Source organism: Streptomyces sp. NPDC006368 (assembly GCF_040612535.1).
GTDB lineage: Bacteria > Actinomycetota > Actinomycetes > Streptomycetales > Streptomycetaceae > Streptomyces.
On sequence record NZ_JBEXQK010000018.1, the window covers coordinates 1 to 57,063 of the forward strand.

The window sequence follows — 57,063 nt, forward strand, 5'->3', positions numbered from 1 at the left end:
CCGCGGCCATCAGCGACGGGATCGCGGGGCTGTTGCGGTCCAAGCCGGTGAAGTCGAAAGACAGGGCAGGCAAGTTCGTCTCGGGCAGGCTCGCGGCACCGGGTGGGGGTGCCGGGGCCGCCGCGTGGCCGGGCCGGGCTGTCCAGCGCTGGTCGGTGGTGGTCCAGGGCTGGTCAGGGGTGGTCCAGGGCCGGCCGGGGAGTGACCCGGTCCGGTCCGGGACCGCTCCGGGACGGTCCGGGAACGTCAGACGGTCGTGATGACGTCGTCGTACGACAGGCGCGGGCTGCGCTGGAACCAGGCGTCCTCGGCCGGCTTGCCGATGTTGACGACCATGAGAGGGGTGTGGTCGTCGTCCAGGAACTCCTTCTGGACGCCGGCGAAGTCGAAGCCGGTCATGGGACCGGCGGCGAGGCCGGCGGCGCGGACGCCGACGATGAAGTAGGCGGCCTGGAGGGCGGCGTTGAGGGAGGCGGACTGCTCGCGGACCGCGCGCTCGGAGAAGAACGCGTCCTTGGCCTGCGGGAAGTGCGGGAGCAGTCGCGGGAGCTCCTCGTGGAACTCGTTGTCGGCGGCCAGGATGGCGACCAGCGGCGCGGCGGCGGTCTTCGGCCGGTTGCCCTCGGCCATGTGCCGCACGAGCCGCTCGCGGGCCTCGGCGGAGCGCACGAGGACGACGCGCAGCGGGCTCTGGTTGAACGCGGTGGGCCCGTACTTGACCAGGTCGTAGATCGCCTGGACCTGCTCCTCGGTCACCGGCTCGTCGGTGAACGCGTTGGCGGTGCGGGCCTCGCGGAAGAGAAGGTCCTGGGCGGCGGGGTCAAGAACGAGGGACATGCTCGTGCCTTTCACGGGTGTGGGGATCTGGCGATGTCCCGACCGTACGCCCGAGATTGGTTAAGTTTCAACTAAACCCGGGTCCGGGTGATCGATTTCACTGCTCGTCCCGGCCAGGATCCTGCTCCGCCAGCGCCGCGTCCAGACGGGCACGGGCGCCCTCCAGCCAGCGGCGGCACACCTTGGCCAGCTCCTCGCCGCGCTCCCACAGGGCCAGCGACTCCTCGAGCGTGGTGCCGCCCGCCTCCAGCCGGCGCACGACCTCGATCAGCTCGTCGCGCGCCTGCTCGTACCCGATCGCCGTCTCCGCGCCCGTGCCGTCCGCGCCCGTGCCGTCCGTGCCTGCGCCGCTCGTGCCCGCGCTGCTCGTGCCCGTGGTGTCTGCTGCCATGCGCCCCACCCTAAGGGCCGGGTACGACAGCTTCGGCGCCCACGCGCACGGTGAAGTCGCCCTCCGCGACCCGGGCCCGCAACTCCTCGTCCGGCGCCACCTCGTGCGGTGACCGGACCACCGTGCCGTCCGCCCGCTGCAGCACCGCGTAGCCGCGCTCCAGCGTGGCCGCGGGCGAGAGGGCCACCACGCGCGCGTGGGTGTGCGACAGCTCCGAGTCGGCCCGGTCCAGCAGGTGCCCCAGCACCCGGCGGCTGCGCGCCACCAGCGCGTCCACCTGGGCCTCCCGCTCCTCCACCATCCGCTGCGGGTGCTCCATCACGGGGCGGGCCAGCGCGTGGGCCAGGCCCCGCTCCTCGCGGTCGATCAGTCCCCGTACCGTGCGCAGCGCGCGGTCGCGCAACGACCGCACCCGGTCCAGTTCCTCGCCCACGTCCGGGACGACCTTCTTGGCGGCGTCCGTCGGCGTGGAGGCCCTCAGGTCCGCGACCAGGTCCAGCAGCGGCGCGTCCGGCTCGTGGCCGATCGCCGACACCACGGGCGTGCGGCACGCGGCGACCGCCCGTACCAACTGCTCGTCCGAGAACGGCAGCAGGTCCTCCACGCTGCCGCCGCCGCGCGCCACGATGATCACGTCCACGTCCGGGAGCTCGTCGAGCTCCTTCACCGCCTGGACGACCTGCGGCACCGCGTGCACGCCCTGCACCGCGACGTTGCGCACCTCGAACCGGACGGCGGGCCAGCGGCGCCGGGCGTTCTCCAGCACGTCCCGCTCGGCCGCCGACGCCCGGCCGCAGACCAGCCCGATCAGCTGCGGCAGAAACGGCACCGGCTTCTTCCGGTCCGGCGCGAACAGCCCTTCCGCCCCCAGGGACCGCTTCAGCATCTCCAGTCGGGCCAGCAGCTCGCCGATCCCCACCGGCCTTATCTCCGCCGCCCGCAAGGACAGCTGCCCGCGCGGCGCGTACCACTCGGGCTTGGCGTGCACCACGACCCGCGCGCCCTCGGACACGACGTCCGCGACCGCGTCGAAGACCTGCCGGTAACAGGTCACGCTCACGGAGATGTCGTACGAGGGGTCCCGCAGGGTCATGAAGACGACCCCCGCCCCGGGCCGCCGCGACAACTGGGTGATCTGGCCCTCGACCCACACGGCCCCGAGCCGGTCGATCCACCCTCCGATGAGCCGCGACACCTCACCGACGGGCAGCGGGGCTTCGGCAGACGTATTCAGACCCATGCGAGCGAGCGTACGCGTCCCCACCGACACCACGGCGTGCCGAGGAGGCCGTGGACGCCGTCCGTGCGCGGTGTGGTGCGCGGTGTCCGTCCGCCCCGTGAACCGCCGTCGACCGCGGCCACGACCGCCCGTGGCTGCTCAACCTCGACTTCACCACCCCGCACCGGCCGTGGATCGCCGACGGCGACACCGAGGCGAGCGCGGAGTTCGTCCGCCGCATCAAGGGGTTACGCGAAGACCGACCCCGCCTGTGGGGCGACCCGCACCATCCGGGCGTAGCTGAAGGCGGTGAACGCCATCGCGACCGTCGCCACCACGTACACCAGCGCCACCGCGCCGTGCGACCTGGCGTCCAGGGTGCCGAAGACCCCGACCGGCGCCATGGGGGCGATGAAGAGCAGCCCGCAGACGACGAGATCCCGGAGTACGGGCGTCCGGCGCGGCCCGCCGTGCCGCTCCGTCTCCCGCTGACCGGTGCCCGCCACGCCCCCCAGTCTCCGCACGCGGCGGATCATGCGCCTGTTCTGCACGCCCTTACGATGGGACCCATGACTGCCGCTACGCCTGCCGCCCGCCGCGTCCTCCTCGCCGCCCCCCGCGGTTACTGCGCGGGCGTGGACCGTGCCGTGATCGCCGTGGAGAGGGCCCTGGAGCAGTACGGCTCTCCCATCTACGTCCGGCACGAGATCGTCCACAACAAGTACGTCGTCCAGACCCTGGAGAAGAAGGGCGCCATCTTCGTCGACGAGACGGCGGAGGTGCCCGAGGGGTCGATCGTGATGTTCTCCGCGCACGGCGTGGCCCCGACCGTCCACCAGGAGGCGGCCGAGCGCAGGCTCGCGACGATCGACGCGACCTGCCCGCTGGTCACCAAGGTGCACAAGGAGGCGGTGCGGTTCGCGAACGAGGACTTCGACATCCTCCTCATCGGCCACGAGGGCCACGAGGAGGTCATCGGCACCTCCGGCGAGGCCCCCGACCACATCACCCTCGTCGACGGCCCGGACGACGTGGAGAACGTCACCGTGCGGGACGAGTCGAAGGTCGTCTGGCTGTCGCAGACCACCCTCTCCGTCGACGAGACGATGGAGACGGTCGACCGGCTGAAGGAGAAGTTCCCGCAGCTGCTCTCCCCGCCGAGCGACGACATCTGCTACGCCACCCAGAACCGCCAGATCGCCGTCAAGCAGATGGGCGCCGAGGCGGACCTCGTCATCGTCGTCGGCTCGAAGAACTCCTCGAACTCCGTCCGGCTCGTCGAGGTCGCCCTCGGCGCCGGGGCGAAGGACGCCCACCTGGTGGACTTCGCCGACGAGATCGACGAGGCCTGGCTGGAGGGCGTGTCGACGGTCGGTGTGACGTCCGGGGCGTCCGTGCCCGACGTCCTGGTCGAGGGCGTCCTGGAGTGGCTGGCGGAGCGCGGCTTCGGGGACGTGGAGATCGTCAAGGCGGCCGAGGAGTCGATCACGTTCTCGCTGCCGAAGGAGCTGCGCCGCGATCTGCGCGCCGAGGCCGCCGCGCTGGTGGCCCGCGCCGACGCCGCCGCGGAAAAGTGACTGTCAGCGCCACCCCGTAACGTTGGGTCCATGAACGTCTTCGGAGTGGACATCGGCGGGTCGGGGATCAAAGGCGCTCCCGTGGACTTGGAGCGCGGGGATCTGACCGAGGCCCGCCACAAAGTACTGACCCCGCTGCCCGCGACGCCCGACGATGTCGCGGGCTGCGTCGCGGAGGTCGTCGCCCACTTCGGATGGTCCGGCCCGGTCGGCGTCACCTTCCCCGGTGTCGTCACGGGCTCCACCATCCGTACGGCGGCGAACGTCGACAAGGGCTGGATCGGCGTCGACGCGGCGGCGCTCCTCGGCGAACGGCTGGGGGAGGGGACTCCGGTCACCATCCTGAACGACGCCGACGCGGCGGGCATCGCCGAGATGGCCTTCGGCGCGGGACGGGGCCGCAAGGGCACGGTGATCCTGCTGACCCTGGGCACGGGCATCGGCAGCGCGCTCTTCACCGACGGCCGGCTCGTGCCCAACACCGAGCTGGGCCACCTGGAGCTGGACGGCCACGAGGCGGAGAAGCGCGCCTCGACGAAGGTCAAGGAGGACAAGGACCTCAGCTGGGCGGAGTGGGCGGAGCGGGTGCGGAGGTACCTGGCCCACCTGGAGATGCTGTTCTCGCCGGAGCTCTTCATCATCGGCGGCGGGGTGAGCCGCAAGGCGGAGAAGTTCCTGCCCCTGATCGAGGGCATCCGGGCGGAAATCGTCCCGGCGGGGCTGCAGAACAACGCGGGCATCGTGGGAGCGGCGATGGCAGCCGCGTCACGCTGATCGGACGGCGCCGCCTCGGGCGTCCGATGGCGCGCCCCTCGCCCGGCGCCCGGCTCGCAGGTCCGGCCTCCCGCTCCCCAGGCGGCGGCGGGGCCGGGCCGGGAACCGGGGCGGCTTCCCGGTCTGCGCCCGGATCCGCCGGTCCGGCGGCAGCGGGACGCCGGACCTGTGCCGGCTGCCGCCGTGCCCACGGCCGGGCGGTCGGCCGGGCGCCGAGGGGCGGGCCCCGGTCGGGGCTACGGGGCGGCGCGGCGTTCGGCCAGGCGGGCGGCGGCAGCGGCGCGCTGGCGGCGGCCCATCTCGCGCACCTTGCGTACGCAGGTGATGAGCCCGGCCACCAGCGTGCCGCCGTACAGCCAGCCGGCGTGCACGGCGAGCGCGGTGACCAGGGCCATGGTCTGGCCGCCCACGCCCCCGACGCCGCCGGAGATGGGTACGACGCCGACGGCGAACGCGATCGGCACGCTGATCGGCGCGGTGACGAGGTCGGCGGTGCGCACCCAGAGCGCGGTCAGGGCGCTGACCGGCAGGAAGAGCAGGCCGTACACCAGGGGCGACCCGTCGAACAGCAGCCGGTCCAGGACACCGAGCGTGAACATCGTGCCGGCCGCGAACAGCCCCGCGCCCAGCCCTGTCAGCCGCGGGTTGGGCAACCGGCGCAGCGCGAGGACGACGGGCGGCACGGGCGGCCGTCCGGGCCGCCGCTCCGGCCTGCCTCCGGGCCCGCCGCGTGACCGCTCGGGCCGCATGCCCGGCCGTGGGCGCCGCTGTCCGGCGGGGTGGCCGGGAGTGGCGCCCACGACGAGCGTGCCGGGGGGCCGATCGGGGGGACGAGGCCGCTGCCGACGCCGAGGGGGGCTGTTCCGTTGCTGCTCCACCTGGACAACGTAGGTCGCACGCGGGCGGGAAACAGGCATGGGACACGCCCTTTGAGTGACCTTGGCCGAGAGTTCGCCCTCCGGTCGCCGTCGCTGCCCGCCTCGGCGCGCCCGTAAACTGGGGGGTCGGCCCACCATCCACACTTCTAGGGAAGTCGCCAACGTGTCGCTCACGATCGGAATCGTCGGTCTGCCGAATGTCGGCAAGTCGACCCTGTTCAACGCCCTGACCAAGAACGACGTGCTGGCGGCCAACTACCCGTTCGCCACGATCGAGCCGAACGTCGGCGTCGTCGGCGTCCCGGACGCCCGCCTGGCCAAGCTGGCCGAGATCTTCGGTTCGCAGCGCGTTCTGCCCGCCACGGTCGACTTCGTCGACATCGCGGGCATCGTGCGCGGCGCGAGCGAGGGCGAGGGCCTGGGCAACAAGTTCCTCGCGAACATCCGCGAGTCGGACGCGATCTGCCAGGTCATCCGCGCCTTCAAGGACGAGAACGTCGTCCACGTCGACGGCAAGGTCTCGCCGAAGGACGACATCGAGACGATCAACACCGAGCTGATCCTCGCGGACCTCCAGACGATCGAGAAGGTCCTGCCGCGCCTCCAGAAGGAGTCCCGGATCAAGAAGGACGTCGCGCCCAAGGTGGCGGCGGTGGAGGCGGCCAAGGAGATCATGGAGAAGGGCGACACGCTCTTCTCGCACGGCATCGTCCAGGGCTCCGAGAAGGCCGAGCTCCTGCACGACCTGCACCTGCTGACCACCAAGCCCTTCCTCTACGTCTTCAACGTCGACGAGGACGAGCTGACCGACGAGTCCTTCAAGGACGAGCAGCGCGCCCTGGTGGCCCCGGCCGAGGCGATCTTCCTGAACGCCAAGCTGGAGGCGGACCTCGCCGAGCTCGACGAGGAGGACGCCATGGAGCTCCTCCAGTCCGTCGGCGCGGAGGAGCCGGGCCTGGCGACGCTGGCCCGCGTCGGCTTCGACACGCTGGGCCTGCAGACCTACCTGACGGCGGGCCCGAAGGAAACCCGCGCCTGGACGATCAAGAAGGGCGCGACGGCACCCGAGGCGGCCGGCGTGATCCACACCGACTTCCAGAAGGGCTTCATCAAGGCCGAGGTCATCTCCTTCGACGACCTCGTCGCGACCGGTTCGGTCGCCGAGGCCCGCGCGGCGGGCAAGGCCCGCATGGAGGGCAAGGACTACGTGATGCAGGACGGCGACGTGGTGGAGTTCCGCTTCAACGTGTAGCGGCGCGATATCGCCACGTCGCTTCTGGCAACGTGCAGCTCAAAAGGGGTTCGACTCTCCGGAGTCGAACCCCTGGTTTTTCCCGTGCTGGGATGGTGCTGGGATGCCTGACCCTTCGTCACCCGTATCCCCCTGTTCGCCCCTACGGTGCTGGGATCGTGCTGGGATGCAGGTGAGGTCCCCGTGTTGGATCGCGGGCCATATTCCCGCGAGGGGGCGCGGGAGGTCTTGACGGGCCCGCGCTCACCCTTCTTCACGGCTCCGCCGGGCTCCTGCGGAAACAAAACCGCACGAACGCGACGAATAGCGGCATCACCCAGGACACGCCGCGTCTTGTTGAGGTCGAGGCAGATGTGCAGGGCCGCGTCGAGGCGCCTATGGAGACGCAGCTGGGCGTCCGGTTCCCGGCGAGCGAGTACAGCACCGGGCCGGTACGTGGGATCTCGGCCGCCGCGACCGCCCATCACGGCGTCTTGAGCTCCTTCGTCTTCCGCTCCTCCTCCCCGCCTTTGCCCGGGCAGCGTCCCAGCGAGTGATGGTCTTGCCCAGGTCTCAGGACAAGGAAGGGCCCCCCGCTGCGGTGTGCGGTGAAGGGGAGCCTCGGAGAGCCGACCGCCTACCGGATCAGCTCCCGTCCTCGTCGTCCTCGTCCCGTGCGGCAGCAGCATGATCGCCGCGGCGCGGCTGCCGCTGCCGGGCGGAGCCTCCAGCAGCGCCACCGAACCGGGCTTATCCAGGCGGTCGGCCGCCACGCGGCAGCCCACTGGCGGAATGAACAGGTGGGCGCACCCGGCCTCGCGGGCGATCCTGAAAGACTCGACCCCTTCGCGGATCATCCACTCCGTTCCGACGCCGTAAAAGACGATCGTGCGGGACGTCGTGGCCCCGACTCGTGACGTGAGCGACAACTGGCGAAAGTACTCTACTAACGTCTATGTTACTAACATCAGGGTTAGTGTTGGAGGTGGAGGTCGACAGGCGTGGTGGATTTCGTAGGCCGCCGGCAGGAGCTAGCGGCGTTGGAGCGAGAGCTGCAGAAGGTGGCGGCAGGGGCTGGCGGGGAGCGGCCCGGTCGGTGCGTGATGTTGCGTGGGCGGCGCCGGGTGGGCAAGTCGCGACTGGTCGAGCGGTTTGCGGAGCGCTCCGGAGCCCCGTTCTTGTTCTACGCGGCGACCGGTGCCTCCCCCAGGGATGATCTGGCACGGCTGGCCCGGGACGCCCAGGCATCGACGCTGCCGTTGGCGCGGTTGGTGGCCGCCGCGCGCCCGGAGAGCTGGGACGCCGCGTTCGATGTGCTGGCTGCGGCGCTGCCCGCCGACCGGGCGAGCGTGCTGGTCATCGATGAGGTGCCGTACCTGATGGACGCCGATGGTGCCTTTGAGGGGATGCTGCAACGGGCCTGGGACCGGGTGTTGGAGACCAAGCCGGTGCTGCTGGTCCTCATCGGCTCCGATCTGTCGATGATGGAGGCTCTGAACAGCTATGGACGCCCCTTCCACCAGCGCGGCAGGGAGATGGTGCTAGGGCCGCTGAACCCCGCCGAGGTAGGGAGGATGCTCGGGCTGGAACCGGCGGAAGCCTTCGACGCCGCGCTGGTCACCGGCGGGCTGCCGCTGATCTGCGCGGAGTGGCCGAGAGGGGAGGAGCTGTGGGACTTCCTCGGCGAGGCGCTGAGTGATCCGGTCTCGGCCCTGCTGGTGTCGGCCGAGCGCTCGCTGGCTGCCGAATTCCCCCCGCAGGCCCAGGCGCGTACGGTGCTGGCGGCCATTGGAAGTGGCGAGCGGACCTTCACCAACATCGCCCGTGCAGCCGGCGGGATCGGGGCCACGCCGCTGCAGCGAGCGCTGGAACTGCTTACGGAAAAGCGGATCGTCGCCGCGGAGTTGCCCGTATCGCTGCGTCCGTCGAAGGATCGCCGCTACCGGGTGACAGATCCCTACCTGCGGTTTTGGCTGCACTTGCTCGGCCCATTCATGGAGGAGATCGAGCGAGGGCGGGGCGATCTGACCTTGGCGCGGATCCGGGAAAGCTGGACCAGCTGGCGCGGCCGGGCGATCGAGCCGCTCATCCGAGAGGCGCTCTGCCGGATACTGCCCGACGACCGACTCCCCGCAGCGCCCGCAGTCGGCGGCTACTGGACCCGCACCAACGACGTCGAGATCGACATCGTCGGGGCGGACCGCGCCCCCATTGCCAAGGAGCTGCTCTTCGTCGGCTCCATCAAGTGGCTGGAGCAGTCGCCCTTCGACCGGCACGACCTGGCTGCTCTGCATCGACACAGGGCCGCCCTCACCGACGAACCTGTTCCGGTCGTGGCGGTCTCGCGCAGTGGAGTCGACTGTCCGGGGCTCGACGCTGCCTACGGCCCCGGCGATTTGCTTGCCGCTTGGCCACTGTGAGTGGCCATTGGCAGGCAGGGTGCAGGAGTTGGTGAGCGCGATCAGGTGGCAGACGGTGCGGAGAAGTCCCACAGACCTCGGCTCCTCGCCGGCACTGTTGTGCAGCGTTGGCGACCCTGAGTCCTTCTCGTGCTTTGTCGTGGCTCCCGTGCTGGGACGGTGCTGGGACGCGGCCGCATATCCGCAGTGAGCGGTTCACTACCGCACCCTGGGTGATTCGTCAGGCGTGCTGGTCAGAAGGGGTCGGCTTCTCCGGGGACCGGCCCTTCGTCGCCACCGTGCTGGATGGGTGTGGATGTTCTGACGCCGGATCAGTCAGCATCAGGTGTCGGAAACGGTGGAGCGGTGTCCGACGTGAACGCCCCAGACCAGCAGCTCCCCGTTGTCGACCGTGTAGACGACGCGGTAATCGCCGACTCGCAGGCGACGGCGCTCCGGCTGCGACAGGAGTGCGGTGGTGTTGAAGCCGAGGGGATCGCTCTCCAGCTCGGTCAACTTGGCCAGGATGCGAAGCGCCATGTCTCGCGGGATCTTGCGCAGCTCGGCCTGTGCCTCGGGCCGGAAGGCGGTGCGGTACTCACTCACTGCGCGCCAACGTCTCCCTCATGACGTCCTCGATCGGGATGCCGGGTGCCGGGTTGGCCATGCGCTCGTCGATGATCCGGTTGATCTCGCGCTCTTCCCACTCCTGGTACTTGCGCAGCAACTCGATGGAGACGACGGCGGCGACTTCCTTGCCTCGGCGTGTGATCACCGTGGGCACGTCGTCGCGATCGGCACGCTCCACGACCTCAGCGAGGTGTGCGCGCACGTCGCGGATGGACTCTACGGGCAGCGGCTGTGTCATGCGCCCAAGCGTACCGAGTGTCGCATGTGTACACAATCGCCTCGTGTGTGCAGGGCTGCGGCCGGAGCGGCTTCCCGTCGTTACGGTCGATGCGTGCTGGATGTGCTGGATGAACTTCCACCGTGCTGAATCGGTGCTGCACTTACAGGGCCGCGTTTCCGCAGGTAGCGGCGTTGCGCTGCACGTTCCGCTGCAACGTCCGAGTCGACGCGGCAACGCCACGCCGCTGCTGTGGCACGCAGCGCACGTCAGCAGGGGCCGGGCTCTCAGGGCCCGGCCCCTTCGTCGATTCCATGCTGCTGGATCAGTGCCGGCTTCCCTGGCCCGGCTGGGCCGCTTGGGCGTTGTGGGCAGTGGGGCGATGGCCCAGGTGTACGACCCCGCACCACAGCTCGCCGTTGCCGGTCGTGCGGGTCGCCGGCGCCTCCCGTCACACCGAGAGCGGCACCTCGTGGATCTCATCCGCGGCGTGGCCCGTCCGCTCGTGGATCCGCTGCACCGCCTCGGCCGACGGGCCGGTGGACAGGCAGTAGATCGTTCCCGACTCCGGGTCCGCCCAGGCCCGCTCGAAGTGGACCCCTTCCTCCTTCTCGATGGCGAGGTCCGCCCGGTGGGCCTCCTGCAACTGCTCGGACGTGATGCCCTTCATTCCGTGGTGGACGTCCATGTACGTTCCCATGACTCCGCACCTCCAGGTCCTCGTGCGTTGCGGTCTCCCTTCCATGCTGGACCCGCTGGGTTCCGCGGGCGAGACGCCCGCAACCGGTGACGGGATGCCCGGCGTCCGTGAGGGGCGTGGAGAAGCAGGGGCGGGTGGCCGGAGCGTTCTCCGCCGGTTCCTGGTGCGGGTTTCGGGGGCGGCCCCGGGGCGTGGGGAGGCCGATCGTCCGGTCGGAGCCGGGGGACCTGGGCGGGCGGCTGCGTACCGTGCGGCGGAATTCGCCTTCCGCAGTGGCGAAGTGAGCAGTGCGACGGCGTGGCGGCGCGGTGCGCAGAACCGGGGCCCGCCGCCCGGGCCCGTGGGAGCCGTGGCAGGTCAGCGCGCATACGGGAGATCGCGCTCCGCATTCCGGACGGACGGGGAGCCGCGCCGGGGCCGTGGCCGCGGTGTGACGGTCGTATGGCGGCTCCATTACCACCTCGTCGACACCCTTGTGGGATTCCTATGGATCCGTCAATCTTTCGCTCGGTGGCCGGGCACGGGAAACGCCGCGTACATGTCGGCGTTGATTGTCATGCTCCTGGCAAGGCCGCCGCACCCCCACAGCAACGCACCACCAATGAGGAGGACCCCTCACATGTCAGTGATGCGTACCTCGCGGCGAAGACTCGCCGCAGCCAGCGCCATAGCCGTCGCCGCCCTCGCGCTCGGCACCGCGTCCGCCCTGCCGGCCGCCGCGGCCCCGGCGGCACCGGAAGGCGTCATCCAGTACGCGGGCGCTCCCAACGCCGTCGCGGGAAGCTACATCGTCACGCTCGACGAGTCCGCCGCCGACGCCGAATCGAAGGCGGGCAAGGCGGTCGCCGCGAAGTACGGCGCGAAGATCGAGAAGACGTACACCTCGGCCCTCAACGGGTACGCCGTCCAGCTCTCCGAGGCGCAGGCGAAGAAGCTCGCCGCCGATCCGGCCGTCGACTCCGTCGTCCAGAACCGCGTGTTCACGATCACCGGCACCCAGCCGTCGCCGCCGTCCTGGGGCCTGGACCGCATCGACCAGCGCGCCCTGCCGCTCAACCAGAGCTACACCTACCCCGACCCGGCGGGTGACGGTGTCACCGCGTACATCATCGACACCGGCGTACGCATCACGCACAGCGACTTCGGCGGGCGGGCCACCTACGGCTACGACGCCGTCGACAACGACAACACCGCGCAGGACGGGAACGGCCACGGCACGCACGTCGCCGGCACCGTCGCCGGGTCCTCGTACGGCGTGGCCAAGAAGGCCAGGATCGTCGGCGTCCGCGTGCTCAACAACTCCGGCTCCGGCACCACAGCCCAGGTCGTCGCCGGCATCGACTGGGTGACCCGCAACGCCGTCAAGCCGGCCGTCGCCAACATGAGCCTCGGCGGCGGCGCCGACTCCGCCCTCGACACCGCCGTCCGCAACTCGATCGCCTCCGGCGTCACCTACGCCCTCGCCGCGGGCAACGACGGCCGCGACGCCTCCGGCACCTCGCCGGCCCGCGTCACCGAGGCCATCACCGTCGGCTCGACCACCAACACCGACGCCCGCTCCAGCTTCTCCAACTACGGCAGCGTGGTGGACATCTTCGCGCCGGGCTCCTCCATCACCTCCGCCTGGAACACCGGCGACAGCGCCACCAACACCATCTCCGGTACGTCGATGGCCACCCCGCACGTCGCGGGCGCCGCCGCGCTGTACCTGGCCAACAACCGGACGGCCACCCCGTCCCAGGTCGCCACGGCCCTGACCTCCGCCGCCACCACCGGCGTGGTCACCAACCCCGGCACCGGCTCCCCGAACCGCCTGCTGTACGTGGGTGACGGTGGCACCACGCCGCCGCCCGGCAAGCGGTTCGAGAACGCCACCGACTACACGATCAGCGACAACGCCACCGTCGAGTCGCCGGTCACCGTCAGCGGCGTCACGGGCAACGCCCCCTCCGCCCTCCAGGTGCCGGTGAACATCGTCCACACGTACATCGGCGACCTCCAGGTGCAGCTGATCGCGCCCGACGGCAGCGCGTACACCCTCAAGGCGTACGGCACCGGCGGCAGCGCCGACAACATCAACACCACGTACACGGTCAACGCCTCATCGGAGGTCGCGAACGGCACGTGGAAGCTGCGGGTGAGCGACAACGCGAACTACGACACCGGGAAGATCGACTCCTGGGCCCTGCAGTTCTGACCCACCTGAACGAGGACGGGGCGGTCGCCGCACTGCGGCGGCCGCCCCTTTCGTATGCCCGGCCCCCCGCCCGGTCTTGCACGGCCCCGCCCGGTCTTGCCCGGTCTTGCCTCATCCCGCCCGGTCCTGCCCGCCCCCCTCGGACCGCCGCGACCGCGACCGCGTACGATGCCGCGCGCCGTTCATATGATCGATTCCAGCCGCCCCGACAGGAGCACCGTAAGACGTGGAACCGTCCTCCCAGGGGTGGCCTCCGCCCCAGCAGTACCCTCCGGTCGCCCCGCCCGGCTACGGCATGCCCGGCCCGGTCCCGCCGCCCGCCCCCCACACCAACGGGCTCGCCATCGCCTCCCTGGTCGTGGGCGTCCTGTGCTGCGTACCGCCGCTCGGCATGATCCTGGGCGGCATCGCGCTCGCCCGGATCAGGAAGAAGGGCCAGCGCGGCACAGGGCTGGCCGTCGCCGGCATGGTCCTGTCCCTGGTGAGCACGTTGCTGGTGGCGGCCGGGCTCGCGACAGGCGCCTTCCGCGAGGGGTACGACCGTTTCCGGGACGCCAGGGACGAGGCGGCCCGCGCCCGCTCCGCGTTCGACCTGCGCAAGGGACAGTGCTTCAACGCCCCCGGCGGCGCCATCGAGACCGAGACCGCCGGCGTCGACATCGTGACGTGCTCCCAGCCGCACGACGGCGAGATCACCGGCAACTTCAAGCTCACCGGCTTCGACACGTGGCCCGGCGACAAGGCGATCGAACCGGTCGCCGAAGAGCGCTGCGACACGATCAACGCGCAGTACGCGCTGGACACCTGGGCCGTCCCGGACAACGCCTTGACGTACTACTACCAGCCGAGCAGGGAGAGCTGGCGGGCCGGTGACCGCACCGTCACGTGCGCGTTCGCCGCCGAGGGCGTCAAGCTGACCGGCTCGGTGCGCGGCGACGCCACCACCCTCGACGCCCACCAACTCGCCTTCCTGACGGCGGTCAACCCGATCGACACCGTCCTCATCGAGCAGCCCGAGGAGGACGTCGACGAGGACCTGGACGCCAACGTGGCGTGGGCGGGTGACGTCGAGTCGGCCCTCACGCGGTCCATCGCGGCGCTGGACGACCACCAGTGGCCGGCCGCGTCCGACAAGCCCGTGGCGGACCTCGTGAAGCAGCTGAAGGGCGCCCGCAAGCACTGGGCGAAGGCGGCGGACACCTCCGACCCGGACGTCTTCTGGGAGCACTACGACCCCGGGTTCGACGCCCTGCCCTTCGACCTGGGCGCCGAGGCGCGCGGCGCGCTCGGGCTTACCGACGACCCGGGGGAGGAGAGCCAGGGCCCGGACAGCGGCACCAATGGCACCAGTGGCACCAGTGGCACCAGTGGCACCAGTGGCACCAGTGGCGGGGGTGCGGAGAGCGGGTCCGTCTGAGGGGTCACCGGTGACGAGGGCCGCCCCTACCCGCGGTAGGCCCTCGTCCAACCGGCCTTCATCACTTCGGGTGAAACTCTGGCCCATGCTTGCGGGTCTCAACTGTCGGTTGCGACGCTGTAGCTGTCTGTCAACCTGATGGGAGTGGCCCGTGACATTCGGTGAGCAGCCCGCCTATCTGCGCGTCGCAAGCGATCTCCGGGAGAAGATCGTCAATGGTTCGCTGCCGCCGCACACCCGCCTCCCGTCGCAGGCCCGCATTCGTGAGCAGTACGGGGTCTCGGACACCGTCGCCCTGGAGGCCCGCAAGGTGCTGATGGCCGAGGGCCTGGTCGAGGGCCGCTCCGGCTCGGGGACGTACGTGAGGGAGCGGCCCGTGCCCCGGCGCATCGCCCGCTCCGGCTACCGTCCGCCGTCCGGCGCCAGCCCCTTCCGGCAGGAGCAGGCGGACGAACAGGTGCGCGGCACCTGGGAGTCGAGCAGCGAGCAGGAGCGCGCGAGCGCGGGCGTGGCCGAGCGGCTCGGCATCACGGCCGGGGACCGTGTGATGCGCACGCGGTACGTCTTCCGCGAGGCGGGCGAGGCGATGATGCTCTCCACTTCCTGGGAGCCCCTGTCCGTCACCGGGCGTACGCCGGTCATGCTGCCCGAGGAGGGGCCGCTGGGGGGCTGCGGGGTCGTCGAGCGGATGGCCGGCATCGACGTCGTCGTGGACAACGTGGTGGAGGAGGTCGGGGCGCGGCCCGGACTGGCGGAGGAGCTGCTGACGCTCGGCGGGGTCCCCGGGCATGTGGTGATGGTGGTGGAGCGTACGTACTTCGCCTCGGGGCGGGCGGTGGAGACGGCCGATGTGGTGGTGCCCGCCGACCGGTACCGGCTCTCGTACCACCTGCCGGTGCGCTGACCGCGCGACGGACGGAGCGGCGAACGGGGCAGCGTTCGGGGTGCGTTGACGATTGTTCAAGTCTCCGCGCGAAGGGCAAGGGGGCGCACTTGGCCGAGTGCGCCCCCTTTTCGCACCGGTTTCCTGGCCGGAACCGTATCTCTTTGTGAAAACTCGTATCCGCTGCGTGAAGGTCAGGCGTAAGCTCAGGCATATGCGGATTGAGGTTTCCTCGGGATCCTTAAAAACATGCACGTCGGCGGGGGAAGAGGTGCGATGAGCGACAGCGGTGCGGTACTCCCCTGGCTGGTGATTCGCCAGGACGACAACGGCAACCACTACCGGGTCGGCCGGTACGCCACCAGGGACGAGGCGCAGAAGATGGCCGACAGCCTCGATGCCCGTGGGCACGAGCAGAAGTACTGGGTGGAGCGCGTCGGGCAGCGTACGGGCTGACGCGGGCTCGGGTGAGCTCACGGGGTCGACCACCAGGCTGACCACCTGGGCCCCGGCCGCCACGCGTTACGCTCCGGCGCATGACGGATCGTGTGGTGGTGGCCGGAGCGGTGTTCGACGAGGGGCGACTGCTGGCCGCGCGCCGCAGCGCCCCGCCCGCGCTGGCCGGCCGCTGGGAGCTGCCCGGCGGCAAGCTGGAGCCGGGCGAGACGGCGCCCGAGGCGCTCGTGCGCGAGCTGCGCGAGGAACTGGGCGTCGAGACCGAACCGGGCGAGCGGATCCCGGGGGAGTGGCCCGTGGCCCCGGGGTACGTCCTCCAGGTGTGGACGGCCCGCCTGCTCTCCGGCGAACCGCGCCCGCTGCAGGACCACGACGAACTGCGCTGGTTGGCCCGCCATGAATGCGACAGCGTCGATTGGCTCGATCAGGACCGCCCCGCGGTGGCGGAGGCCGCCCGTCGCCTGCCCGCCGCCCCCGCCGACTGACCTGGCTCGGCCGCCGCGTCGCGCCTCGGCGGCTGACTCCCGCCCGCAGCGCCGACCGCGGCGGACCCTCGCGCATCCCGGCGCGTTCCCGCCACGGCTGACGCCCGCCGCGCCGCGCCTCGCAAACGGCCGCCCCCGCCCCGTCGCTCCCCGCCTCCCGGCCGCCCGTCGCTCCTGCCGATGCCCCCCGCCCGCAGTGCCGCCGCAGACGACGCCCACCCCGGGTGTCGCCCGCCCCGGTTGCCGCTCGCCGGCGACCCTCCGCCCGGAGTGCCGTCCCGGGTGGCGCCCGCCCCGGGTGGCGTCCGCCTCCCGGCCTCCCCGTCGTCCCCCGGCGACCCCCCGCCCGGAGCGTCGCCGCGACTGACGCCCGCCGCGCCCCACCCCGATCGCCGCCGCACCCGCCGCGCCCACCCCGATCGCCGCCGCGACGTCCCCCACCCCGATCGCCCGCCGTGCCCGCCGCGTCCGCCGTGCCCGCATTTCCGGCGTGCGCCGCCGACTGCGTACGCCGTTCGTACCACCATGCGCCGGCCCCCGCGATAGCCCGCCCCGAATATCGGGTATGTGCTGTATAACCCCCCGAAATTGGACGTGGGTCAGCCGCTGGGTCTGGGGAAGTGGTCGGCGTGATCGACACCGACGGCGCGTGCGCCGAGTGGACCTTCCCCGGTGAGCTCGACGCGGCACGCGCCGCCCGCCACGTCGTGCGCGACACCCTGCGCGCCTGGGACCTCGACGGGGTGGTCGGGGACGTGACCGTCCTGCTGGTGAGCGAGCTGGTGACCAATTCCCTGCGGTACGCCTCCGGTCCGATCGGCGTCAGGCTCAGCCGCCTCTCCCGGGACGAGGTGTCTTTCTCGCCACAGCCCGGCCTGCTGGTGGAAGTCTCCGATCCGCTTCCCGATCCGCCGCACGAACGCCCCGCGGGACCCGATGACGAAGGGGGCCGCGGACTGCAGCTCGTCGCCTGTTCGGCCCGCCGCTGGGGGACGCGCAAGGGCCGATCGGGCAAGACGGTGTGGTTCGAGCTGGCCGTGCCTGGTTAGAAGAGTGAAGGGACAGCGATCACTTTCCGGGCCAGGCTCAAAACGACCGAGACCACCCTGTGATCGTGAACGGCGTGCCGCCGGGGGCCGTAGTGCTGAATACTGCGGGAATGGCCGGTCCGGTGCGGTGAGCTGGAGGGGACGGTCGCGTGAGCGAGATACCTGAGTCGGCGTGCGGCGTCATGTGGCAGAGCAGTCCGCCTGGCTCGATCTATGACTACATCCGAGTCGCCTCCTTCTCGATGGGTCCCGACGGGCTGGTCGATCAGTGGAGCCTGCGCGCCGCGGAGCTGTTCGGCATCCCCGCCCGCGAGATCAGGGGCAAGGACCCGGTCGAGGCGTTCATGCCGGTCGACCTGCGCCCGCGCGGCCACCGGAAGGTCGCCGAGATCCTCGACGGCAAGGAGTGGACGGGCCTGGTGCCCTTCCGCATCCCGGGGGAGCGGGGCACGCGGGGGATCGCCGAGCTGTACGTGATGCCCAGCGAGACCGGCGAGGGCGAGCGGGGCGCGCTCTGCATCGTCGTCGACGTACGCGCACTGCGGCGCATCGAGACGGATCTTGCCGCCTCGCAGGCGATTTTCGGCCAATCCCCGTTCGGGTTTCTCCTGTTCAATACGGACCTGACGGTCCAGCGCGCCAACCGGCGGTTCGCCACCGTCTTCGGCGGCAGCGTCGACGACCATCGGGGCCGTACCGTCCACGACTACCTCTCGCGCCCCGAGGCGGACCGGATGACCGCCGCGCTCGAACGGGTGCTGAGGACCGGGGAGGCCGTCACCGACCTCCAGATCGTGGGCACCATCCCCGGCAGCAGCGACCGCCGCCACTGGTCGATCAACCTCTACCGGGTGCACAGCGGCTCCGGCCGCCCCATCGGCGTCGCCGGGGTCGGCACCGACGTCACCCGCCGCCACATCGCCGCCCGCGAGGCCGCCAGCGCCCGGCGCAACCTGGCCATCCTCAACGAGGCCAGCGCCCGCATCGGCAACAGCCTCGACCTGGAGACCACCGCGCGGGAACTCCTCGACGTCGCCGTGCCCGGCTTCTGCGACCTCGCCTCGGTCGACCTCTATCAGGGGCTGCTCACCGGTGAGGAGGCACCGCCCGGCCGGGCCCTCGACGGGGGAGCCGAGCTGCGGCGCGTCGCCTTCGCCAGCGCCGTCTCCGACACCCCGCTGGTCAACCAGAGCGTGAACCCCGGCCCGTCGCCCGGCTGCTGCGACGCCGGACCGGTCGAGGTCGGAGCCGTACACCGCTACCCCTTCCAGTCGAGCTGCGCGAGCGCCCTGCGCACCGGACGGCTGCAGACCATGCCCGGCCCCGAGGGAAGCCTCGTCCAATCCACGCTGGTCGTGCCGATGGTGGCGCACGACACCGTCGTCGGGCTGGTGCAGTTCTCGCGCACGAAGGGCAGCGAGCCCTTCGGCGAACGGGACCGCGCCCTCGCCGCCGAGCTCGCCGCGCGCGCCGCCGTCTGCATCGACAACGCCCGCCTCTACCGGCGCGAACACGAGCGGGCCCTCATCCTGCAGCGCAGCCTGCTGCCGCCGGGCGACCCCGAGGCGGCGGGGCTCGACATCGCCTGCCGCTACCTGCCCGGCAACACCGCCACCGAGGTGGGCGGTGACTGGTTCGACGTCATCGAACTGCCGGGTCACCGCACGGCGCTCATCGTCGGCGACGTCATGGGGCGCGGGCTGCGCGCCGCCGTCGCCATGGGAGAACTGCGCACCGCGGTGCGCACCTTGGCGCAGCTCGACCTGGAGCCGGCCGAGGTGCTCTCCCATCTCGACGAGATCGCCCGCGGCCTGGGCACGCCCAGCTCCGCGCACCGGCCGCGCGGCCCAGAGCTCTCCGAGGTCTACCTCGCGACCTGCGTGTACGCGGTCTACGACGCCGTCACCCGCCGCTGTACGTTCGCCAACGCCGGCCACCTGCCGCCCGTGCTCGTCGCGCCGGGCGAGAGGGCGCTGATGCTGGACGTGCCGCCCGGGATGCCGCTCGGTGTCGGCGGCGAGCCCTTCGAGGAGGTCGAGTTCGAGCTCCCCGAGGGCGCGCTGCTCGCCCTCTACACCGACGGGCTGGTCGAGTCGCGCGACCACCCCCTCGATGAGGGCCTGGAGGCCTTCCGCAGCGCCCTGACCGACCCGGGCCGGCCGCTGGAGGACGTGTGCGACCACGTCCTGAGCACGCTCGACACCCGGCACGGCGAGGACGACATCGCCCTGCTCATGGCCCGTATCCAGGGGCTCCCCGCCGAGGCCGTGGGCGACTGGCGCCTCCCGCGCGAGCCGCGCTCGGTGGGCCGCGCACGGGAGCTGGCCCGGGCGCAGCTGACCGCCTGGGACCTCACCCCGCTCGTCGACACGGTCGAGCTGCTCGTCAGTGAACTGGTCACCAACGCCCTGCGGTACGGCGAGGGCGAGATCCGCCTCCGCCTCCTGCGCGACCGCACCCTGGTCTGCGAGGTCTGGGACGCGGGCCTGGTCCAGCCGCGCCGCCGCCGCGCCCGCGACACGGACGAGGGCGGTCGCGGCCTCCAGCTGGTGGGCCTGCTGAGCGCGGCGTGGGGCTCACGCCGTACTCCGCGCGGCAAGACGGTCTGGTTCGACCTGCCGCTCCCGTCCGGTTCCGCCGCGGCGGAACCGACGGTCGACCAACTGCTGAGCATGTTCTGAGGCGGGGGACGGCGCGGACGCAGGGGCCTGCCCCTGCCCGCAGACCTGCCCCCCCGCCCACGCGTCCGCCGCACGCGGGCCGAGGGGCGCCCGGAGCACGACCCGGCCGAGGGGGCCCGCCGAACGCCGGGCCGAGGGACGGTCCGCCCGGTGGTCATGGCGCCTGTCCCCGATGACCGGGCCCCCCGAACAGCCGGTCGGCCGCCTCCCGCTCCGCGTCCAGGCGCCGGCCCGCCGCCACGCAGCGCGCGACGATCTCGTCGAGCGTCCGGCGCCGCGACGCCTCGTCCTCGAAGGCGCCCTCGTCGAGCCGCCGCCGCAGCCGGAGCGCCGCGGCCAGCTCCTCCCTCGCCTGCGCCACCGCCCGGGCGAAGGGCCGCACGGCCTCCTCGCCCCACCGCACGGTGGCGCGGGACAGCGTCTCCTCGGCCGCCCGCACGGCGCCGTCGGCGGTGCGGAGCGCCCGCTCGGCCCGGGCCCCGGGGTCCTCCGGCGGGGGCCCGCCGTGCGGCGTCGTACGGGTGGCGGCACGCCTGCGGCGCTTGAGGGACGAGTACGCCGCGACCGCCGCCGCCCCGACGAGCAGGGCGACCGGCAGGATCAGGTCGGCCGCCCGGCCTCCCGCAGCCACAAGCGTCACATCTGTGAGGCTATGTTCCCTTTTTCGGCTGCGCGACCGGACGCCGGCCGATCTTGTTGCCCAGCCAGACCAACGGGTCGTACTTGCGGTCCACGGCCCGCTCCTTCAGCGGGATCAAGGCGTTGTCCGTGATCTTGATGCCTTCCGGGCAGACCTCGGTGCAGCACTTGGTGATGTTGCAGTAGCCCAGCCCGTGCTCGTCCTGGGCCGTCCGCTTGCGGTCCAGGCCCGCCTCCTCCGCGGCGTCCAGCGGGTGCATGTCCAGCTCCGCGATCCGCATCAGGAAGCGCGGCCCGGCGAAGGCCGTCTTGTTCTCCTCGTGGTCGCGCACCACATGGCAGGTGTCCTGGCACAGGAAGCACTCGATGCACTTGCGGAACTCCTGCGGGCGCTCCACGTCCTGCTGCTGCATCCGGTACTCACCCGGCGCCACGCCCGGCGGCGGTACGAACGACGGCACCTCGCGCGCCTTCTCGTAGTTGAAGGACACGTCCGTCACCAGGTCCCGCACCACGGGGAAGGCCCGCAGGGGCGTCACGGTGATCGTCTCGTCGCGCGAGAACGTCGACATGCGCGTCATGCACATCAGCCGCGGCCGGCCGTTGATCTCCGCGCTGCACGAGCCGCACTTGCCGGCCTTGCAGTTCCAGCGCACCGCCAGGTCGGGGACCTGGGTCGCCTGGAGCCGGTGGATGATGTCGAGCACCACCTCGCCGTCGTTCACCTCGACGGTGAAGTCCTTCAGGCCGCCGCCGGCCGTGTCGCCCCGCCAGACCCGGAAGCTCGCGTCGTACGTGGTCACTCGTACAGCTCCTCTTCGGCGAGGTACTTGACCAGCTCCTCCTTGTCGAAGAGGGCGAGCAGGTCGGTACGGATGGGCTCGGTCGTCGTCCGTTCGAGCGTGATCTGTCCGCGCGTGGAGTCGGCCGCCGCGAGCCTGCACAGCAGGTTCACCCGCCGCCACTCGCGCTCCATGCCCGGGAAGTCCTCCCGGGTGTGCCCGCCGCGGCTCTCCCGCCGCTCCAGCGCCGCGCGCGCCACGCACTCGCTGACGAGCAGCATGTTGCGCAGGTCCAGGGCCAGGTGCCAGCCGGGGTTGAACTGCCGGTGGCCCTCGACGACGGCGCGCCGCGCCCGTACGCGCAGCTCGGCCAGGGTGCGCAGGGCCTGCGCCATCTCCTCCTCGCGCCGGATGATGCCGACCAGGTCGTTCATCGTCTGCTGGAGTTCCTGGTGGAGCGTGTACGGGTTCTCCACGGGCGCGCCCACGCCGGTGTCCTCGCCGCTGAAGGGGCGCAGCGCCTCGGCCGCGGCCCGGTCGATCTGGGCCGCGTCCACCCCGGGCCGCTCGGCGAGCCCGGCCGCGTACTGTGCCGCGTGCTGCCCGGCCCGGCGGCCGAAGACCAGCAGGTCGGAGAGCGAGTTGCCGCCGAGCCGGTTGGAGCCGTGCATGCCGCCCGCGACCTCACCGGCCGCGAAGAGCCCGGGAACGCCGACCGCCGCGGCCGTGTCGGACTCGACGGCGACGCCGCCCATGACGTAGTGGCAGGTCGGCCCGACCTCCATCGGCTCGGCCGTGATGTCGACGTCCGCCAGCTCCTTGAACTGGTGGTACATCGACGGCAGCCGCCGCTTGATCGTCTCGGCCGGCATACGCGTCGACACGTCCAGGAAGACCCCGCCGTGCGGGGAGCCGCGGCCCGCCTTCACCTCGGCGTTGATCGCGCGGGCGACCTCGTCGCGCGGCAGCAGCTCGGGCGGGCGACGGTTGTTGTCCGGGTCCTCGTACCAGCGGTCGCCCTCCTCCTCCGTCTCGGCGTACTTCTCCTTGAAGACGTCCGGGACGTAGTCGAACATGAACCGCTTGCCGTCGCTGTTGCGCAGGACGCCGCCGTCACCGCGTACGGACTCGGTGACGAGGATGCCCTTCACCGACGGCGGCCAGACCATGCCGGTCGGGTGGAACTGCACGAACTCCATGTTCACCAGCGGCGCGCCCGCCAGCAGCGCCAGCGCGTGTCCGTCGCCGGTGTACTCCCAGGAGTTGGACGTCACCTTGAAGGACTTGCCGATGCCGCCGGTCGCGAGGACCACGGACGGCGCTTCCAGCACGAAGAAGCGGCCGGACTCCCGCTCGTAGCAGAAGGCCCCGGCCACCCGGCCGCCCGCGGCGGAGCCGCTGTCGGACACCGTCTTGAGGACGCGGGTGACGGTGCACTCCTGGAAGACCTTCAGCCGGGCCTCGTAGTCCCCGAACCGCTCCTCGTCCTCCTGCTGGAGGGAGACGATCTTCTGCTGGAGGGTACGGATCAGCTCCAGGCCGGTCCGGTCGCCGACGTGCGCGAGGCGCGGGTACTCGTGGCCGCCGAAGTTGCGCTGCGAGATGCGGCCGTCCTTCGTGCGGTCGAAGAGGGCGCCCCAGGTCTCCAGCTCCCAGACCCGGTCGGGCGCCTCGCGCGCGTGCAGCTCGGCCATCCGCCACTGGTTGAGGAACTTGCCGCCGCGCATGGTGTCGCGGAAGTGGACCTGCCAGTTGTCACCGGCGTTGGCGTTGCCCATGGAGGCGGCGATGCCGCCCTCCGCCATCACCGTGTGGGCCTTGCCGAACAGCGACTTGCAGATCACGGCCGTACGGGCGCCCCGCTCGCGCGCCTCGATGGCCGCCCGAAGCCCCGCTCCGCCGGCCCCGACCACGACGACGTCCCACTGCTGCCGTTCCGCTTGACTCATCGATAGGCACCCTTTCTAGAAGAAGCGCGGATCCGCGAAGGCGCCCGTGGCGAGCAGGTACACATAGAGGTCGGCGAGCGCCACGCTGATCAGCGACGCCCATGCCAGCAGCATGTGGCGGGCATTCAGCTTTCCGGCCCAGCTCCAGAGCCGGTAGCGCACGGGGTGCTTGGAGAAGTGCTTCAGCCGGCCGCCGACGATGTGCCGGCAGGAGTGGCAGGAGAGGGTGTACGCCCAGATCAGGGCGATGTTGACGAGGAAGACCAGCGTTCCCAGACCCATGTGGCCCCACGCGTACGACGCGTCGCGGAAGGCGAGCACGGTGTCGTAGGTGAGGATGCCGGCGACCGGCAGCGCCGCGTAGAAGAAGTACCGGTGGAGGTTTTGCAGGATCAGCGGGAAGCGCGTCTCGCCGGTGTACTTCGCGTGCGGCTCGGCCACCGCGCAGGCCGGGGGCGACGCCCAGAAGCCCCGGTAGTAGGCCTTGCGGTAGTAGTAGCACGTCAGCCGGAAGCCGAGCGGGAAGACAAGGATCAGCAGGGCGGGGGACAGGCCCCACCAGCTGCCGAAGATCTCCCAGTTCGGACCGCCCTTCATCGGGACGCAGTTCTCCGCGAGACAGGGCGAGTAGAACGGCGAGACATACGGCGCCGCGTAGTAGTCGGTGTTCGCGAACGCCCGCCAGGTCGAGTAGGCGATGAACGCGAGCAGTCCCGCGGCGGTGGCGGCGGGCGCGAGCCACCACCGGTCGGTACGGAGATGGCGGGCGGCGATGGCGGCGCGCGTGGGGCCGTGCACGCCGGTGCGCGCGGGGTCCGCCGGGTCGATGTGCGGTTGTCGGGTGCCTGTGGCCAACGAGGTCTCCTTGGGAGCGGGCCTTTCCAGGGCGGCGTCGGCGTGCTGGTCCGCGTCAGGGGGCGCGGCGGTCGCGGGCTCCCAGCCCCTCGTCGTCCGAGTCGGTCCAGAGGGACGAGTCGTAGGGGGTGTCCGGGATGGACACCAGGCCCTCGGGCCGGCCGGGGGCCGTGGGAACGGGCTGCCCCTCCGGTTGCCGCGCGAGGTTCTGCTCCAGCCGGATGACCGAACGGGCCAGCTCTTCGAGGCAGCGCTTGACCTCTGTCAAATCGTTCTGAAGTGACATGGATTGCCCTCACTTCGCGATCGCGGGGTGGCAAACACGCGCCTGCGAGTGTTGCGCGTCACATCACCCGTTGGGAAGCCGTGTGCACGGATTCCACCCTTCTGGAGCTCCCGTTGGGCCGCACGGGTGGCTTTTGGCGGGCCCTGCCGCCGTGTCGCCGTCACGGGGGCCGCTCTGTCGTCTTCAGTGTAGGGGCAATAGGTCTGATCATCTCTAAATGCCTAAATTCGACATAACAGGACTAAGAGGTACAAGACATGTCCGACGTCGGCGCCCCTCTCCGGTCCGTCGCCCTCCTCACCGGAGGCGTCCTCGCCGTGTCCGTGCTGACACTCACCGGATGCGGATCCGGCGAGGAGGAGACCACGGCGCGGGCCGTGCCCCAGGACATCGCCCCCGCCGAACGTGACCGGATCGCCGACGGCGGCACCCTGCGATGGGCGGTCGAGTCCATGCCGACCACGCTCAACGCCTTCCAGGCCGACGCCGACGCCACCACCTCCCGGATCGCCGGTGCCGCGCTCCCCGCCCTCTTCACCCTCGACGAGCGCGGCCACCCGCACCTCAACCCCGACTACCTGGAGTCCGCCGAGATCATCGAGCGCGAGCCCAAGCAGGTCGTCCTCTACAAGCTCCACCAGCAGGCCGTGTGGAGCGACGGGCGCGAGATCGGGGCGCCCGACTTCCTCGCCCAGTGGCGCGCGCTCAGCGGCAAGGACTCCGCCTACTGGACCGCCCGGAACGCCGGCTACGAGCGCATCGAGAAGATCGAGCGCGGCGCCGGCGACCTGGAGGTGCGGGTCACCTTCAACAAGCCGTACGCCGACTGGCGCGCCCTGTTCACGCCGCTGTACCCCAAGGACGTGATGGGCAAGCCGGACACCTTCAACGACGGCGCCCGTACGAAGCTGCCGGTGTCGGCCGGGCCCTTCCAGCTGAAGTCGCTCGACGCCAAGGCCGGCGCCGCGACCCTCGTGCGCAACCCCCGCTGGTGGGGGCGGCCCGCGAAGCTGGACGCGCTGGAGCTGCGCGCCGTCCCCCGCACCGGCCGGGCCGCCGCGCTCACCGCGGGCACCGTCGACCTGGCCGAGGTCGACCGGGCGACGGCCGACCGGATCGCGTCGGCCGCGCGCCAGGGGGCGGCCGGCCCGGCCGCCGGTCCCTCAGCCGCGCCGGCCCCCTCGGCCGCGCTGAAGTCCTGGGCGCAGGCGCACGGCTCCGACGAGGAGACCGCCGCGCGGGTCCGGGCCGCGCGCCTGAGGCTGCGGCAGGCCGCCGCCGCGTACGCGGGCGAGCAGAAGGCGCTGCGCCGCTACCACCTGCGCAAGTCGCTGGAGCCCGCGTACACCCAGCTCGCGCTGAACGGCGAGTCCGGACCCCTCGCCGACGAGCGGGTACGGCGGGCGGTGGCCCGCGCCCTGGACCGCCAGGAGCTCGCGGAGGCCGTTCTGAAGCCGCTCGGGCTGCCCGCCCACCCCGTGGGCAGCCACCTCGCGCTGGCCGGGCAGTGGGCGTACGCCGACAGCAGCGGCGCCCTGGGCGACCAGGACACGGAGGAGGCACAGGCCCTGCTGGCCGACGCGGGCTGGACGCCGGGCGGCGCCGCCCGCAAGCCCGCCGCGCCGAAGGACGGCACGAAGGCGGGCGCCGAGGCGCCGGCCTCGGCCCGGGCGACCCGCCCCGCGGGCTCCCGCGCCGCCTCACCCGCCGCCGCGCCCGGCAGGACGACCACCGCCGGGGCCGCGGGCGACCACCCCTCGAACGAGGGTCTCTACATCGTCGGCGACGACAAGCCCCGTACCGCCGCGGAAGGCGCCGACGGGCCCGACGGGACGTACATCCTCGCCCCCGCGCCCGTCGAGGCCATGCAGGGCGCCCTGCTCCGGCAGGCGGCGGCCGTGAGCGACCCCGACAACCCCGACAGCGCCCGGGGCGGCGTCCCCGGCGCGTACGCCCCGCGCGGCACCGCCGCCCCGGGGCCCGCGTCCCCTTCCGCCAAGGCCGCGGCCGGACCCCTCGGCAAGGACGGCAAGGAGCTCAGCCTGCGGTTCGTCCTGCCGTCCGGGCCCGGCTCCGAGTCGCTGCGCACGGTCGGCGACAGGATCGTCCGGATGCTCGACCGGATCGGGATCCGCACCGAGATCGTCAAGGTCTCCGACGAGAACTACTTCAAGGACCACATCGCGGCCGGCGACTACGACCTCGCCCTGTACTCCTGGCCCGCCACGGCCTACCCCGCCACCGACGGACGGCCGATCTTCGCCAAGCCGCAGCCCGCGACCGACGGCTCCCTGCTGGTCGAGCAGAACTACACCCGGGTCGGCACGGACCACATCGACCAGCTCTTCGACCAGGCGGTCGGCGAGCTCGACGAGAAGGCGGCGCGCGACCTGGTGAAGCAGGCCGACGCGCGGATCTGGGCCGCCGCCGGTTCCATCCCGCTCTACCAGCGGCCGCAGCTCGTGGCGGCCCGGACGGACGTCGTCAACGCCGGGGCGTTCGGGTTCGCGACCCCCCGTTACGAGGACATCGGCTTCCGGCGGAAGTAGCGAAGCGGCCGGCCACAACCTCAGAATCCGCTCAAGTCGCTTGCCCGCCGGGACCGCCGGCGGGCAAGCTCGCTGCGGACCCTGACCCGGGCCCCGCACGCACCCCAGCGCGACAACACGTGTGTTCCCGCTTCTCCGAACAGGCCGGGAAGCCTCTTCCTCGCATGCCCCGTACCATGGAACACAGCCGTGGCGCGACCGCCCGGCGGGCGTACGAGGAACCAAGAGACGCCGCACCCACGATTTGAGAGAAGCGCCAGCCACTTATGCCCCTGCGCCACGACATCCGTAACGTCGCCATCGTCGCCCACGTCGACCACGGCAAGACCACCCTGGTCGACGCCATGCTCAAGCAGGCCGGTGCCTTCGCCGCGCACCAGCAGCTCGACGACCGCATGATGGACTCGAACGACCTGGAGCGTGAGAAGGGCATCACGATCCTGGCGAAGAACACCGCCGTCAAGTACCACCCCAAGGCCGGCGGTGAGCCGATCACCATCAACATCATCGACACCCCCGGCCACGCCGACTTCGGCGGCGAGGTCGAGCGCGGCCTGTCGATGGTGGACGCGGTCGTCCTCCTCGTCGACGCCTCCGAGGGTCCGCTCCCGCAGACCCGGTTCGTGCTCCGCAAGGCCCTCCAGGCCCGGATGCCCGTCATCCTCTGCATCAACAAGACGGACCGCCCCGACTCCCGGATCGACGAGGTCGTCAACGAGACGTACGACCTCTTCCTGGACCTGGACGCGGACGAGGACCAGATCGAGTTCCCGATCGTCTACGCCTGCGCCCGTGACGGCGTCGCCTCGCTGACCAAGCCGGAGGACGGCACCGTCCCGGCCGACAGCGACAGCCTGGAGCCGTTCTTCACCACCCTGCTGGAGACCGTCCCGGCTCCCGAGTACGACGAGTCCGCGCCGCTCCAGGCCCACGTCACCAACCTGGACGCCGACAACTTCCTCGGCCGTATCGCGCTGCTCCGCGTCGAGCAGGGCGAGCTGCGCAAGGGCCAGACCGTGGCCTGGATCAAGCGCGACGGCACCATCTCCAACGTGCGCATCAGCGAGCTGATGATGACCGAGGCGCTCACCCGCAGGCCCGCCGAGCTGGCGCGCCCGGGCGACATCTGCGCCGTGGCCGGTATCCCGGACATCATGATCGGCGAGACCCTGGCCGACCCGGAGAACCCGATCGCGCTGCCGCTGATCACGGTCGACGAGCCGGCGATCTCCATGGTCATCGGTACCAACACCTCGCCGCTGGTCGGCCGGGGCGGCACCGGCAAGGGCGCCGACAACAAGGCCGCGGTCAAGGACCGCAAGGTCACCGCCCGCCAGGTCAAGGACCGCCTGGACCGCGAGCTGATCGGTAACGTCTCGCTGCGCGTCCTGGACACCGAGCGCCCCGACGCCTGGGAGGTGCAGGGCCGCGGTGAGCTCGCGCTGGCCATCCTGGTCGAGCAGATGCGCCGTGAGGGCTTCGAGCTGACCATCGGCAAGCCGCAGGTGGTCACCAAGGAGATCGACGGCAAGCTCCACGAGCCGGTCGAGCGCATCACCATCGACGTGCCCGAGGAGCACATGGGCGCCGTCACGCAGCTCATGGGCACCCGCAAGGGCCGCATGGACAACATGTCGAACCACGGTTCCGGCTGGGTCCGCATGGAGTTCGTCGTGCCGTCCCGCGGCCTGATCGGCTTCCGTACGGAGTTCCTGACGAACACCCGTGGCACGGGTATCGCGCACTCCATCCACGAGGGCCACGAGCCCTGGTTCGGCCCCCTGCAGACCCGCAACAACGGCTCGCTGGTCGCCGACCGCTCCGGTACGGTCACCGCCTTCGCGATGACGAACCTTCAGGAGCGCGGCGTGCTCTTCGTCGACCCGGGCACCGAGGTGTACGAGGGCATGATCGTCGGTGAGAACTCGCGCTCCGACGACATGGACGTGAACATCACCAAGGAGAAGAAGCTGACGAACATGCGGTCGTCCTCGGCCGATTCGTTCGAGGCGATCGTCCCGCCGCGCAAGCTCTCCCTGGAGCAGTCGCTGGAGTTCTGCCGCGATGACGAGTGCGTCGAGGTGACGCCGGAGGCGGTGCGCATCCGCAAGGTCAACCTCGACCAGCGTGAGCGCGCCCGTGCGGCCTCCCGGGCCAAGCACGGCTGACCCGCCCCACCCCGCTGTACCGACGGCCGCCGGGCCCTACCACCCGGCGGCCGTCGCCGTTTGCGCACGACCGCGCGACGAGCCGCGGCGGACGGTGCGTCAACGGCTTTTCCCGGGCGGAGCGTCCGGATATCGGCGCTCGCTCTCCGGAACATGTGTTAACGGTCCGTTTCGGGGGTGTCTGTCTGTGATCGCTTTGTCCGGATTTCGGTCTTCGGCCCCTTGGTGATGTTGTCAAAACGAGACCCTTTAAGTGTGGTTTACCGCCCGGACGTACTTAATAGTTGGCTCCATTGAGCTCGGGTCAATGGGTCACGCGCTGTGGGGAGCGCCGACTCACGAGCACACTCGGGGCACTTGGGTCCTCGTCGTCAGGGGTGTCGGCGAATCTCGAAGTGCCTCTCTCGTAGTGACAAGTGGACTCATGAGGAGGAACCCATGCGCGGTGCCAAGAGCGCCAAGTGGGTCGCGGGAGCGATAGTCGTCGCCCTTGCTGCTACCGCTTGCGGTGGTGGCAGTGACAGTTCCGGTAAGGGCGGCAAGGCCCGCCAGGTCGTGATGGAGCTCGGTGAGCCCCAGAACGGCCTGGTTCCGTCGAACACGTACGAGTCCGAGGGCTCTGAGGTCATGAACGCCCTGTTCACCGGCCTCGTGCAGTACGACGAGAAGAACGAGACCCAGCTCGACATGGCCGCGTCGATCGAGACCAAGGACAGCAAGGTCTGGACGATCAAGCTCAAGGACGGCTACACCTTCCACAACGGTGAGCCCGTCACCGCGCAGTCCTACGCGGACGCCTGGAACTACGGCGCCAACCAGAAGAACACGCAGGAGACGAACCCGCTCTTCGGCAAGATCGACGGGTACGCGGACCTGAACCCGGGCGAGGGCAAGCAGCCCGCGACCGACAAGATGAAGGGTCTGAAGGTCGTCGACGAGAAGACCCTCGAGGTCACGCTCACGGCTCCGTTCAGCTCCTTCAAGACGATGCTGGGCTTCAACGCGTTCTTCCCGCTGCCGAAGGCCTTCTTCAAGGACCCGAAGGGCTTCGAGACGGCCCCGATCGGCAACGGCATGTTCAAGATGGACGGCAAGTTCGTCCACAACCAGCAGATCAAGACGGTCAAGTACGACAAGCACCCCGACGCGGGCAAGCTGAAGATCTCGGGCGTCACGTTCAAGATCTACAACAACCAGGACACCGCCTACCGTGACCTGCTCGGTGGCCGCGTCGACATCATGGACACCGTTCCGCTGTCCGCGATGACCACCGCCGCCAAGGACCTCGGCGACCGCTACATCCAGGGCACCGACTCCGGCCTCGGTTACATCGGCTTCCCGCTGAAGTACAACAAGGCCTTCGCGAAGCCGGAGGTCCGCAAGGCGATCTCCATGGCGATCGACCGGAAGGCGATCACCGAGAAGATCTTCGTCAACACCCGTACGCCGGCGGACGACTTCATCAACCCGCTGGTCCCGGGCTACCGCCAGGGCGCCTGCGGCACGGCCTGCTCCTACGACCCGGCCGCGGCGAAGAAGATGCTGGACGCCGCGGGCGGCCTGCCGGGCAACAAGATGGAGCTCGGCTACAACAACGACGGCGGTCACAAGGACTGGATCGAGGCGGCCGCCGCCCAGATCGAGAAGAACCTCGGCATCGAGGTCACCGTCAAGCCGTTCGAGCAGTTCCAGAAGATCCTGAACGACCTCGGCGACAAGAAGTACGGCGGCGCGTTCCGCCTGGCCTGGTCCATGGACTACCCGGCCGCCGAGAACTACCTGCGCCCGGTCTTCTCCGAGGACGCCATCGAGCACGGCTCGAACTACTCGGGTTACGTCAACCCGCAGGTCGAGAAGCTGCTCGACCAGGCCGACACGGCGGCCACCGAGGACGCGGCGATCAAGCTCTACCAGCAGGCCGACGACATCCTGCTGAAGGAGATGCCGTACATCCCGGTGTACTTCTACAAGCTGAACGCCGGCCTCAGCAAGAACGTCAAGCCGGGCGTGCGGATCGACAACATGACCCAGGTGGACTGGACCTCGGTCAACCCCGCCTGACGGTTCAAGGGATCTCCGCAGGGAGATCGCGACAGCAGTGGGGGTGACGGGGTCCTGCCCCGTCACCCCCCTTCTGCCGTCTGTCGTTGTCGATTACCCCTCACCCGGGCCGGGGCCCAGCGATGTGCCCCTCCCGGTATCCGTACAACTGGAGACCTGATGGGTCGTTATGTGATCAGGCGTCTTCTGCAGGCGATACCCGTACTGCTCGGCGCGACCATTCTTCTCTACTGCCTCGTCTTCCTGCTGCCCGGTGACCCGATCCAGGCCCTCGCGGGAGAGAAGCGGGCGGACCCGAACATCGCAGCGATCCTGCGAGAGCAGTACCACCTCAATGACCCGCTGTACCAGCGCTACTGGTACTACATCTCGGGTGTCGCCACCGGCGACTTCGGCACGGACTTCACCGGCCGTCCGGTCTCCGAGATCATGAGCGAGGCCTTCCCGGTCACGCTCAAGCTGGCGGGGATCGCGTTCGTCATCGAGGCCGTCGTCGGCGTCATCGCGGGTGTCTTCGCCGCTCTCGGGCGCGGCAAGTTCCTCGACAACGTCGTGCTGCTGTCGACGCTCCTGCTGGTCTCCGTCCCCTCGTTCGTCCTCGGCAACGTCCTCCAGCTGGTGCTCGGTGTGCAGTGGGCCATCGCGCCCATCAGTTACGATCCCGAGGACATCACCACGCTGATCCTCCCGGGCACCGTGCTGGCCGCGGCGTCGCTGGCGTACATCACCCGGCTCACCCGGACCAGCATGATGGAGACGATGCGCGCGGACTACGTGCGCACCGCGACCGCCAAGGGCCTCAGCCGCGGCCGGGTCATCGTGCGGCACGCGCTGCGCAACGCGCTGATCCCGATCGTCACCTTCCTCGGTGTCGACCTCGGCGCCCTGATGGGCGGCGCGATCATCACCGAGCGCATCTTCAACATCCCCGGCATCGGCGGCACCCTCTACCAGGCCGTGTACCTGCGCCAGGGGACGACCGTCGTCGGCATCGTCACCACGCTCGTCCTCGTGTACATCGCCGCCAACCTGATCGTGGACCTGCTCTACGCCGTGCTCGACCCGAGGATCCGCTATGCCTGAGAACACCTCCACCACCATCGAGGAGAGCGCGGCCACCACGCCGGCCGCGCCCGGCGGCGTCACCAAGGGCACCCAGGACAAGCCGGAGCGGGTCGCGAGCATGTGGAGCGACGCGCGTCGCGACCTGATGCGCAACTGGGTCTTCCTGGTCTCCGCCGTGCTGATCCTGTTCCTGCTGGTCATGGCCGTCTTCCCGCAGCTGTTCACCAGCGGCGACCCGTACGCCAAGGGCTTCTGCGACCTGTCCAACTCGGTCGTCCCGCCCAGCGGCGCCCACTGGTTCGGATACGACATCCAGGGCTGCGACATCTACACGCGTACCGTCTACGGCACGCGCAACTCGATCATCGTCGGTGTGCTCACCTCGGTGCTGACCGCGTTGGTCGGCGGCGTCCTCGGCATGGTCGCCGGTCTGCGCGGCGGCTGGATGGACGTCCTGGTCTCCCGCTTCACCGAGATCTGGTTCGCCATCCCGACCATGCTCGGCGGTCTGCTGGTGCTGGCGATGCTGGGAACCGGCAACGTCGTCACCGTCTCGCTGATCATGGCCGTGCTCGGCTGGCCGCAGCTGTTCCGCATCATGCGCGGCTCGGTGATCACCAACAAGCAGAACGACTACGTGATGGCCGCGCGCGCCCTCGGCGCCGGCGGCTGGCGCATCGCGATGCGCCACATCCTGCCGAACGCCCTCGCCCCGGTCATCGTCGTCACCACGATCAACCTGGGCGTCTACATCGCGGCCGAGGCGGCGTTCTCCTACCTCGGCATCGGTGTGCAGTCCCCGAACATCTCCTGGGGTCTGATGATCAGTGACGGCCAGGACCGCTTCCTGAGCTCCCCTCACATGGTGCTCTTCCCGTCGCTGTTCCTGAGCATCACGGTCCTCGCGTTCATCATGCTCGGCGAAGCTGTCCGCGACGCCCTCGACCCCAAGCTGCGCTAGGAGGGCGTACGTTGACCACCATCGACAAGAAGACGAGCGCGACGAACGCTCCACTGCTCGAAGTGCGCGACCTGCACGTCGAGTTCCACACCCGGGACGGGGTCGCCAAGGCGATCAACGGCGTGAGCTACAGCGTCGACGCCGGTGAAACCCTCGCCGTGCTCGGCGAGTCCGGCTCCGGCAAGTCCGTCACCGCGCAGACGATCATGGGCATCCTCGACATGCCCCCCGGCCGGATCACCGGCGGCGAGATCCTGTTCCACGGCGAGGACATGCTCACGATGTCCGCCGAGGAGCGCCGGAAGATCCGCGGCCGTCGCATCGCGATGATCTTCCAGGACGCGCTCTCCTCGCTGAACCCGGTGCTGTCCGTCGGCTACCAGCTCGGCGAGATGTACCGGGTCCACCTCGGCCTGTCCCGCAAGGAGGCCAAGGCCCGGGCGATCGAGCTGATGGACCGGGTGAAGATCCCGGCCGCGGCGGCGCGGGTGAACGACTACCCGCACCAGTTCTCCGGCGGTATGCGCCAGCGCATCATGATCGCCATGGCGATGGCGCTGGAGCCCGACCTGATCATCGCGGACGAGCCGACCACCGCGCTCGACGTGACCGTCCAGGCCCAGGTCATGGACCTGCTCGCGGAGCTCCAGCGCGAGGAGAACATGGGTCTGATCCTGATCACCCACGACCTGGGTGTGGTCGCCGACGTCGCCGACAAGATCGCGGTGATGTACGCGGGCCGGATCGTCGAGAACGCCCCGGTCCACGAGCTGTACAAGCGCCCCGCGCACCCGTACACGAGAGGGCTGCTCGACTCGATCCCGCGCCTGGACCAGAAGGGCCAGGAGCTGTACGCGATCAAGGGCCTGCCGCCCAACCTGATGAAGATCCCGCCGGGCTGCGCCTTCAACCCGCGCTGCCCCAAGGCGCGGGACATCTGCCGTACGGAGATCCCGGCCCTGGTGCCGGTGACGGAGCAGGACGGGTCGGCGCTGCCGGGCCGCGGCAGCGCCTGCCACTTCTGGAAGGAGACGATCCATGGCTGAGCTCGGGAAGAACGGTGAGGCCGTGGACGCGACCCCGAACGTCACCGAGGTCGAGACGGTCGAGGCGGCCACCGAGACCGCTGCCGTCGCGGCGATCGAGGCTCCGGTGGAGCGCGGCGAGCCGATCCTCCAGGTGCGCAACCTGGTCAAGCACTTCCCGCTGACCCAGGGCATCCTCTTCAAGAAGCAGGTCGGCGCGGTCAAGGCCGTGGACGGCATCTCCTTCGACCTCTACCAGGGCGAGACCCTCGGTATCGTCGGCGAGTCCGGTTGTGGCAAGTCCACGGTCGCCAAGCTGCTGATGATGCTCGAGACGGCGAGCTCGGGCGAGATCTTCTACAAGGGCCAGGACATCACGAGGCTGTCCGGGCGCGCGCTGAAGGCGGTGCGCCGCAACATCCAGATGGTGTTCCAGGACCCGTACACCTCGCTCAACCCGCGGATGACGGTCGGCGACATCATCGGGGAGCCCTTCGAGATCCACCCCGAGGTCGCCCCGAAGGGCGACCGGCGCCGCAAGGTGCAGGAGCTGCTCGACGTGGTCGGGCTCAACCCCGAGTACATCAACCGCTACCCGCACCAGTTCTCCGGCGGCCAGCGCCAGCGCATCGGCATCGCCCGCGGTCTGGCGCTCAACCCCGAGATCATCATCTGCGACGAGCCGGTCTCGGCGCTGGACGTCTCGGTGCAGGCGCAGGTGGTCAACCTGATGGAGAAGCTGCAGGACGAGTTCAACCTGTCGTACCTCTTCATCGCGCACGACCTGTCCATCGTGCGGCACATCTCCGACCGGGTCGGCGTGATGTACCTGGGCAAGATGGCCGAGATCGGTACGGATGTGCAGATCTACGACCACCCGACGCACCCGTACACGCAGGCGCTGCTGTCGGCCGTCCCAGTCCCGGACCCGGACGCCCGGGAGGGCCGCGAGCGGATCATCCTCACCGGTGACGTCCCGTCACCGGCGAACCCCCCGTCCGGCTGCCGCTTCCGTACCCGGTGCTGGAAGGCCGAGGAGAAGTGCGCCACCGAGGCGCCGCTGCTCGCGATCCCGGAGCGGTTCCAGGGCACGGACACCCCGGCCGCGCACGAGTCGGCGTGCCACTTCGCCGAGGAGAAGGACGTCGTCCACGCGGCGTAGTGCCGAGGGACGCGCACGAGGGCGCCCCGGGCCGTCACCGGCCTGGGGCGCCCTCCCGCATGTGGGTGGTGCGGGGCCCGGACGGGTGGGTAAAGGGTGCGTCTTCGTCATATATGGGGTGATATGTGGGCCTAGGCCAGTGGACCACGGGAGGCACCCCCCATGCGCGGAGCCACGTACGTGCACGTCAGGACGGCCGCGTGTGCCGTGGCCGTCGCCCTCGCGGCGACCGCCTGCGGCGGCGGCGCCGGCGGCGGCGCCGACGGCATCGTGCGCTCCTCCTGGGGTGATCCCCAGAACCCGGTCGAGCCGGCCAACACCAATGAGGTCCAGGGCGGCAAAGTCCTCGACCTGATCTTCCGCGGCCTGAAGCGGTACGACCCCAGGACCGGCGAGGCCCAGGACATGGTCGCCGAGAGGATCGGGACGACCGACTCGCGCACCTTCACCATCACGCTGAAGGACGGCTGGACCTTCAGCAACGGCGAACCGGTCACCGCCAGGTCCTTCGTCGACGCCTGGAACTACGGCGCCCACATCGACAACAAGCAGAACAACGCGCCCTTCTTCAGCGACATCGCCGGCTTCGACGACGTCCACCCCGCCTCCGGCAGCCCCAAGGCGCGGACCATGAGGGGCCTCGTCGTCAAGGACGACAGGACCTTCACCGTCGAACTGAAGGACACGTTCTCCACCTGGCCCGAGACCCTCGGCTACCAGGCCTTCGTCCCCCTGCCCCGGTCGTTCTTCACCGACCACGACGGCTGGCTCGACAAGCCCGTCGGCAACGGCCCGTACACCGTCGAGTCGTACCGGAAGGGCAGCGGCATGAAGCTGCGCCGCTGGGACGGCTACGCGGGCCCCGACAAGGCCCGCAACGCCGGCGTCGACCTCACCGTCTACACCGACAACAACACCGCCTACACCGACCTGATGGCGGGCAACCTCGACCTCGTCGACGACGTACCCGCCCAGCAGCTGAAGAACGTCAGGAACGACCTCGGCGACCGCTACATCAACCAGCCCGCCCTCATCATCCAGACGCTCGCGTTCCCGATGTACCGCCCCGAGTGGGCCAAGCCCGGCATGGAGAAGGTCCGCCGCGGCCTGTCCATGGCCATCAACCGCGACGAGATCACCCGGCAGATCTACCAGCGCACCCGCACCGCCGCGAAGGACTGGACCTCCCCGGCGCTCGGCGGGGACGGCGGCTACAAGGAGCTGTGCGGCGAGAGTTGTACATACGACCCGGTCCGGGCGAAGAAGCTCATCGAGGAGGGCGGCGGCCTGCCCGGCGGCAAGCTGACGCTCACCTCCAACGTGGACACCGGCTCGCACCGCGCCTGGATGGACGCCGTCTGCAACAGCGTCAACAACGCGCTCGGCAGGGGCGCCGTCTGCACCGTCAACCCGGTCGGCACCTTCGCCGACTACCGCAGCCGCACGACCACGTTCAAGATGACCGGCCCGTTCCGCTCGGGCTGGCAGGCCGACTACCCGCTCATCCAGAACTTCCTGGAGCCGCTGTACTACACCGGCGGTTCGGCCAACTACGGCAGGTTCAGCGACAAGCGGTTCGACGCCCTCGTCGACAAGGCGAACCGCGAGTCCGACCAGACCACGGCCGTCGGGGACTTCCAGGCCGCCGAGGGGATCCTCGCCGAGCAGATGCCGGTCATCCCCCTCTGGTACCAGAACGGCAGCGCCGGCTACTCGGACCGGCTCTCCGACGTGGCGCTGAACCAGTTCAGCGTCCCGGTCTACCACGAGATCAAGGTCAGCTGACGCCCTGCGACGGACCGGAGCCCCCATGGGACGCTATGTGATCCGGCGGCTGCTCCAGATGATCCCGGTGTTCATCGGCAGCACCTTCCTCATCTTCTTCATGGTGTACGCGCTCGGCGACCCGGTCGCCGCCCTCTTCGGCGACCGGGCGCCCGACCCCGCCACCGCCGCCCGCATCCGCAAGGACCTGTACCTCGACCAGCCCCTGTGGAAGCAGTACCTCCACTACATGGGCCAGATCTTCCAGGGCGACTTCGGCACCGCCTTCAACGGCCAGCGGGTCACCGAGCTGATGGCGTCCGCCTTCCCCGTCACCCTGCGGCTCACCCTCGTCGCCGTCGTCATCCAGGTCGTCATCGGCGTCACGCTCGGCGTCGTCAGCGGGCTCAAGCGGGGCCGCCCCCTCGACACCGGCCTGCTCGTCCTCACGCTCGTCGTCATCTCCGTGCCCACCTTCGTCTCCGGCTACCTGCTCCAGTTCCTGCTCGGGGTGAAGTGGGGCTGGGTGAGCCCCTCGGTCTCCTACGACGCCCGCCTCGACGAACTCATCCTGCCCGGCACGGTCCTGGCCCTGGTCTCGCTCGCCTACGTCACCCGCCTCAGCCGCACCTCCATCGCCGAGAACATCCGCGCCGACTACGTCCGCACCGCCATCGCCAAGGGCCTGCCCCGCCACCGGGTGATCACCCGTCACCTGCTGCGCAACTCCCTGATCCCCGTGGTCACCTTCATCGGCGCCGACGTCGGCTCGCTCATGGGCGGCGCCATCGTCACCGAGCGGATCTTCAACATCCACGGCGTCGGCTACCAGCTCTACCAGGGCATCCTGCGCAACAACGCCCCCACGGTCGTCGGCTTCGTGACGATCCTCGTGATCGTCTTCCTGGTGGCGAACCTGCTCGTCGACCTGCTGTACGCGGTCCTGGACCCGAGGATCCGTTATGCCTGAGCAGTACGAGAAGCCGTACGAGAAGCCGTACGAGACGTCTTACGAGACGTCTTACGAAAACCCGCTCCCGCGGCCGTACGAGAACCCGAACGAGGCCATCGCCCCGACCGGAGCGGGCGGCGCCATGGACCTCGCCATGAGCGAGGCCGAAAGCGTCGGCCCGGGTGGAGGCCGGCCCCGCTCCCTCTGGTCCGACGCCTGGCACCAGCTGCGCCGCAACCCCGTCTTCCTCGTCTCCTCCCTCCTCATCGTCTTCCTCCTCCTGATCGCCGTCTGGCCGCAGATCCTCGCCGCCGGCGACCCCCTGAAGTGCGACCTGTCCAAGTCGCAGCAGGGCTCCGCCCCGGGTCACCCGTTCGGGTACGACACCCAGGGCTGCGACGTCTACACCCGTACGGTGCACGGCGCCCGCGCCTCCATCACCGTCGGCGTCTGCGCCACCGTCGGCGCATCTCTGCTCGGCAGCCTGCTGGGCGGGCTCGCCGGGTTCTTCGGCGGCTGGTGGGACGCCCTGCTGTCACGGGTCGCCGACGTGTTCTTCGGCATCCCCGTCGTCCTGGGCGGCCTGGTCTTCCTCTCCGTCCTCACCAGCTCCACCGTGTGGCCCGTGGTCGGCTTCATCGTGCTGCTCGGCTGGCCGCAACTCGCCCGCATCGCCCGCGGCTCCGTCATCACCGCCAAGCAGAACGACTACGTGCAGGCGGCCCGGGCGCTCGGCGCGGGCAGTGGGCGCATGCTGCTGCGCCACGTCGCCCCCAACGCCCTCGCCCCCGTCATCGTCGTGGCGACCATCGCCCTGGGCACGTACATCGCCCTGGAGGCGACGCTGTCCTTCCTCGGCGTCGGGCTGCGCCCGCCCACCGTCTCCTGGGGCATCGACATCTCCAACGCCGCCCCGCAGATCCGCAACGCCCCCCACATGCTGCTGTGGCCGGCCGGCGCCCTGAGCATCACCGTGCTCGCGTTCATCATGCTCGGCGACGCCGTGCGCGACGCCCTCGACCCCAAGCTGCGGTAGGCCACCATGCTGCTGGAAGTACGCGACCTGCGCGTCGAGTTCCGCACCCGGGAAGGGACCGCGCACGCCGTCAACGGCGTCTCGTACGCGGTCGACGCCGGCGAGACGCTCGCCGTGCTCGGTGAATCGGGCTCCGGCAAGTCCGTCACCGCGCAGGCGATCATGGGCATCCTCGACATGCCGCCCGGCCGCATCACGGGCGGCAGCATCCTCTTCAAGGGCCAGGACCTGCTGACGCTCAAGGAGGACGCCCGGCGCAGGATCCGCGGCGCCCAGATCGCCATGATCTTCCAGGACGCGCTGTCGGCGCTGAACCCGGTGCTCAGCGTGGGCGACCAGCTCGGCGAGATGTTCGTGGTCCACCGGGGCATGTCGAAGAAGGACGCCAGAGCGAAGGCCGTCGAGCTGATGGACCGGGTGCGCATCCCCGCCGCCCGGGAGCGGGCCGGCCAGTACCCGCACCAGTTCAGCGGCGGCATGCGCCAGCGCGTCATGATCGCCATGGCGATGGCGCTGGAGCCCGCCCTGATCATCGCCGACGAGCCCACCACCGCCCTCGACGTCACCGTCCAGGCGCAGGTCATGGAGCTGCTCTCGGAGCTCCGGCGGGAGCTGGGCATGGGCCTGATCCTCATCACCCACGACCTGGGCGTCGTCGCCGACGTCGCCGACCGCATCGCCGTCATGTACGCGGGCCGGATCGTCGAGACCGCGCCCGTCCACGACATCTACAAGCGCGCCGCTCACCCCTACACCGCCGGGCTGCTCGACTCGATCCCGCGCCTGCACCACAAGGGCAAGGAGCTGTACGCGATCAAGGGCCTGCCGCCCAGCCTGCTGGACATCCCGCCCGGCTGCCCCTTCCACCCCCGCTGCCCGCGCGCCCGGGACCTGTGCCGCGTCGACGTACCGCCCCTCCACGACGTCCTGCCGGCGGCCGGCGACCGGCGCAGCGCCTGCCACTTCTGGAAGGAGACCCTCGATGCCTCCCCTTCTTGAGGTGCGCGGACTGGTCAAACACTTCCCCCTGACGCGGGGCGTCCTCTTCAGGAAGCAGGTCGGCGCGGTCAAGGCCGTGGACGGCGTCGACTTCGAGCTGGGCGCGGGCGAGACGCTCGGCATCGTGGGGGAGTCCGGCTGCGGCAAGTCCACGGTCGCCAGGATGCTCGTCAACCTGGAGCGGCCCACGGCCGGGCGGATCCTCTACAAGGGCGAGGACATCACGAGGCTGTCCGGGCGCGCGCTGAAGGCGGTGCGCCGCAACATTCAGATGGTGTTCCAGGACCCGTACACCTCGCTCAACCCGCGGATGACGGTCGGCGACATCATCGGGGAGCCCTTCGAGATCCACCCCGAGGTCGCCCCGAAGGGCGACCGGCGCCGCAAGGTGCAGGAGCTGCTCGACGTGGTGGGCCTCAACCCCGAGTACGTCCACCGCTACCCGCACCAGTTCTCCGGCGGCCAGCGCCAGCGCATCGGCATCGCCCGCGGTCTCGCCCTGCGGCCGGAGATCATCGTGGCCGACGAGCCGGTGTCGGCGCTGGACGTCTCCGTCCAGGCACAGGTCGTCAACCTGATGGGGCGGCTCCAGGACGAGTTCGGCCTCAGCTACGTCGTCATCGCACACGACCTGTCCGTCGTGCGGCACATCTCCGACCGGGTCGGCGTGATGTACCTCGGCAGGATCGTCGAGACGGGCACGGACACCGAGATCTACGACCACCCCACGCACCCGTACACCCAGGCCCTGCTGTCCGCCGTCCCGGTCCCCGACCCGGACGCCCGGAAGGACCGCGACCGGATCCTCCTCACCGGTGACGTCCCCTCACCCGCCGATCCGCCGTCCGGCTGCCGCTTCCGTACCCGGTGCTGGAAGGCGCGCGAACAGTGCGCCCTGGAGGCGCCGCCGCTCGCGGTCCCGGACCGTCTGGCCCACCTGGACACCCCGGCCCGGCACCACTCCGCCTGCCACTTCGCCGAGGAGCGTCAGGTGGTCCCGGGATACACCGGCTGATCGGCCCTCACCTCCTTTAACGCGGGAGTAATGAGGCCGACCCATGTCCGATATACGGACGGGGCAGGGTGGACGGCGTACGGCCGTGCGGGTGCCGTGGACCGGCCGGGGCGTCGCCATGTCGCCCCGGCCGGTCGCCGTTCACACCATCCCGAGGGACCGCTTCAGGAAGTCGACCTGAAGCAGCAGCAGATTCTCCGCCACCTGCTCCTGCGGCGTCATGTGCGTCACGCCCGACAGCGGCAGCACCTCATGGGGCCGCCCCGCCGCCAGCAGCGCCGACGACAGCCGCAGCGTGTGGGCCACCACCACGTTGTCGTCCGCCAGACCGTGGACGAGCATCATGGGCCGGGCCGGCTCCTCGGGCGCCACCAAACCGTCGTCGCCCACCAGCGAGTTCGCCTCGTACACCTCCGGGGCGTCCTGCGGCATGCCGAGGTAGCGCTCCATGTAGTGCGTGTCGTACAGCCGCTGATCGGTCACCGGCGCCCCCACCACCGCAGCGTGGAAGACGTCCGGCCGCCGCAGCGCCGCCAGCGCGGCCAGATAACCGCCGTACGACCAGCCCCGGATCGCCACCCGGTCCAGGTCCAGCGGGAACCGGCCGGCCAGCCCCTGCAACGCCTCCACCTGGTCGTCCAGCGTCAGCGTCAGCCGGCCTTTGATCGCCTTCTCCCAACCGGGCGACCGGCCCGGCGTGCCCCGCCCGTCCGCCACGACCACCGCGAAACCCTGCTCGGCGAACCACTGCGACGTGAGGTGCGCGTTGTGCGTGGCCACCACCCGCTGCCCGTGGGGCCCGCCGTACGGGTCCAGCAGCACCGGCAGCGGCCCGTCGCCGTCCTCGTACGCGCTCGGCAGCAGCACCGCGCACGGGATGCGGTGCGCGCCCGACTCGGTGAGCGTCAGGCGCGGCGAGAGCACCGGCGTCTCGGCGTGCGAGCCGACCTCCGCCACCTGCCCGCCGTCCCGCAGTACCCGCACCCGCGCCCCCGGTACGCCTGGCCGCGCCGACGCCAGCACGGTCACCGCCCCGCACCGGACCGCCGAGTGCACCCCCGGGCCTTCGGACAGCCTCTCGACGCCCAGTTCATTGACCCGGTACACATGAATCTGGCCAATTTCCGGGTCGGCCGCCTCCTCGCCCGCCGACGCCTGGACCAGTACGTCGTTGTCGCCGACGTCGAGTACCGCGCGAAGGTGGAGCCGCGCGCCCGTCAGCGCGCGATCGCCCACGGCCAGCACCCGCGCGCCTCCCTCGTCCGCGATTCGCACCAGCCGGCCGTCCGGAGCCCAGGCCGGCACCCCCGCGAGCAGTTCCAGCCAGTCCGGGTCCTCGTCGACGTGCACCGTGCGCGTCCCCCCGGACTCCGTGTCCACCGCCAGACAGACCTGGGTGCGCTGGTCCCGGGCCTGCACCAGCAGCAGCGGCGCCCCCGCCGGCGACCAGTGCACGCGCGCGAGATACGGATAACGCGCCCGGTCCCACTCCACCTCGGTGCGCGAGCCGTCCAGCCCGAGCAGACAGAGCCGTACGTCCGCGTTGGCCGTCCCCGCCGCCGGATAGGCCACCTCGGCCGGCTCCCGGTCCGGATGCGCCGGATCGGCGATCCACCAGCGCTGTACGCCGCTGTCGTCGGCCCGCGCCACCAGCAGCCGGTCCGACCCGGGCGCCCACCAGAAGCCGCGCGAGCGCCCCATCTCCTCCGCCGCGATGAACTCCGCGAGCCCGTACGTGACACCGTCCGCCTCCGGCTCGGCGAGCGCCCGGTCCCCGCCCCCCTCCACCGCCGTCACCCGCAGCGCTCCCCCCGCCACGTACGCGATGTGCCGCCCGTCGGGGGAGGGCCGCGGATCGATCACCGGACCACGCACGGGCAGTTCACGCGCCGTCCCGGCCCGCAACTCCGCCACGTACAACCGCCCGGACAGCGCGAACGCCGCCAACTCCACGGCCTGGTCCACCGCGTAGCCGACGATGCCGCCCGCTCCCTCGCGGCTGCGCTCCCGGCGCGCCCGCTCCTGCGGCGACAACTCCTCCTCGGCGCCGCCGAGCAGGGCCTCCGGGTCGGCGGCGACCCGCTCGCGCGGCTCCCCCTCCAGGTCGAGCACCCACAAGTGGTGGGCGCGGCGCGTCCCGCCGGGAGAGCGGAGGAAGACCACCCGGTGACCGTCGGGTGAGACGGTGAACGCCCGGGGTGCGCCGAGGGAGAAGCGCTGGGTCCTGGCGTACTGACGGGGGAACGAGAGATGTTGCCGTGGCGTCATGCGTCCGAAAGTAGCGGTCGTGCGCCCCCATGTGCTGCCGTGCACCGATCGATGCGTGAGAACGGATAGTTATGATCCGTAGCACCAGGTGGGTATAGACCCTCCGGCACATGCACGCTGCCCGGTCCGGACTGAATATGTATGGAGGTGAACCGCCGTGGCACTCTCGATTTCGGCGGTGGTGCTGCTGGCGATCGTCGTCTTCCTGCTGATCAAGAAGTCGGGCCTCAAGGGCGGACACGCGGCGGTCTGCATGCTCCTCGGCTTCTACCTGGCGAGCTCCTCCATCGCCCCCACCATCAGCGAGCTGACCACCAACGTGGCGAGCATGATCGGCGGCATCAAGTTCTGAGCACGCGGGCTCCGTGCTCCAGGGGCTCTAGGGTGTCCGTATGACGGAAATGCCCGCCCGTCGTCTGCTCCTGGTGCACGCGCACCCCGACGACGAGTCGATCAACAACGGCGCCACCATGGCCAAGTACGCGGCCGAGGGCGCCCAGGTCACCCTCGTGACCTGCACACGCGGCGAGGAGGGCGAGGTCATCCCGCCCGCCCTCGCCCATCTGGCACCCGACCGGGACGACCGGCTCGGCCCCCACCGCGTCGGCGAACTGGCCGCCGCGATGAAGGAGCTGGGCGTCACCGACCACCGCTTCCTGGGCGGCCCCGGCCGCTTCCGCGACTCCGGAATGATGGGCGCCCCGCAGAACCACCGCGACGGCGCCTTCTGGGACACGGACGTCGACGACGCCGCGCCGTACCTGGTCGAGGTGATCCGGTCGGTCCGCCCGCAGGTGCTCGTCACCTACGACCCGGACGGCGGGTACGGCCACCCCGACCACATCCAGACGCACCGCGTCGCCATGCGCGCCGCCGAACTGGCCGCGGAGCGCGCCTACCGGCGAGACCTCGGCGACCCGCACGAGATCGCCAAGATCTACTGGAACCGGGTGCCGCGTCCGGTCGCCGAAGAGGCCTTCGCGCGGCTGCGCGCGACCGGGACGTTCCCGGAGGTCGCCGACATCGGCGACGTACCGGGCATCGTCGAGGACGCGCTGGTCACGACGGAGATCGACGGCACGCCGTACGCGGAGCGCAAGGCCGCCGCCATGCGGGCGCACGCCACCCAGATCGCCGTGGACGGGCCCTTCTTCGCCCTCTCGAACAAGCGGGGCCAGCCCCTCTTCACCACCGAGTACTACCAGTTGGCGCACGGCCGGTCCGGAGCGCCCGCCGGTGAGCGCGAGCACGACCTGTTCGAGGGAATCGAAGGATTCGAGGGACTCAACGGATTCGAGGGACTCAAGGGGGGCGCGTCATGAGTGTCACCCGTGTCGCGTCCTACGTGGGTCTCGCCGTCCTCGGCTCGCTGGTCGGAGTCGCGGGCTCGCTGGTCCAAAGCGGCTGGTTCCCGGGCGGGTTGCTGCTCGCCCTCGCGGCGACGGCCGGCCTCTTCTACGGCGGGCTGCGGCTCACCGGCACGACGGTGGGCGTGGGGGCGGCGGGGTTCGGCTGGCTCGCCGCCGTCGTGGTGCTCAGCTTCGGCCGCCCCGAGGGCGACGGCGTCTTCGCGGGCGGCATCGCCGAGCTGGTGTTCCTGCTGGGCGGGATGGCCGTCGCTGTGATCTGCGCCACGATGGTGCGAGTGCCGCAACCGGGCGGTACGCCCCGCCGACGGGAGTCCTGACGTGCCCGGACCGACCGGACTTGGGCCGGAATGACCGTTCGTGTTCCCCTGGTCGCGGGATACGCCCCGGCGGTGGCCAGTATGGTGGTGCGCGCCGCCGGGCGCCCGCGGGTGTGAGTGCGGGCGGCGGAGCCAACCGGGAGAACCTGCATTGAGTCGTGAAACTGACAGTTCGTCCTCCGGCCCCCAGGGGCGCGGCGGAGCCGCGTACCCCTCGGGAACGCCGCCGTACGGATCGCGCCAGTATCCGTCGCTGCACCCGACGCAGGACGCTCCGGAGGAGGCCGACCGGGCCGCCGCGGAGCCGGACGAGCCGAAGACGGAAACCACGCTGACCACGCGTATCCGGATCAACATCCCGGGTTCGCGGCCGATCCCGCCGGTCGTCATGCGCAAGCCGATGAGCGAGGCGGACGCCGCCGCCGCGGCTGCGGCTCCGGCGCCTCGGGTCGCCGAGCGGCCGGTGGAGGACGCGCCGCCCCGGCCAAGGGGGGAGGCGGGGCAGCCGAAGCCGCCCGCGCCACCCGCGCAGGGGCAGTCACAGCCGCCGCAGTCGCAGTCGCCGTCGCAGTCGCCGTCGCAGTCGCCGTCGCAGGCGAAGTCGACGAGCGACTGGTTCGCCCCGCGCAAGCCTCCGGCGCCCTCGCCCTCGCCGACGCCGGCGAACGGCACCGGCGCGAACGGCACGGGCCACCCCGGCGCGGCCCCCGTGGTGGGCGGCCATCCCCGTCCGGGCGGCGGCTCCCTCCAGGGCCTGGCGGCGACCGCCGACGGCCCGCCGTACGGCGCCGGTCCTTCCGGGCCGACGACGGGCCCGGCGACGGGCAGCATGGGCGCCGTCCCCCGGATGGCGGACGACACCGCCGTACTGACCCCGCAGAACCCCGCGCCCGCACCCGGGCCGGGGGCGGCGACCGGACCGGCCGGTCCGGCCGGACCGCCGCCGGGTGGGAACGTCTCCGGTGACACGCTCACGAGCGGCCTTCCGGTGATCCCGTCCGACCACCGCGGCGCCCCGTCGCCCTCGCCGTTCCCGGTGACGGGCCCGGCCCAGGTGGCGTCGACGCACGCCGCGCCCGAGCCTCCGGCTCCCGCGCCGGCCCCCCGCCCGGCCCCTGCCCCTTCCTCCGCCCCCGCACCGAAGAAGAAGGGCCGCTCGAAGCTGGTCCTCCTCGGCGTGGGCGCGTTCGCCCTGGCGGGCGTGGCGTACGGCGCGGGTCTGCTCCTGAACCACTCCGAGGTCCCCAAGGGCACCACGGTCCTGGGCGTGGACATCGGGGGCGGTACGAAGGAGGAGGCCGTCCAGAAGCTCGACGCCGCCTTCGGCAAGCGCGCCTCCGCGCCGCTGCGGCTCTCCGTGGACGGCACGAAGGAGGAGCTGGCCCCGGACAAGGCGGGCCTGTCCCTGGACAGCCAGGAGACGGTGCGCGCGGCGGCCGGCAGCGACTACAACCCGGTCTCCGTGATCGGCTCCCTCTTCGGCGTCGAACGCGAGGCCCGGCCGGTCTTCCCCGTCGACGAGGAGAAGCTGGTCGTCGCCCTGACCGACCTGGCGGGCGCCTCGGGTACGGCCACCGAGGGCACGATCAAGTTCGAGCCGGGCAAGGCCGTCGCGGTCCCCGGCAAGGCGGGCAAGGGCCTCGACGTGCGCAGCTCGATGATCTCGGTCCGCGACGCGTACCGCGCCCAGGTCGAGACGGGCGAGGAGAACATCGTCGAACTCCCCGTCACGACCAAGGAACCGACGATCACCAAGGCCGAACTGGACCGGGCGATGAAGGAGTTCGCCAGGCCCGCCATGTCCGGCCTGGTCACCATCAAGGCGGGCGGCAAACAGATCCAGTTCGGCCCGGCGCGCTCGCTGCCGAAGATCCTCTCCATGAAGCCGGTCAACGGCCGCCTGGTCGAGGTCTACGACAAGAACGCGATCAACGAGCTGCTGGACGGTGTCTTCGACGGCATCATGATCACCAAGGGCGACGGCCAGAAGCACCAGGTGGGCGCCGACGACGTGGCCCACGCGATGCAGACGGCCCTGCTGGGCAAGACCCCGGCGGAACGCACGGAAACGATCGAGCTGGACGGCGAGGGCTGAGCCCCGCGCCCCCGGCGCCCCGAAGCCCCGCCCGGCGAACCGGACGCTGTGGGTTGATTCCGCCCCGCTGGATTTCATCCAGTGGGGCGGAGTGCTGCAAAGGGTGAGGTCCGGGTGCGGGCGAGGGGTCTGCCGGTGAACCGGGCATCGATGCGGGCGGGATTGATCGCGGCGCCGGTGAGGTGGTGTTGCAGCCTGGTCTTCGTCAGGCCACGGTAGCGAAATCTGCGCAAGCCGAAAGCCTGGATGGCCTGGGAGATGGTGCCCTCGACGCCGGCGCGGGTGTCCGTAGCGCTTGCGCCACTGATCACTGTCCTGCTCAGGCCGGATCTGCTGCAGGATCTCGTGTTCGGGCCGGGGCCGCAGGGTGATGTAGCGGCCTTTGGTGAGTTCGTGCACTCCTGTCGGGCCGGACAGGACCTGCAGCCACGTGTCGGGAACTTCGCCCGAACCACTCCGGCGCCGCCACCCCGCCAGCCAGTCCCCGGCCGCTGGTCCGTGCGCTGCCGCTCTGACCAGCCCCGCCTTCCCAGCCGCGGTCAGGACCGTGTCGAACACCATCCGGCCCCCGTCGCTGTCGGCCAGCCGGGCACGGAACTCGCTGAGCACGGAGAAGTCGAAGCCGGTATCGGTCAACTCAAGGGACAGGGCTTACTTCCAGTCCAGCCGCGTACGGACCGCGTGTGCGGCCTGCCGTCGGTCACCCCTCCGTGAACTGCAACACCGACACCAGCGCCAGCCGGGCCGGCGACACCACCGGCCGCCCCCCGCATCGCCACGGCCCTTCGGGAACACCGCACGAGCCACCCGCACGGTCTCCTCCGGGATCTCCGCCAACTCCACCCTACGCAACGACACCAACCCACCCCAGGAACACGACGACGGCCTGCACAACCCCAACGGGGTCGCACAGGCCGTCGACACGCACGCCCCCGGCTTTACCGACAGCGTCCGGTTCGCCGGGCGGGGGCTTCGTTCGCTTCAGAGGTTCCCTCAGTACGGGGGGAGTGCCCATGACCGGGCCGAACGCCTCGTCCGGAGTTCCACCCCCCGGGGTGAGCCCACGCCGTGGTTGTCTCTGGAACCAACCGTGTGGACTCGCGGATATGGCGCTCGCAGACCACTACCCGAATCGGAACATCGCGGTCGACCAGGCCTTTGTGCCTCCCGGGTGCCTCTCGTGCCGTTCCGCCAAGCCCTCAGAGTGCGATAGGTCGATACGCCAGCGCTTGATCAACGACTTCCTCGGCGGAGAGCGGGGGGCTCGAATGGTAGATCAAGCCGACGACACGAGGGTGCGGCACGTTCTTCTGCAGCAGCTGAACCAGCTGATCGTGTTCTTCTTCCGTTCCTTCGCCAGCCATGATGCGCTCGACAAGGCGAATCAATTCATCCCGATTCATTCTGTGTTCCTCCCCGCGTGCGGATGGGTCGCATTTTATCCCATGTGGTACTTGGGGTCCAATATTTCGCGGTGTTGCTGGGGTGTGAGTACGAGGATGTTGTCCAGGTCGTAGACGCCGCCGCCGTGTTGAATGGGTTGGATATGGTGGAGAACGTAGCGCATGTTCCCGCCGACAGCCTGCTCGGGCACAGCAAACGGGGCTTTCCCCTGTGCGATAAGGGTTTGATTGGAGGGGCTGAATTGTGAGGCTATCTCAGGCACCCTGGAGACTTCCATCCAGAATGCCTCTCTGAAATCGTCGAAGTTTTTGAATTGACGCCCCTGCAGGGCTCGAGCGACCTGCCCCGGGACCCGCCCGGCGTTTCCGGCGCTGCCTCTGAGCCAACGTCCGTCGACGTCCCTCAAATTGCCCCCGCCCGTGACGGAACCCGCTCTGTTTCGGTGTGCGGAGGCGGGTTTTGGAGCCTCGAGTTCCTTGCAAGGCGCCAGACCCAGAGGATCTCCAGTGCCGCAGGGGTTGGTGACATAGGCGATCGGATTGGGGGCAGGGGCGAGCCCCAGGGGGTCCGGTGCGGTATAGCGGGCCGTATCGGGGTCGTAATGTCGGAAATAATTGTAGTGCAGGCCGGTCTCAGGATCGGCGTATTGCCCCGGAAAGCGCAGCGGAGTGTAGGCAGCGGCGGTGCGGTTCCAGGTGGTGGTTCCCCAGAGTGTGGCTCTGGTATGCCACGCGATGTCGCCGCGCTCATCGACCAGCTCCGTGGGTGTGCCGATCAGGTCCGTGACGATCGCGAAGAAACGGGAGTCGACCGTAGCCTGATCAGTGTGGCGGCGCTCCAACTGCGTGAGAGGCCGGCTGCCGTCGTGGTCCCACGTCAGTATGGTGCCGGTGGTGGAGTCGGACTGCTCCACCAGGATGGTGCCGTCCCAGGTGAAGGTGGTCTGCTCGACAATCGCACCGTCCGGGGCGTGGCGCAGTTTGGCGATGCGCCGGCCGAGCGGGTCGTATCTGTAGGTCCATCGAGCCCCGTCGGGAGTGGTACAGGAGATGAGACGGTCCTCGGCGTCCCAGGTGTATTTCCAGGTGTCGGCTTTGCGGGACAACCGGGTCTTGCGCCGGATGACGGTACGGCCAGCGGCATCGTACGTGTAGCGGACGGCGCCGGCTGTGAGCAGACGGGTTCCCGTATAGGTGCGCTCGCCGCGCGCCTCCGGGTGGGCGACATCGGGCCACTCGGCGGAAACTTGATTGCCGGTCGCGTCGTACGCGTATCGCTCGGTCCACCCGTTGCCGTGGACGCTCAGCGGGCGTCCCATCGGGTCAAGGGTGTACCGCCTGGTAGTTCCCCTGACCCGGTCGGTAAGTGCGATGAGGTGATGGTCCGCGCGGTACCGGTAGGCGCGTGAGGTGACGGTGCGCGCCCCGGCGGTGAGTTGTTGCTCGCTGAGACGTCCCGCCGCGTCCCAGGCGCTGGTCAAGCTCAACCGACTGTCCGGAGCGCCGAAGGTGCGCCTGAGCTCGCGTCCGAGGGGGTCGTGGGCAAAGGACAGCCGGTGTCCGTCGACGTGGAGACCATCGCGATTTCCGGCCTGGTCGTAGCTGAGCCGGGTGACTGCCCCGGTCGGCGTGACGCGGGTCAGGCGACGGCCGTTGGGGTCGTATGTGTACCTGATGGTACGGCCGTCCACGGTCTCAGCCAGGATCCGGCCAAGGCTGTCCCGCTCCAGATGGAGAGAGGAGTCGGGTGCTACAGCACTGAGCAAGCGGCCCGCGTGGTCGTACGTGTATTGGGTGACCGTGCCGGTCACGTCCTTGGCCATGACGCGGCCCATGGCGTCCCGGCGCAGCTTGATTGCCTGACCGAGCGGTGTGATGCGAGAAATGAGTTGCCCGTCCGCGTCATAGCTGTAGGCAACCGCGCGTTCGTCGAAGTCGGTCTCGCCCGTCAGTCGACCGGCCGCATCGTATGAGTAGTGCCAGGAGAGACCGTCCGGGTTGGTCACCTGGACCAACCGCAGCTCCGTGTCGTAACTGAAGACGTGACGACTGCCGTCGGGGCCGGTGCGAGAAGTGAGGCTGTCGAAATGCCCGTACTCGTAACGAGTTACCTGACCGAGTGCGTCAGCATGGGCGACGCAATTTCCCTCACCGTCATACTCCCATGATTCCTGGGACCCGTCCGGATCGGTACGACTGGTGAGCAGACCTTCGATGTTCCACGACAGCCGGACTTCTGCGCCCGAAGCGTCGACCATGGACACCTGCCGGCCAAAGGCGTCACGAGTGATTGTGGTGACATTCCCCAACGGGTCAGTGACTACTCGGGGCAGGCCCGCCCGGTCCGTCTTGATAAGTTCCCTCTCGCCCGACGGGGTGATGAGCTGAGAGGGGGCGCCCGCGGCGCCGTACACCATGCGACTGGTGGCTCCGTCAGGGGCAATGATCCTGAGATGGTTGCCGCGCTCGTCGTACTCATGACGCCAAACGGTGTCATCGGGTGCGGTAACGCAGGTGGGCTGGTTCAGATCGTTGTACTCGATCCTCGCCGCCGTACCGTCGGGGTGTACGACACGGGTGAGGTTCCCGCGGCCGTCGTACGTGTAGGTGGTGCTCCGGTTGAGTGCGTCGGTGTGGGCGAGCAGACGGTCAAAGGGGTCGTACTCGCTTCGGCTGGTGTGTCCCAGAGGGTCGGTCTCGGCGACGACCTGGAGGCGGTCGTTGAGGTGGTACGTCGTCGTCGCGCCCAGCGAGTTGGTGTAGCGCGTGATGCGGTCGCCCGTCTCGGAGTGGACCTCGTACGCGAAGGTCGAGGAGAGGTACCCGTCCGGGCCGATGGTGCGGACGACGCGGCCGGCCGCGTCGTAGACGTAGCGGAACGTCGAGTCGTTGCGGTCGGTCCAGGAGGTGATGCGGCCCTCCGGGTCGTACGTGAAGCGGAGCGGCAGTCCGGACGAGTTGGTGACCGCGTCGAGGTTGCCGAGTGCGTCGTAGCCGTACGTCATGACGGTGACGGGGCCCTCGGGGGTGCGCAGTGCCAGCTCGCGGACGCGGGCGTCCTCGGTGGTGAGCTGGACGGTGTAGCCGCCGCTGTGGACGACCGAGCCGGGTGTGCCGTCGGGGCGGCGGGTGAAGGTGACGCGGTTGTCGTTGCGGTCGGTCAGCTCGGTGAGCCAGTAGGCGGGGGAGGTGCGATACGGGCTGCCGGTGAACGAGCGCGTCAGGCCGGTGTGCGGGTCGGTGACGCGGTACGTGGTCTCGTCCTCGTACTGGCCGCCGTGGACCAGCGGCAGACGCGGGCCCTCCAGCGGGAGGACGGGGTCGCCGTCGGGGAGGGGCAGGCTGGGGTAGATCAGGGCGGAGCCGTCCTCGCGGGCCCAGATGGCCCCGGTGCCGACGGGGTCCAGCTCCAGGCGCTCATCGAGGGTGGACGCCCAGCTGCGGCCGAACCAGTGGCCGTAGCGGTACTCGGACAGATGGGTCCGCCGCAGTACGAGCGGAAGCGTGCCGGGGAGGGACAGGTCCGTCTGCGTGAGGGTCATCTCGCCCGTCGCCACGTCGACGGGGTCGTTCTCGCACTTCTTCTTGTTGAGTTCGATGCCGTGGCGGCGCGGGTCGGACTTGGTGTCGCGCAGTGAGGCCGGCTTGAGGTGCGCGTCGTTGCCGGAGCCCCGGCTGTTGTTCGCGCCGGACCGGCCGCGGCCGTCGTCCCCGTCGTCGCCCTTGCGGAGCCTGGCGATGCGGTCGCGGATGTCGTCGTCGTTCTTCTTGTGGTCGGCGGAGATCTGCTTGACGGCCTTGGGGAGGGTCTGGCCGACGTGGTCGCCCATGGTCTTGGCCGACTTCACCAGGGCGCCCAGGGCCTTGTCGAGGACCGGGTCCAGGACCTCGGCGATGCCGTCCTTGCCCCGGGTGCGGCCGTGGTGGGTCTTGGCCTTGGTCAGTTTTCCGGTGGTCTTGCCGTGGATGAAGGTGCTGACGCCGTTGAGCTGGGTGGAGGCGTGGTCATGCTCGTCGTGCTCGATGTGGAAGCCGTCCTTGCCGCCCTTCCCGCCACCGCCACCGCCGCCCCCTCCGGCGGACGCGAGGTGCATGGCGTCCTTCGCGCCCTGGACGCCCTCGTCGAAGCCGTCCTTGCCGGCCTGCTTGGCCTGGTCGACGTTCACACCGTCCTGGAGGTCCATGGCGGTGGCGCCGACCTGTACGACGAGGTCGGCGGCCAGGTTCTCCAGCGCCGCGACCGCCGGTTCGGTCATCGCGGCGGCGACGTACCCGACCGCTTCCTCCATGCACTCGGTGATGGCCTTGCTGATGGCCTTCTTGGCCACCGCTATCGCCCCGGCGCCGATCAGGGCCGAAAGGCCGCCGGTGACCGGGATCAGCGCCATCGACAGCCCGGTCTGCCCCGCCAGGATGCCCAGCTCGACCAGCGCCTTGAGCTTCATGGCCTCGATCGCGCCGGCCGCCGTGTCCAGCGCCGTGGCGATCGTGCGCGCGGCGGAGGTGACGTCCTTGAGGTGCTTGTCCTTGACCTTGGTCCAGTGCCCGTTCAGCGCCTCCATCGCCTCGCCGTGCCCCGACGACAACAGACGCGTCACATGGTTGTTCGCGAGCTGCCCGTCGTCCTCCAGGTCCTCGGCGAACTCCCGCAGCGCGATCGCCATGTCCCGGTAGGCGTCCTCGTCCACATTCGGCCAGGACACACCGATGACGTCCAGCAAGGTGTCGGCCCAGTCGGGCACCGTGACGGCCATGCCTCAAATCCCCCCGTACGCACATCCGTTCGCAGCATGCTTGTGCGAACAGCGTTTCATGCGCGTACGAAGGCGATCAAGCCGGAAAAGGGCCGTCGCGCAGCTGTCGCGCAGCCGTCTCACGGCCGTCGGCAGGTCGCGCGCGCGTGGTCGCGGCGAAGCGCACGGACCTGACTCGTCGCCAGACCCCGTCGCCGCCGAAGACCTTGCCGGGCCCGTGATCCTCCGTGCGGAGCGGTTCCCGGCCCTGACCTCCCGCCGTGTGCGCCGAACCGCTTATCCGGTGAGGTGTGTGGCTACGCCCGGTAGGGGTTTGCGTGTGACAACCCAGAGGTCAAGGCCGTCCGGCCCCGCCGTCGTGTGCGCCCCGAGGTCCGGGCGTCGTTCGTCGGGGCCGTCAAGGGCGGCGGCGGGTTCAGCTGGACTCGGTGGGCCAGACGTCGGCATACGGTTCGAAGACGTGGTCTTCGGCGTAGAAGTCGGGCAAGTAGGAGGACTGCACCTCGCCCGTCATGAGGCCCGCCAGGAACTCCGTGCAGGACACATGGTGGTGCTCCCATTCCGGCCCGCGACCCTCGTTGAGCAGCACCGTCCACTCCGACGCCGACCGGCCCGGCAGGGCGAGCCAGTACAGGAAGTGGCCGCTTCCCTCGACGTACGCCCAGGGGATCGCGCGGGCGCCGGCGGGGTGCAGCTCGGCGGGCTTGGGTTCGCCGGTGGACCACAGTTCGGCGAGGACGTCCGCGCATTCCCGGGTCTGGGCGACCAGGTCGTAGTCCTCGTCGACGCAGTCCGGTTCGAGGACCCAGATCGTCTCGTCGAAGATGCCGCCGCCGTACGTCTCGATGAGCTGCTTGTAGTCGTTGGGCAGTCGGGTGCCCAGGGCGTGCTCGACGGGCGACCAGGTCACCGGGCGGGGGGCGAGGGGCGGGGGGCAGAGTCGGGTGAGGGCGTCAAAGGGGTTCATCAGGTGCACAGCTTTTCATTGGTGGGGGGTGTGCGCCTGATCGGGTTGGCTCCGCGGTGAGTCGGCATGGCCGTCCGGCTCGGGCGGTGGGGGTGGCGACATGGGCGTTCCGACCCGCCCCCTCCGTATCCGTGCCGTCGCCGCCGTGTGCGCCCTCGCCGGTTCGACCGTGCTGGTCACCGCTTGCGGCAACGACGAACCCACGCGGGCCCGCCCCGCAGCCGCCCCCACCTCCGCGACCCCGGCCGCCCCGCGCCACACCGAGGACCAGGACGAGCGCGAGGCCCCCATCCCGGCGGCGAAGGCGCCGTGGGGCGAGGCGGCCGCCACTTCGGTCGCCGAGGTCCCGCAGGGCGGGCTCACCGGGATCGAGCTCAAGCGCGCGGCGGCCGGGGCGAGCCCGAGCCCCGGCGCGCCCACCCCCGGCGCCCCCCCCCAGTGGGCCGCCGGGATCGCCCCCCCGGACGGCACCGTCCGCACCCTCCGCGTGGACACCGCGTCCGGCAAGGTGACCGACTCCCGGGTAGGGCCCGGCCAGGACGCCGACGACAAGCGCGAGGCGGCCGACCTCCTCCGCGGGGCGAAGCAGACACCCCAGCTGGCCGTCGGGACGGCCACCGGCGGGAAGAACGGCACCGTCAGCGCCGTCCGGCTCGACGAGGGCGACGCCGACAAGGTCATCCGGTCCGTCGACGTCGTCACACCGGAGGACTGGGACGAGACCACCGCCGAGGTCGACGCGACCACCGGCACGATCCTGCGCGAGCACGTCGACCGCGACTGATCGCGCCGCCCGCCCACGGGCACCCCCGTGGGCGCGGCGTCAGTTCAGCATGGCCCGCGCCGCCCGTGCCAGCTCGCGGATCTTCTCCGCCGCCACCGGCTCGATCCCGGCCACCACCTCCGCGTACGCCTCCATCTCCACCGCCCCCGTGATGAAGTCGCCGCGCTGGATCAGCAGCTGGGCGCGCTCGTACCGGAGCCGTGCCGGGTGCGCGGGGAGCAGCAGGGACAGCTCGACGGCCCACAGGGCGACGTGCGAGCACTCGGGGCGGGCGGCGGCCCAGGCACGGATGTTGTTGAGGATCCGCAGGACGATGTCCAGCGGGTCGGCGGGCATCAGCATCGACGGCCGCAGCGGTTCCCCGGTCGCGCCCGCCACCAGCAGCTCCACGTCCGGACCGGTCAGGAGCCGGCCCCGGTCGAAGGGGTCCGCGAGGACCTGTTCGCCGGGCTCCCCGAAACCGACCACGAAGTGGCCCGGCAGCGCCACGCCGTACACCGGGGCGCCCGCCCGCCGGGCGACCTCGATCCACACGACGGACAGCAGGATGGGCAGGCCGCGGCGGCGCCGCAGTACCTGGTGGAGAAGCGACGACTCCAGACGCTCGTAGTCGCCGGGGGTGCCGTGGAAGCCGCAGCGCTCACCGAGCAGGTCGGCGAGCGCCGCCGCCCAGGCGCGCGGGCTCTTCGGACCGAAGGGCACCAGTCCCGCCAGCCGGTCCAGTTCGATCTCGGCGGCGTCCAGCCCGGCCTGGTCCAGCGCCGGGTCGGCCTCCGCGCTCACGAGCAGGCACAGGGACGTGAGGTCGGGCCGCTCCTCGCGGGCCTCCTCGGCGAACCGGCGCCGCCACTCGGTGCTGTGCATACGCCTCACGTACCCGCTTCCGGAGACCGGAAGTGGTGGTAGAGGTGGTGAAGGGCGAAGCCCATCCCGTCGTACAGGGCGCGGGCCCCGCCGTTGTCCTCCTCCACCTGCAGCCACGCGGCCGACGCGCCCTCGTCGAGCGCGCGCCGGGCCAGCGCCGCCATCACGGCCGTGGCCAGACCCCGGCGCCGGTGGGCCGGGTCGACCTCGACGGCCATGAAGCCGGCCCACCGCCCGTCGACCACGCACCGCCCGATCGCGGCCGGAACGTCTGCCTCACCTTCGCCGGGCTCACCCGGCACGGACGCGAACCACACCGACGGCCCGCTGCCCAGCACCGCGCGCGCCTGCGGTCCCGGCACGCCGGACCGGTTGTACCGACGGAGCCACGCCTCGTCGAAGGAGCGCGCGAGGACCACGCCTCCCGCGTCCCGGTCCGCGACCGGCGCGAGCGCCCCGACCCGTACCTCCGCCGTCACCTCACGGCGCCAGCCGCGCTCCTCCAGCGCCGCGCACAGCTTCTCCTGTGTGCCCGCCGCACCGGTCGCCACCTGGATGTACGGGGGCAGGCCCCGCTCCTCGTACCAGGCCCGCACCCGGGCGAGCGCCCGGTCCAGCGGGACGCCCGGATCACCGAGGGGCAGCGCCGAGTTGGCCCGCCGGGTGAACCCGGAGGCCGCCCGCAGCGTCCAGGCGCCGAGCGGCTCGCTCTCCACCGGCTGCCAGGCGCGCGCCAGGACCGGCGCCAGCTCCGTGAAGTCCGTCGCTGGGCCGCGCCGCCGGGCCGGCGCGGCGGGCACGACCTTGCCCGCGACGAGCGAGGATTCCGCGATGCGGACGCTCTCACCGGTCCGTCGTGTGATCAGCAGCACACCCTTGTTCCATGATGTGAGAACACCGACGGTGTCGGTGAACGTCTCCCGCCCCGCCATCGAGTCGCCCAACCGGCGCA

At 70.6% G+C, this 57,063-nt stretch carries 47 protein-coding genes and 3 pseudogenes (1 of these 50 only partly in view); 29 read left to right on the plus strand and 21 right to left on the minus strand.

Annotated elements, in window-relative coordinates:
- Nucleotides 1–246: 246 nt before the first annotated feature.
- From ABZZ38_RS15885 to ABZZ38_RS15900, 4 genes and pseudogenes are all read right to left on the minus strand, one after another.
- Nucleotides 247–837: a malonic semialdehyde reductase gene (locus tag ABZZ38_RS15885; RefSeq protein ID WP_356739871.1), complete on the minus strand. Its 591-nt coding sequence runs from the start codon at nucleotides 835–837 to the stop codon at nucleotides 247–249.
- Nucleotides 838–934: 97 nt separating this feature from the next.
- Nucleotides 935–1,228: an exodeoxyribonuclease VII small subunit gene (locus tag ABZZ38_RS15890; protein WP_356739873.1), complete on the minus strand. Its 294-nt coding sequence runs from the start codon at nucleotides 1,226–1,228 to the stop codon at nucleotides 935–937.
- A 10-nt stretch (nucleotides 1,229–1,238) separates the two neighbouring features.
- Nucleotides 1,239–2,468: an exodeoxyribonuclease VII large subunit gene (gene xseA / locus ABZZ38_RS15895; RefSeq protein WP_356739875.1), complete on the minus strand. Its 1,230-nt coding sequence runs from the start codon at nucleotides 2,466–2,468 to the stop codon at nucleotides 1,239–1,241.
- Nucleotides 2,469–2,698: 230 nt separating this feature from the next.
- Nucleotides 2,699–2,953: pseudogene (locus ABZZ38_RS15900) on the minus strand (amino acid permease); the annotation flags it as partial.
- A gap of 54 nt (nucleotides 2,954–3,007) precedes the next feature.
- Here ABZZ38_RS15900 and ABZZ38_RS15905 point away from each other — a divergent pair.
- Nucleotides 3,008–4,024, plus strand: a complete 1,017-nt coding sequence (locus tag ABZZ38_RS15905; RefSeq protein WP_356739877.1) for a 4-hydroxy-3-methylbut-2-enyl diphosphate reductase — start codon at nucleotides 3,008–3,010, stop codon at nucleotides 4,022–4,024.
- A 30-nt stretch (nucleotides 4,025–4,054) separates the two neighbouring features.
- Nucleotides 4,055–4,798, plus strand: coding sequence for a polyphosphate--glucose phosphotransferase (ppgK, locus tag ABZZ38_RS15910; protein ID WP_356739879.1), 744 nt, complete (start codon nucleotides 4,055–4,057; stop codon nucleotides 4,796–4,798).
- Between the two features lie 236 nt (nucleotides 4,799–5,034).
- On the opposite strand, the gene ABZZ38_RS15915 is transcribed toward ppgK, so the two are convergent.
- Nucleotides 5,035–5,676, minus strand: coding sequence for a DUF6542 domain-containing protein (locus tag ABZZ38_RS15915; RefSeq protein ID WP_356739881.1), 642 nt, complete (start codon nucleotides 5,674–5,676; stop codon nucleotides 5,035–5,037).
- A gap of 163 nt (nucleotides 5,677–5,839) precedes the next feature.
- On the opposite strand from ABZZ38_RS15915, the gene ychF reads away from it, so the two are divergent.
- The 3 genes and pseudogenes from ychF to ABZZ38_RS15930 all read left to right on the plus strand — a co-directional run bounded on the left by ychF (nucleotide 5,840) and on the right by ABZZ38_RS15930 (nucleotide 9,327).
- The gene (gene ychF / locus ABZZ38_RS15920; RefSeq protein ID WP_356739883.1) at nucleotides 5,840–6,928 is read left to right on the plus strand and encodes a redox-regulated ATPase YchF; all 1,089 of its coding nucleotides are present in this window, start codon (nucleotides 5,840–5,842) and stop codon (nucleotides 6,926–6,928) included.
- Nucleotides 6,929–7,200: 272 nt separating this feature from the next.
- A pseudogene (locus tag ABZZ38_RS15925) lies at nucleotides 7,201–7,362 on the plus strand (transporter); the annotation flags it as partial.
- A gap of 546 nt (nucleotides 7,363–7,908) precedes the next feature.
- The gene (locus ABZZ38_RS15930) at nucleotides 7,909–9,327 is read left to right on the plus strand and encodes a DUF234 domain-containing protein (RefSeq protein ID WP_356739885.1); all 1,419 of its coding nucleotides are present in this window, start codon (nucleotides 7,909–7,911) and stop codon (nucleotides 9,325–9,327) included.
- 321 nt (nucleotides 9,328–9,648) lie between these two features.
- Here ABZZ38_RS15930 and ABZZ38_RS15935 read toward each other — a convergent pair whose 3' ends face one another.
- The 3 genes from ABZZ38_RS15935 to ABZZ38_RS15945 form a co-directional block, all read right to left on the minus strand.
- A complete protein-coding gene (locus ABZZ38_RS15935; RefSeq protein WP_356739887.1) occupies nucleotides 9,649–9,912 on the minus strand; it encodes a type II toxin-antitoxin system RelE/ParE family toxin in 264 nt (87 codons plus the stop codon).
- Nucleotides 9,905–10,174 (minus strand): type II toxin-antitoxin system Phd/YefM family antitoxin, encoded by a 270-nt coding sequence (locus tag ABZZ38_RS15940; protein WP_356739889.1) that lies wholly within the window; start codon nucleotides 10,172–10,174, stop codon nucleotides 9,905–9,907. Before ABZZ38_RS15940 ends, ABZZ38_RS15935 begins: the two co-directional genes overlap by 8 nt.
- Before the next feature lie 430 nt (nucleotides 10,175–10,604).
- The gene (locus tag ABZZ38_RS15945) at nucleotides 10,605–10,853 is read right to left on the minus strand and encodes an SCO4226 family nickel-binding protein (RefSeq protein ID WP_356739891.1); all 249 of its coding nucleotides are present in this window, start codon (nucleotides 10,851–10,853) and stop codon (nucleotides 10,605–10,607) included.
- A gap of 619 nt (nucleotides 10,854–11,472) precedes the next feature.
- Between ABZZ38_RS15945 and ABZZ38_RS15950 the strand changes: the two genes are divergently transcribed.
- The 7 genes from ABZZ38_RS15950 to ABZZ38_RS15980 all read left to right on the plus strand — a co-directional run bounded on the left by ABZZ38_RS15950 (nucleotide 11,473) and on the right by ABZZ38_RS15980 (nucleotide 20,021).
- Nucleotides 11,473–13,050: a S8 family serine peptidase gene (locus ABZZ38_RS15950; protein WP_356739893.1), complete on the plus strand. Its 1,578-nt coding sequence runs from the start codon at nucleotides 11,473–11,475 to the stop codon at nucleotides 13,048–13,050.
- A gap of 226 nt (nucleotides 13,051–13,276) precedes the next feature.
- Nucleotides 13,277–14,467: a DUF4190 domain-containing protein gene (locus ABZZ38_RS15955; RefSeq protein WP_356739895.1), complete on the plus strand. Its 1,191-nt coding sequence runs from the start codon at nucleotides 13,277–13,279 to the stop codon at nucleotides 14,465–14,467.
- A 151-nt stretch (nucleotides 14,468–14,618) separates the two neighbouring features.
- Complete coding sequence (locus tag ABZZ38_RS15960) at nucleotides 14,619–15,371, plus strand: GntR family transcriptional regulator (protein WP_356739897.1); 753 nt, start codon at nucleotides 14,619–14,621, stop codon at nucleotides 15,369–15,371.
- Nucleotides 15,372–15,626: 255 nt separating this feature from the next.
- Nucleotides 15,627–15,806 (plus strand): SPOR domain-containing protein, encoded by a 180-nt coding sequence (locus ABZZ38_RS15965; protein WP_356739899.1) that lies wholly within the window; start codon nucleotides 15,627–15,629, stop codon nucleotides 15,804–15,806.
- Between the two features lie 80 nt (nucleotides 15,807–15,886).
- Nucleotides 15,887–16,291 (plus strand): (deoxy)nucleoside triphosphate pyrophosphohydrolase, encoded by a 405-nt coding sequence (locus ABZZ38_RS15970; protein WP_356739901.1) that lies wholly within the window; start codon nucleotides 15,887–15,889, stop codon nucleotides 16,289–16,291.
- Nucleotides 16,292–16,911: 620 nt separating this feature from the next.
- The gene (locus ABZZ38_RS15975; RefSeq protein ID WP_356739903.1) at nucleotides 16,912–17,340 is read left to right on the plus strand and encodes an ATP-binding protein; all 429 of its coding nucleotides are present in this window, start codon (nucleotides 16,912–16,914) and stop codon (nucleotides 17,338–17,340) included.
- A 182-nt stretch (nucleotides 17,341–17,522) separates the two neighbouring features.
- The gene (locus tag ABZZ38_RS15980) at nucleotides 17,523–20,021 is read left to right on the plus strand and encodes a SpoIIE family protein phosphatase (protein ID WP_356740081.1); all 2,499 of its coding nucleotides are present in this window, start codon (nucleotides 17,523–17,525) and stop codon (nucleotides 20,019–20,021) included.
- Nucleotides 20,022–20,175: 154 nt separating this feature from the next.
- On the opposite strand, the gene ABZZ38_RS15985 is transcribed toward ABZZ38_RS15980, so the two are convergent.
- The 5 genes from ABZZ38_RS15985 to ABZZ38_RS16005 are packed head-to-tail and all read right to left on the minus strand — an operon-like array spanning nucleotide 20,176 to nucleotide 24,532.
- Nucleotides 20,176–20,661 (minus strand): hypothetical protein, encoded by a 486-nt coding sequence (locus ABZZ38_RS15985; protein WP_356739905.1) that lies wholly within the window; start codon nucleotides 20,659–20,661, stop codon nucleotides 20,176–20,178.
- 10 nt (nucleotides 20,662–20,671) lie between these two features.
- Nucleotides 20,672–21,463: a succinate dehydrogenase/fumarate reductase iron-sulfur subunit gene (locus ABZZ38_RS15990; RefSeq protein ID WP_356739907.1), complete on the minus strand. Its 792-nt coding sequence runs from the start codon at nucleotides 21,461–21,463 to the stop codon at nucleotides 20,672–20,674.
- Nucleotides 21,460–23,391, minus strand: a complete 1,932-nt coding sequence (locus tag ABZZ38_RS15995) for a fumarate reductase/succinate dehydrogenase flavoprotein subunit (protein ID WP_356739909.1) — start codon at nucleotides 23,389–23,391, stop codon at nucleotides 21,460–21,462. Before ABZZ38_RS15995 ends, ABZZ38_RS15990 begins: the two co-directional genes overlap by 4 nt.
- Nucleotides 23,392–23,406: 15 nt before the next feature.
- Nucleotides 23,407–24,246, minus strand: coding sequence for a hypothetical protein (locus tag ABZZ38_RS16000; RefSeq protein ID WP_356739911.1), 840 nt, complete (start codon nucleotides 24,244–24,246; stop codon nucleotides 23,407–23,409).
- Nucleotides 24,247–24,301: 55 nt separating this feature from the next.
- The gene (locus ABZZ38_RS16005) at nucleotides 24,302–24,532 is read right to left on the minus strand and encodes a hypothetical protein (RefSeq protein ID WP_356739913.1); all 231 of its coding nucleotides are present in this window, start codon (nucleotides 24,530–24,532) and stop codon (nucleotides 24,302–24,304) included.
- A 257-nt stretch (nucleotides 24,533–24,789) separates the two neighbouring features.
- Here ABZZ38_RS16005 and ABZZ38_RS16010 point away from each other — a divergent pair, with 257 nt between their 5' ends.
- The 12 genes from ABZZ38_RS16010 to ABZZ38_RS16065 all read left to right on the plus strand — a co-directional run bounded on the left by ABZZ38_RS16010 (nucleotide 24,790) and on the right by ABZZ38_RS16065 (nucleotide 41,289).
- Nucleotides 24,790–27,081, plus strand: a complete 2,292-nt coding sequence (locus tag ABZZ38_RS16010) for an ABC transporter family substrate-binding protein (protein WP_356739915.1) — start codon at nucleotides 24,790–24,792, stop codon at nucleotides 27,079–27,081.
- A gap of 266 nt (nucleotides 27,082–27,347) precedes the next feature.
- Nucleotides 27,348–29,249, plus strand: a complete 1,902-nt coding sequence (gene typA, locus ABZZ38_RS16015) for a translational GTPase TypA (RefSeq protein WP_356739917.1) — start codon at nucleotides 27,348–27,350, stop codon at nucleotides 29,247–29,249.
- A gap of 438 nt (nucleotides 29,250–29,687) precedes the next feature.
- On the plus strand, nucleotides 29,688–31,310 hold the full coding sequence (locus tag ABZZ38_RS16020) for an ABC transporter substrate-binding protein (RefSeq protein WP_356739919.1): 1,623 nt from the start codon (nucleotides 29,688–29,690) through the stop codon (nucleotides 31,308–31,310).
- A gap of 159 nt (nucleotides 31,311–31,469) precedes the next feature.
- Complete coding sequence (locus tag ABZZ38_RS16025; protein ID WP_356739921.1) at nucleotides 31,470–32,393, plus strand: ABC transporter permease; 924 nt, start codon at nucleotides 31,470–31,472, stop codon at nucleotides 32,391–32,393.
- A complete protein-coding gene (locus ABZZ38_RS16030) occupies nucleotides 32,386–33,336 on the plus strand; it encodes an ABC transporter permease (RefSeq protein WP_356739923.1) in 951 nt (316 codons plus the stop codon). The genes ABZZ38_RS16025 and ABZZ38_RS16030 overlap by 8 nt, the downstream gene beginning before the upstream one ends.
- Before the next feature lie 11 nt (nucleotides 33,337–33,347).
- Complete coding sequence (locus ABZZ38_RS16035) at nucleotides 33,348–34,382, plus strand: ABC transporter ATP-binding protein (protein WP_356739925.1); 1,035 nt, start codon at nucleotides 33,348–33,350, stop codon at nucleotides 34,380–34,382.
- On the plus strand, nucleotides 34,375–35,523 hold the full coding sequence (locus ABZZ38_RS16040) for a dipeptide ABC transporter ATP-binding protein (RefSeq protein ID WP_356739927.1): 1,149 nt from the start codon (nucleotides 34,375–34,377) through the stop codon (nucleotides 35,521–35,523). The genes ABZZ38_RS16035 and ABZZ38_RS16040 overlap by 8 nt, the downstream gene beginning before the upstream one ends.
- Before the next feature lie 162 nt (nucleotides 35,524–35,685).
- Entirely contained in the window at nucleotides 35,686–37,308 is a 1,623-nt protein-coding gene (locus ABZZ38_RS16045; RefSeq protein ID WP_356739929.1) for an ABC transporter substrate-binding protein, read from the plus strand.
- 25 nt (nucleotides 37,309–37,333) lie between these two features.
- Nucleotides 37,334–38,257 (plus strand): ABC transporter permease, encoded by a 924-nt coding sequence (locus ABZZ38_RS16050; RefSeq protein WP_356739931.1) that lies wholly within the window; start codon nucleotides 37,334–37,336, stop codon nucleotides 38,255–38,257.
- Nucleotides 38,258–38,381: 124 nt separating this feature from the next.
- A complete protein-coding gene (locus ABZZ38_RS16055; RefSeq protein WP_356740083.1) occupies nucleotides 38,382–39,275 on the plus strand; it encodes an ABC transporter permease in 894 nt (297 codons plus the stop codon).
- Between the two features lie 6 nt (nucleotides 39,276–39,281).
- Nucleotides 39,282–40,274, plus strand: a complete 993-nt coding sequence (locus tag ABZZ38_RS16060) for an ABC transporter ATP-binding protein (RefSeq protein WP_356739933.1) — start codon at nucleotides 39,282–39,284, stop codon at nucleotides 40,272–40,274.
- Entirely contained in the window at nucleotides 40,258–41,289 is a 1,032-nt protein-coding gene (locus ABZZ38_RS16065) for a dipeptide ABC transporter ATP-binding protein (protein ID WP_356739935.1), read from the plus strand. The genes ABZZ38_RS16060 and ABZZ38_RS16065 overlap by 17 nt, the downstream gene beginning before the upstream one ends.
- A gap of 141 nt (nucleotides 41,290–41,430) precedes the next feature.
- Here ABZZ38_RS16065 and ABZZ38_RS16070 read toward each other — a convergent pair whose 3' ends face one another.
- A complete protein-coding gene (locus ABZZ38_RS16070; protein ID WP_356739937.1) occupies nucleotides 41,431–43,557 on the minus strand; it encodes a prolyl oligopeptidase family serine peptidase in 2,127 nt (708 codons plus the stop codon).
- Between the two features lie 157 nt (nucleotides 43,558–43,714).
- Here ABZZ38_RS16070 and ABZZ38_RS16075 point away from each other — a divergent pair, with 157 nt between their 5' ends.
- The 4 genes from ABZZ38_RS16075 (at nucleotide 43,715) to ABZZ38_RS16090 (ending at nucleotide 47,339) form a co-directional block, all read left to right on the plus strand.
- Complete coding sequence (locus ABZZ38_RS16075; protein WP_031078461.1) at nucleotides 43,715–43,909, plus strand: hypothetical protein; 195 nt, start codon at nucleotides 43,715–43,717, stop codon at nucleotides 43,907–43,909.
- Between the two features lie 40 nt (nucleotides 43,910–43,949).
- Nucleotides 43,950–44,879, plus strand: a complete 930-nt coding sequence (mshB, locus tag ABZZ38_RS16080; protein ID WP_356739939.1) for an N-acetyl-1-D-myo-inositol-2-amino-2-deoxy-alpha-D-glucopyranoside deacetylase — start codon at nucleotides 43,950–43,952, stop codon at nucleotides 44,877–44,879.
- A complete protein-coding gene (locus ABZZ38_RS16085) occupies nucleotides 44,876–45,244 on the plus strand; it encodes a DUF6113 family protein (protein ID WP_356739941.1) in 369 nt (122 codons plus the stop codon). The genes mshB and ABZZ38_RS16085 overlap by 4 nt, the downstream gene beginning before the upstream one ends.
- A gap of 151 nt (nucleotides 45,245–45,395) precedes the next feature.
- Nucleotides 45,396–47,339, plus strand: a complete 1,944-nt coding sequence (locus ABZZ38_RS16090) for a hypothetical protein (RefSeq protein ID WP_356739943.1) — start codon at nucleotides 45,396–45,398, stop codon at nucleotides 47,337–47,339.
- A gap of 74 nt (nucleotides 47,340–47,413) precedes the next feature.
- Here ABZZ38_RS16090 and ABZZ38_RS16095 read toward each other — a convergent pair whose 3' ends face one another.
- The 5 genes and pseudogenes from ABZZ38_RS16095 to ABZZ38_RS16115 form a co-directional block, all read right to left on the minus strand.
- Nucleotides 47,414–47,794, minus strand: coding sequence for a transposase (locus ABZZ38_RS16095; protein ID WP_356739945.1), 381 nt, complete (start codon nucleotides 47,792–47,794; stop codon nucleotides 47,414–47,416).
- Between the two features lie 127 nt (nucleotides 47,795–47,921).
- Nucleotides 47,922–48,197 (minus strand): annotated as a pseudogene (locus ABZZ38_RS16100) (transposase); the annotation flags it as partial.
- A gap of 341 nt (nucleotides 48,198–48,538) precedes the next feature.
- The gene (locus ABZZ38_RS16105) at nucleotides 48,539–48,742 is read right to left on the minus strand and encodes a bacteriocin immunity protein (RefSeq protein WP_356739947.1); all 204 of its coding nucleotides are present in this window, start codon (nucleotides 48,740–48,742) and stop codon (nucleotides 48,539–48,541) included.
- Nucleotides 48,743–48,777: 35 nt separating this feature from the next.
- Entirely contained in the window at nucleotides 48,778–53,496 is a 4,719-nt protein-coding gene (locus tag ABZZ38_RS16110) for a DUF6531 domain-containing protein (RefSeq protein ID WP_356739949.1), read from the minus strand.
- Nucleotides 53,497–53,911: 415 nt separating this feature from the next.
- A complete protein-coding gene (locus tag ABZZ38_RS16115; protein ID WP_356739951.1) occupies nucleotides 53,912–54,463 on the minus strand; it encodes an SMI1/KNR4 family protein in 552 nt (183 codons plus the stop codon).
- Between the two features lie 100 nt (nucleotides 54,464–54,563).
- On the opposite strand from ABZZ38_RS16115, the gene ABZZ38_RS16120 reads away from it, so the two are divergent.
- Nucleotides 54,564–55,247, plus strand: coding sequence for a hypothetical protein (locus ABZZ38_RS16120; protein ID WP_356739953.1), 684 nt, complete (start codon nucleotides 54,564–54,566; stop codon nucleotides 55,245–55,247).
- Nucleotides 55,248–55,286: 39 nt separating this feature from the next.
- On the opposite strand, the gene ABZZ38_RS16125 is transcribed toward ABZZ38_RS16120, so the two are convergent.
- Nucleotides 55,287–56,111, minus strand: a complete 825-nt coding sequence (locus ABZZ38_RS16125; protein WP_356739955.1) for a transglutaminase-like domain-containing protein — start codon at nucleotides 56,109–56,111, stop codon at nucleotides 55,287–55,289.
- A gap of 5 nt (nucleotides 56,112–56,116) precedes the next feature.
- Nucleotides 56,117–57,063 carry the 3' portion of a GNAT family N-acetyltransferase gene (locus tag ABZZ38_RS16130; protein WP_356739957.1) on the minus strand. Its footprint extends 70 nt past the window's final position, so the window shows 947 of its 1,017 coding nt (coding positions 71–1,017); the start codon falls outside the window, past its right edge — the gene reads right to left on this strand; the stop codon is at nucleotides 56,117–56,119.

What these genes read in the sequence shown, in the direction of transcription:
- ABZZ38_RS15885 (WP_356739871.1), bottom strand. Translation starts at nt 837, where the DNA reads ATGTCCCTCGTTCTTGACCCCGCCGCCCAGGACCTTCTCTTCCGCGAG.
- ABZZ38_RS15890 (WP_356739873.1), bottom strand. Translation starts at nt 1,228, where the DNA reads ATGGCAGCAGACACCACGGGCACGAGCAGCGCGGGCACGAGCGGCGCA.
- xseA (WP_356739875.1), bottom strand. Translation starts at nt 2,468, where the DNA reads ATGGGTCTGAATACGTCTGCCGAAGCCCCGCTGCCCGTCGGTGAGGTG.
- ABZZ38_RS15905 (WP_356739877.1), top strand. Translation starts at nt 3,008, where the DNA reads ATGGGACCCATGACTGCCGCTACGCCTGCCGCCCGCCGCGTCCTCCTC.
- ppgK (WP_356739879.1), top strand. Translation starts at nt 4,055, where the DNA reads ATGAACGTCTTCGGAGTGGACATCGGCGGGTCGGGGATCAAAGGCGCT.
- ABZZ38_RS15940 (WP_356739889.1), bottom strand. Translation starts at nt 10,174, where the DNA reads ATGACACAGCCGCTGCCCGTAGAGTCCATCCGCGACGTGCGCGCACAC.
- ABZZ38_RS15945 (WP_356739891.1), bottom strand. Translation starts at nt 10,853, where the DNA reads ATGGGAACGTACATGGACGTCCACCACGGAATGAAGGGCATCACGTCC.
- ABZZ38_RS15950 (WP_356739893.1), top strand. Translation starts at nt 11,473, where the DNA reads ATGTCAGTGATGCGTACCTCGCGGCGAAGACTCGCCGCAGCCAGCGCC.
- ABZZ38_RS15965 (WP_356739899.1), top strand. Translation starts at nt 15,627, where the DNA reads ATGAGCGACAGCGGTGCGGTACTCCCCTGGCTGGTGATTCGCCAGGAC.
- ABZZ38_RS15970 (WP_356739901.1), top strand. Translation starts at nt 15,887, where the DNA reads ATGACGGATCGTGTGGTGGTGGCCGGAGCGGTGTTCGACGAGGGGCGA.
- ABZZ38_RS15980 (WP_356740081.1), top strand. Translation starts at nt 17,523, where the DNA reads ATGTGGCAGAGCAGTCCGCCTGGCTCGATCTATGACTACATCCGAGTC.
- ABZZ38_RS15995 (WP_356739909.1), bottom strand. Translation starts at nt 23,391, where the DNA reads ATGAGTCAAGCGGAACGGCAGCAGTGGGACGTCGTCGTGGTCGGGGCC.
- ABZZ38_RS16005 (WP_356739913.1), bottom strand. Translation starts at nt 24,532, where the DNA reads ATGTCACTTCAGAACGATTTGACAGAGGTCAAGCGCTGCCTCGAAGAG.
- ABZZ38_RS16010 (WP_356739915.1), top strand. Translation starts at nt 24,790, where the DNA reads ATGTCCGACGTCGGCGCCCCTCTCCGGTCCGTCGCCCTCCTCACCGGA.
- typA (WP_356739917.1), top strand. Translation starts at nt 27,348, where the DNA reads ATGCCCCTGCGCCACGACATCCGTAACGTCGCCATCGTCGCCCACGTC.
- ABZZ38_RS16020 (WP_356739919.1), top strand. Translation starts at nt 29,688, where the DNA reads ATGCGCGGTGCCAAGAGCGCCAAGTGGGTCGCGGGAGCGATAGTCGTC.
- ABZZ38_RS16025 (WP_356739921.1), top strand. Translation starts at nt 31,470, where the DNA reads ATGGGTCGTTATGTGATCAGGCGTCTTCTGCAGGCGATACCCGTACTG.
- ABZZ38_RS16030 (WP_356739923.1), top strand. Translation starts at nt 32,386, where the DNA reads ATGCCTGAGAACACCTCCACCACCATCGAGGAGAGCGCGGCCACCACG.
- ABZZ38_RS16040 (WP_356739927.1), top strand. Translation starts at nt 34,375, where the DNA reads ATGGCTGAGCTCGGGAAGAACGGTGAGGCCGTGGACGCGACCCCGAAC.
- ABZZ38_RS16045 (WP_356739929.1), top strand. Translation starts at nt 35,686, where the DNA reads ATGCGCGGAGCCACGTACGTGCACGTCAGGACGGCCGCGTGTGCCGTG.
- ABZZ38_RS16050 (WP_356739931.1), top strand. Translation starts at nt 37,334, where the DNA reads ATGGGACGCTATGTGATCCGGCGGCTGCTCCAGATGATCCCGGTGTTC.
- ABZZ38_RS16055 (WP_356740083.1), top strand. Translation starts at nt 38,382, where the DNA reads ATGGACCTCGCCATGAGCGAGGCCGAAAGCGTCGGCCCGGGTGGAGGC.
- ABZZ38_RS16060 (WP_356739933.1), top strand. Translation starts at nt 39,282, where the DNA reads ATGCTGCTGGAAGTACGCGACCTGCGCGTCGAGTTCCGCACCCGGGAA.
- ABZZ38_RS16065 (WP_356739935.1), top strand. Translation starts at nt 40,258, where the DNA reads ATGCCTCCCCTTCTTGAGGTGCGCGGACTGGTCAAACACTTCCCCCTG.
- ABZZ38_RS16070 (WP_356739937.1), bottom strand. Translation starts at nt 43,557, where the DNA reads ATGACGCCACGGCAACATCTCTCGTTCCCCCGTCAGTACGCCAGGACC.
- mshB (WP_356739939.1), top strand. Translation starts at nt 43,950, where the DNA reads ATGACGGAAATGCCCGCCCGTCGTCTGCTCCTGGTGCACGCGCACCCC.
- ABZZ38_RS16085 (WP_356739941.1), top strand. Translation starts at nt 44,876, where the DNA reads ATGAGTGTCACCCGTGTCGCGTCCTACGTGGGTCTCGCCGTCCTCGGC.
- ABZZ38_RS16105 (WP_356739947.1), bottom strand. Translation starts at nt 48,742, where the DNA reads ATGAATCGGGATGAATTGATTCGCCTTGTCGAGCGCATCATGGCTGGC.
- ABZZ38_RS16110 (WP_356739949.1), bottom strand. Translation starts at nt 53,496, where the DNA reads ATGGCCGTCACGGTGCCCGACTGGGCCGACACCTTGCTGGACGTCATC.
- ABZZ38_RS16115 (WP_356739951.1), bottom strand. Translation starts at nt 54,463, where the DNA reads ATGAACCCCTTTGACGCCCTCACCCGACTCTGCCCCCCGCCCCTCGCC.
- ABZZ38_RS16120 (WP_356739953.1), top strand. Translation starts at nt 54,564, where the DNA reads ATGGGCGTTCCGACCCGCCCCCTCCGTATCCGTGCCGTCGCCGCCGTG.
- ABZZ38_RS16125 (WP_356739955.1), bottom strand. Translation starts at nt 56,111, where the DNA reads ATGCACAGCACCGAGTGGCGGCGCCGGTTCGCCGAGGAGGCCCGCGAG.